This window comes from Microbacterium sp. AG238, assembly GCF_003610405.1.
Lineage (GTDB): Bacteria > Actinomycetota > Actinomycetes > Actinomycetales > Microbacteriaceae > Microbacterium.
In genome coordinates this window covers 1,814,885-1,872,410 of sequence record NZ_RAQC01000001.1, presented here as the reverse complement: position 1 = coordinate 1,872,410, position 57,526 = coordinate 1,814,885, and the positions used below count along the sequence as shown (strand labels likewise).

Sequence of the window (57,526 nt, the reverse complement as noted above, 5' to 3'; positions counted from 1 at the left end):
CCCGACGAGCTCGCGGGCCGCTGGCTCGACTGGAAGGAGAAGGCTGCGACCGACGCCGAGGGCAACCTCGTCGCGTACGGCACCGACGTCGGACCCCAGGCCATCTGCTACCGTGCCGACCTCTTCGAGGCCGCCGGACTGCCCACCGACCGTGAAGAGGTCGCTCAGCTCTTCCCGACGTGGGACGCGTTCTTCCAGGTCGGCAGCGACTACGTCGCCAAGACGGGTGAGCCCTTCATCGACTCGGCGAACTCCGTCCTCCAGGGCGTCGTGAACCAGCTCGAGGTCGCTTACGAGGAGCCGGACGGCACGGTCATCGCGACCGAGAACCCCGACATCCGCGAGGCCTACGACACCGTCGTCGACAAGGCGATCCCGATCTCGGCCTACGCCGGCCAGTGGTCCGACGACTGGTACGCCTCGATGGCGAGCGGTAAGTTCGCCGCGATGCTGTGCCCGCCGTGGATGCACGGCATCATCGAGGGCGAAGCACCCGACATCGCCGGCTGGGACATCGCCAACGCGTTCCCCGAGGGCGGCGGCAACTGGGGCGGTTCGTACCTCGTGGTCCCCGCGAACGGCAAGAACCTCACCAACGCGCAGAAGCTCGCCGACTGGCTGACGTCGCCTGAGACGCAGATCAAGGCCTTCAACAACGCCGGCACCTTCCCGAGCCAGCCCGAGGCGCAGTCGAGCCCCGACCTGACCGGGTTCGTCAACGAATACTTCAACAACGCTCCTTCGGGTCAGATCGGCATCGACCGCGCCAACGCGATCACCGTCACGACCTTCAAGGGTCCGAAGTACTTCCAGTTCCACGACGCCCTCGGCAACGCGATCACGCGCGTCTTCGACGGCATCGAGGACAAGGAGACCTCCTGGAAGACCTGGGAGACCGAGGTCGGAAGCTTCTGACCCGCCCTGTCGGGGCGCACCCCACCACAGGTGCGCCCCGGCGCTCCCCCTCTCGCACCCGAAGGACGATCGTGACCACGACTCAGCAGCGCCCGGCGACGCGCTCCCCCCGAAACGACGACGGCGGTCGTCCTCCGCGAGTCATCTCTTTCTCGCAGAAGCTCAGCAAGTGGGACATCCGCTTCTCGCCCTACCTCTACATCTCGCCCTTCTTCATCATGTTCGCGATCGTGGGGCTCTTCCCCATCGCGTACACCGCGGTGATCTCGTTCATGGACTGGGACCTCATCCGCGGCGAGGGTGAGTTCATCGGATTCGACCAGTACATCTGGATCCTGTCGCAGCCCCACTTCTGGACGGCGCTGCGCAACACCTTCAGCATCTTCCTGCTCTCGAGCGTTCCGCAGCTCGTGCTCGCGATCTTCATCGCCGCCGTGCTCGACCGGAACATCCGCGCCAAGACCTTCTGGCGCATGGCGGTTCTCGTTCCCTACGTCGTCGCGCCCATCGCCGTCGGCCTCATCTTCAACGCGATGTTCGCCGACCAGTCGGGCTTCATCAACGGCATCCTGCAGGCGATCGGCATCGGAGCCATCCCCTGGCACGTCGAGCCGTTCTGGAGCCACGTCGCGATCGCGACGATGGTGAACTACCGCTGGATGGGCTACAACACCCTCATCCTGCTCGCGGCCATGCAGGCCGTGAACCGCGACTTCTACGAGGCCGCCACCGTCGACGGCGCCGGTCCCGTACGGCAGTTCTTCTCGATCACGCTGCCGTCGCTGAAGCCGACCCTCATCTTCGTCATCATCACGGCCACGATCGGCGGCCTGCAGATCTTCGACGAGCCGCGCGTGTTCGACCAGTTCGGCCGCGGTGGATCCGCTCAGCAGTGGCTGACCATCACGCTCTACCTCTACGACGTCGGCTGGGGCCAGTGGAACTTCGGCCGCGCCGCGGCGATGGCGTGGATCCTGTTCATCATCATCGTGCTGATCGGTCTGGTGAACCTCGTGGTGACCCGCACCCTCGTCCGAGACGAGGGGCTGCGCCGGGAGCTCAGCAAACGGGAGCAGAAGAAGCAGGCCAAGCAGGCGCAGCGCGCGCTGAAGGAGAACCAGGCATGAGCACCATCGGCACTCCCGTCCCCCTCGCCACGGTGGAAGAGGGCATCCCGACCGCGGACAAGCAGCGTCGCGGTGCGCGCGCCCGCCGCATCCGTGGCAGCCGCCCCGGCTTCTGGACCTACGGCATCCTCGGCGCGGTCTTCCTCTCGGCGGTGTTCCCCCTGTACTGGTCGTTCGTGATCGGCTCGGGTGACTCCTCCACACTGCGCGGCGATTTCCCATGGATCCCCGGAGGCAACTTCATCGAGAACGCCCTCTCGGTCATCTCCAACCCGGCCGTCAACTTCTGGCCGGCGCTGTGGAACTCCATCTACAGCTCGTTCCTCATCGCCGCCGCCGTCGTGATCACCTCGACGCTCGCGGGCTGGGCCTTCGCGAAGCTGCGCTTCCACGGCGGGCCCGGGCTGCTGATCTTCGTCGTGGCGACCATGGCCGTGCCGCAGCAGCTCGGCGTCGTGCCGCTGTACATCCTGTTCTCCGAGCTCGGGTGGACGGGGCAGATCGGTGCCATCATCATCCCGGCGCTCACGAGCGCGTTCGGGGTGTTCTGGATGACGCAGTACCTGCGTCAGGCGGTGCCCGACGAGCTGATCGAGGCCGCGCGCGTCGACGGCGCCTCGATGATCCGCACGTTCTGGACGGTCGGCATGACCGCGGCGCGTCCCGCGGCGGCGATGCTGTTCCTCTTCACCTTCGTCGGAGCCTGGAACAACTTCTTCTGGCCGTTCATCGTGCTCGACCGGCAGAACCCGACGCTCCCCGTGGCGCTGTCGCTGCTGCAGTCGAACTACTTCGTCGACTACTCCATCGTGCTCGCCGGCGTCATCCTCGCGACCATCCCGCTGCTGCTGCTGTTCATCTTCGCGGGCAAGCAGCTCGTCAGTGGCATCATGGCCGGGGCGGTGAAGGGATGACCCTGAACCTCGACCGCATTCAGCAGGAGAACATGAACGCTTCGCGCAGCTTTCCCACCGGCTTCCTCTTCGGAGCGGCCACCGCGGCGTACCAGATCGAGGGCGCGGCCTTCGAAGACGGACGCACCGCGTCGATCTGGGATGCGTTCGCCCGTGTGCCCGGTGCCGTCATCAACGCCGACAACGGTGACGTCGCGTGCGACCACTACCACCGCTACCGCGACGACGTCGCGCTCATGAAGGAACTCGGTCTCGACACCTACCGGTTCTCGACGTCGTGGTCGCGCGTGCGTCCCGACGGCGGACCGCTCAACCCGCAGGGCGTCGACTTCTACGAGCGTCTCGTCGACGAGCTGCTCGGCGCCGGCATCATCCCGTGGCTGACGCTCTACCACTGGGATCTGCCGCAGGCCATCGAGGAGCGGGGTGGCTGGACCCTTCGCGAGACGGCCGATCGCTTCACCGAGTACGCCCTCGACATGCACGACGCCCTCGGCGACCGCGTCCACCACTGGACGACGCTCAACGAGCCGTGGTGCTCGTCGTTCCTCAGCTACACCGCCGGCATCCACGCGCCGGGGCGGTTCGACATCGGCGACGGCATGCTCGCCGCCCACCACCTGCTGCTCGGCCACGGCCAGACCGTCGCCGCGCTGCGGGAGCGCGACGCGTCGCTGTCGCTCGGCATCACGCTGAACCTGACGGTCGCCGAGCCCGCCGACCCGACCGACGCCGCCGACGTCGACGCGGCGCGACGGATCGACGGACAGTTCAACCGCTGGTTCCTCGACCCGATCTTCCGGGCCGCGTACCCCGGCGACATCGTCGCCGACATCGAGAGAGTGGATGCCGCGGCGGTCGAGCGCTGGCGCGACGCCGTGCGCCCGGGCGACGCGGCGATCATCGCGCAGCCCCTCGATGCTCTCGGGGTGAACTACTACCACGGCGAGTTCGTGGGCGGTCGTCCCGACCCGAACCCGCCGGCCCCGGGCGACGCGCCGACCGATCGCGAGACCGGCTCGCCGTGGCCCGCCGGTCACGACATCTACTGGCACGAGCGGGGCCTGCCCCGCACGTCGATGCACTGGGAGGTGCAGCCCGCGGGGCTGACGCAGCTGCTCGAGCGCGTGTGGACCGAGTACGCGCAGCCCGTGGGCACGATCCTCTACGTCACCGAGAACGGCGCCGCGTACGACGACGAGCTCGTCGAGGTCGACGGCGAGAAGACGGTGCCCGACACCGAGCGCGCCGAGTTCCTGCGGGTGCACCTGGGCGCGATCCTCGACGCGCAGGATGCCGGTGTCGACGTCCGCGGCTACTTCTACTGGTCGCTGCTCGACAACTTCGAATGGGCCTGGGGGTACGAGAAGCGTTTCGGCATCGTGCACGTGGATTACCACACTCAGGAGCGGACGTTGAAGGACAGCGCGAAGGAGTATCGTCGGGTCATCGCAGATCGTGCGATCGACGTTCCCGCTGCGGCGGACGCCGCCCGGACCGCCGTCCCGAGGTAGCCCACCTGTGATCTCCGATCAGACCCGGACGGCCGCGACCATCGAAGAGGTCGCGGCCGTCGCCGGTGTGTCGCGCTCCACCGTCTCGCGCGTCGTCAACGGCTCGACCGCCGTCAGCCCCGCCGCTCTCGAGTCGGTGCGACGCGCGATAGCCGAGCTCAATTACGTCCCCAACCGTGCGGCGCGTTCGCTCGCCAGCCGATCGACGCTGGCGATCGCGCTCGTCGTGCCCGAAGACACCAACCGGGTGTTCGGCGACCCCTTCTTCGCTTCGGTCGTGTCGGGCATCAACTCGCGCATCAGCCGCAGCGACTATGTGCTGAACCTGATCATGGCCAGCGCCGACCCCGGCGACAAGACCGCCCAGTACGTGCGCAGCGGCGCCGTCGACGGTGCGATCATCGTGTCTCACCACACGAGCGACACCTTCATCGAACGCATCGCCGCCGCGGTCCCCGTCGTCTACGGCGGCCGCCCGGTGCGGTCCCGTGGGGGCGACTACTACATCGACGTCGACAACGTCGCCGGCGCACGCGACGCCACCGCCTACCTCATCGGGCGGGGCTGCCGTCACATCGGCGCCATCACCGGTCCGCCGTCGATGCCCGCTGGCGTCGACCGCGCCGAGGGGTACCGTGTCGCCCTTGCCGAGTCGGGCCTCACGCCCGCTCCCGTCGTGCAGGGCGACTTCACGACCGAGTCCGGCGCCGCGGCGATGCGTGCCATCCTCGCGGCGGGCGAGCCGCTGGACGGGCTCTTCGTCGCGAGCGATCTCATGGCGCGCGGCGCCATGCAGGTGCTCGCGGCCGAGGGCATCCGCATCCCCGACGAGGTCGCTGTCATGGGCTTCGACGATTCGCCGGTAGCGCTGACCACCGAGCCGCAGCTGACGACGATGCGGCAGCCCTCGTTCACGCAGGGCGAGTGCATGGCCGATGTCCTGCTCGCCCGGCTCGCGGGGATGTCGCCGCCCGAAGTGACGATCCTCGACACGGAGCTCATCGTCCGCGGCTCGGCCTGACGCGCGCTGCGCTCAGGCTACGGCGGCGTGGAGCGTGTTGTTCCACGGGTCGTCGAACGCGACCGTTCGGCCGTCGTCGCGAACGGCGACGCCGTGGTGGCGGAGGCGTTCGGCGAGAGCGCCGAGGTCGTCGGGCGTCGGCAGGGCGAGATCGACGCGGCCGAGGCCGAGCGCCGGCATGCGGGGCCCTGCGCCCCGAGAGTTCCAGACATTCATCGCCATGTGGTGGTGGTAGCCGCCGGCGCTGACGAAGAGGGCCTGATCGCCGAGCGCCGCGGTCGTGTCGAAGCCGAGGGCGCCGATGTAGAACGCCCGGGCCGTCGCCACGTCGCCGACGGAGAGGTGCACGTGCCCGACGCGGGCAGGATCGGACGGTGCGGAGCCGGCGCTGCCCGCGCCGTCGAGCGCCGCGGGGTCGAGGTGCTCGCGCAGGAAGGCGTTGGGGTCGAGGTAGAGCGTGTCCATCTCGACCTGCCCATGGGTCCACGACCAGGTGCTGCGATCGCGGTCCCAGTAGAGCTCGATGCCGTTGCCCTCGGGGTCGGTGAAGTAGAACGCCTGGCTGACGAGGTGGTCGGCGCTGCCGGTGAAGGTCGTCGGGGCGTGTCGGGCGACGCTGTAGAGCGCCGCGGCGAGGGCCGACTGCGTCTCGAAGAGGATGGCGGTGTGGAAGAGGCCCGCCGATCCGGCGGCCGCGTGGCGGAGCGCGGGCTCGTGGCGCAGGATCACGACCGGCCGGCGGGCGCGCCCGAGCGTGACGGTGTCGCCGTCGGCGGCGAGGACCTGCAGGGTCACGACGTCACGGTAGTAGCGCGTCATGCCGTCGAGGTCGCCGACCAGCAGGGTGACGGCGCCCATCGTCGTGGCATCTGCGAGCTTCTCATTCATACGCATACACAACCCCCGCCCCCCCAATGTCATTCCCCCCGCCGCGTGGCCGCGAATGCACGACACAACGCCGAGTGCACGACATCCTCGCGTCTGAAAGTCGGACAGTCGACGGGATGCCGCGCACTCGGCGTTACGGATTACTGGGGGTCGCCGCCCAGGGGGCCCACCGCGGGGATGGGGCCACCGTCGTCGGCGCCGGTCTTGCGCCAGCGCGCGATCGCGTTGCCCGCGTGGTAGATGACGAGGGCGGCGATGGTGCCGAGCACGATCGCGCCGAACTGCAGCGAGCCGAGGTTCATCGCGAAGCCGGCGATCGCGATGACGAACGACACCGCGACGGTGTATTGGTTGACGGGGCGGGAGAAGTCGACGCGGTTGTCGACCCAGATCTTGATGCCGATCACGCCGATGAGGCCGTAGAGGGCGGTGGTGACGCCGCCGAGCACTCCCGCCGGGATCGTGTTGAACACGGCCCCGACCTTGGGCGAGAACGCGAGCAGGATCGCGACGATGCCCGCCACCCAGTACGCGGCCGTGGAGTACACGCGGGTCGCGGCCATGACGCCGATGTTCTCGCCGTAGGTCGTGGTGCCCGAGCCGCCGAAGCCGCCGGCGAGGGTCGTCGCGACGCCGTCGGCGATGAGCGCGCGGCCGGTGTGCTTGTTGATCGACGGGTCGTCGGTCATGGTGGCGACACCGCGCACGTGGCCGACGTTCTCGGCGATCAGGACGAGCACGACCGGCAGGAACATCGGCACGATCGACCAGGCCGCGGCATCCCCGATGGCCACGAGGTGGAAGTCGGGAAGGCCGAACCAGTCGGCGGCCTCGACGGCCTCGAACTTCACCTGACCGGTGACGGCGGCCACGATGTAGCCGACGATCACGCCGAGGAAGATCGAGATCCGGCCGAGGAAACCGCGGAACAGCACGCTGAACAGGATGACGGCGCACAGGGTGGCCGTGGCGATCTCTGGCTGGATCTGGAAGTTGTTCCACGCCGCGGGCGCGAGGTTGAAGCCGATCAGCGCGACGATCGCGCCGGCGACCACGGGCGGCATGAGCTTCTCGATCCAGCCCGTGCCGAAGGCCTGCACGATGAAGCCGACCGCCGCGAGCAGGAGGCCCGCGACGACGACGCCGAGGAGCGCCTGCGTGATCTGCTCGCCGGTCTCGAGGCGGTTCCCGCCGTTGAGCGCCGTGATGGGCGCGATGAAGGCGAACGACGAGCCCAGGTAGCTGGGCAGCTTGTTGCGCGTGATCAGCAGGAAGACGAGGGTGCCGAGACCGGAGAAGAGCAGGGTCGTCGACACGGGGAAGCCGGTGATGATCGGCACGAGGAACGTCGCACCGAACATCGCGACGACGTGCTGCGCGCCGATGGCGATCGTGCCGGGCCAGTTCAGGCGCTCGCCGGGCTTGACGACGGCGCCGCGCGCGACGGTGCGACCGTCGCCGTGGAGGGACCAGATGGGCATGGGACTCCTCGGAAGGATGAGGGATTCGGGATGGAGCGCGAGAGCGGCCCTACCCTACCTGTGAGATCCCTGGACGCCCGGTCGGCGCTCCGCAGAACGCGCGGGCAACCGGTCGTCCCGACGCGTCGCGGGGTCAGCCGGCGAGCGTCTCGAGCAGCTCGCGGTACTTCGCCGCGGTGCGCTCGACGATCTCGGCAGGCAGCGCCGGGGGAGTGCCGGTCTTGTCCCAATTGGCGCCCAGCCAGTCGCGCACGATCTGCTTGTCGTAGCTCGCCATGCGCTCGGCGGGCGTCGTGCCGGTGCGCCAGGCCTCGGCATCCCAGTAGCGCGACGAGTCGCTCGTGAGCACCTCGTCGGCGAGGGTCAGCACGCCGTCGGCGTCGAGGCCGAACTCGAACTTGGTGTCGGCGAGGATGAGCCCCTTGCTCTCGGCGAGAGCGGCGGCTCGTCGGTAGATCTCGAGCGACGCGTCACGCAGCGCGGCGGCGGTCTCGGCGCCGACGAGCTCTTCGGTGCGCTCGAACGAGATGTTCTCATCGTGCTCGCCGAGGGGCGCCTTGTAGGCCGGCGTGTAGATCGGCTCGGGCAGGCGGTCACCGTTCTGCAGGCCGTCGGGGAGCGGGATGCCGCACACCGTGCCGTTCTCGGAGTACTCGGCCCAGCCCGTGCCGGTCAGGTACCCGCGCACGATGCACTCGATCGGCTGCATGTCGAGTTCGCGAACGATCATGGCGCGGGCCGCAACGGCTGCCGGGGGCTGAAGCCCGAGCACATGGTTGGGGATCGGCCGGCCGCCGTCACGGCCGGCGAGCTGGGCGAACCACCACAGGCTCAGTCGAGTGAGCAGCTCGCCCTTGCCGGGGATGCCGGGATCGAGCACCTGGTCGAACGCGCTCACGCGGTCGCTGGCGACGACCAGCATCCGATCGTGCGCTCCGTCGTCCGGGCGGTACAGGTCGCGGACCTTGCCGGAGTACACGTGCTTCCAGCCGGGCAGATCGAGGGCGCTCACCCGGCCATTATCCCGGAGCGGGACCGGTTGCGATCACCCGTGAAAAAAGGCGTATAGTCCACATGGACTATGTGAGAGGGGGGTGCCATGCCGGATGCCGTCGACCGACTCACCCCGCTGGGGCTGATGCTGCTCGCGCTGCTGCACGAGGACGACATGCACGCCTACGAGATGGTCCGTCTGTTGCGCGAGCGCAAGGCCGACCGCCTCGTCGCCCTGACGCACGGCACGATCTATCACACGGTCGCGCGTCTCGAGCGGCAGGGACTCATCGCCGAGGTCGGCACCGATCGTGACGGCAACCGTCCGGAGCGGACGACGTACACGCTGACGGGGGCCGGCGCCGACATGCTGATCGCGTGGGTGCGGCGCGAGCTCCCCGCCATCGACCGCCCCGAGCGTTTCCGCGTCGCGCTGGCCGAGTCGCACAACCTCGACCGCGCCGAAGTGGTGGCGCTCCTCAGCGAGCGACGCGACGCCCTGGCGGCATCCCTCGACGCGCACCGCCAGGCGCGCGACCACGCGATCGAACGCGGCTCCTACCCCCAGTTCTGGATCGAGGTGCATCGCGAGACGGCTCTGCTGTCGGCGGATGTCGCCTGGCTCGACGAAGCGGTCGAGTACATCCGTCGCCCCGACACCGTGTGGGGGGTCACCGACCTCGCACCGACCGACCGCTATCTGGCACAGAGAGAAGCCGCACGCGCATGAGCGAGAAGACCGACACCGTCCGCGCCCCCGGAGGCGCCCCATCCGCCGTCAACCCGTGGCCCGCCCTGTGGGCGATGGTCATCGGATTCTTCATGATCCTCGTCGACACGACGATCGTCTCGGTCGCGAATCCTGCGATCAAGGCCGCGCTCGACCCGTCGACGGGCAACCTCGACAACGTCGTGTGGGTCACGTCGTCGTACCTGCTCGCGTACGCCGTGCCGCTGCTGGTCACGGGCCGTCTCGGCGACCGGTTCGGGCCGAAGAACATCTACCTGATCGGGCTCGCGATCTTCACGGTCGCCTCCCTCGCTTGCGGGCTGTCGGGCTCCCTCGCCGTTCTCATCGTCGCCCGCGCCGTGCAGGGTCTCGGCGCAGCCCTCATGACTCCGCAGACGATGGCTGTCATCACCCGCACCTTCCCCGCCGAACGCCGAGGCGCCGCCATGGGCCTGTGGGGCGCCACCGCCGGTGTCGCCACCCTCGTCGGCCCCCTCGCGGGCGGGCTGCTCGTCGACGGTTTCGGTTGGGAGTGGATCTTCTTCGTCAACATCCCCGTCGGCGTCGTGGCGTTCGTGCTGGCGTGGCGCCTCGTGCCCCAGCTCGAGACGCACCCCCACCGCTTCGATGTCGTGGGCGTCGTGCTGAGCGCGATCGGACTCTTCCTCATCGTCTTCGGCCTGCAGGAGGGCGAGCACTATGACTGGGCCGCCGGCATCTGGGCGATGATCGCCGCAGGTGTGGTCGTCATGGCGGTCTTCGTCTGGACGCAGGGACGCACCAAGAGCGAGCCGCTCGTGCCGCTCGAGCTCTTCCGCGACCGCAACTTCGCGATCTCCAACATCGCGATCGCGGCCGTCGGGTTCACCGTGACGAGCATGGCTCTGCCGATGGCCTTCTTCACGCAGCTCGCGCGCGGCCTCACGCCGACGCAGTCGGCGCTGCTGCTGGTGCCGATGGCGATCCTCTCGGGTGCGCTCGCGCCGCTGGCCGGCCGCATCCTCGATCGGGTCGACCCGCGTCTGCTGCTCGTCCCCGGTCTGATGCTGATGGTGGTGGGCCTGGTCGGCTACGCGCTGCTGATGAACACCGAGGCGCCGGTGCTGCTGCTCCTCATCCCCGCCGCCATCATCGGTGTCGCCAACGCCGGCATGTGGGGACCCCTCGCCACGACGGCGACCCGCAACCTGCCGCCGCGCCAGGCCGGCGCCGGCTCGGGCATCTACAACACGACCCGGACGGTCGGCTCGGTCATCGGCTCGGCGGCGATCGCGGCGTACATGCAGTCGCGGCTCACCGCGAACCTCCCCGGTGCCGGGGATGCCGCGGGCGGCGACTTCGGCGGTGGCGGCGGCTCGATGCCTCCCGCGATCGCCGAGGGGTTCTCGGCCGCGATGGCTCAGGCGATGGTGCTGCCGGCCGTCGTCATCGGGGTCGCCGTGATCGTCGTGATCTTCCTGAAGCGTCCCGCGCACCTCGCGCAGCGCTGAGCTGGTTGACCCGCGGCCTGCCGTAACTCCTCAAGAACACGTCCAGCTCGGACGTCGCAGCCGACGTCAGGCTGGAGACGGCCCGAAATCGAGGAGTTGCGGCGGGCCGCGCCCCGCTGCGGGCTAGTCCGCGACGCGGGCGGCGATGTCGGTGCGGTGGTGCGAGCCCTCGAGCGTGATCTCGGACAGTGCGCGGTAGGCGCGGTCTCGGGCCTCGGCGAAGTCGGTGCCGACCGCGACGACGTTCAGCACCCGCCCGCCGGTGGCGACGAGCCCGTCGATCGTCTCGGCGGTCGCAGCGTGAGCGAGGTGCACGCCCTCGACGGATGCTGCGGCGTCGAGCCCCGCGAGAGGCCGCCCGGTGACGGGCTGCTCGGGGTAGCCCTCGCTCGCGAGCACGACGGTGACGGCGGTGTCGGTCGAGAACGTCGGGTCAGGCTCGGACTCGAGTCGACCGCTCGCGGCGGCCATCAGCAGCTCCGACAGCGATGACGTCAGCCGGGCGAGCACGACCTGCGTCTCGGGGTCGCCGAAGCGCGCGTTGAACTCGATGACCTTGATTCCCGCGTCGGTGAGGATGAGGCCCGCGTAGAGGAGGCCGATGAAGGGGGTGCCCTCGGCGTCGAGGTGGCGGATGACGGGCTCGGCCACGTCGCGCGTGACCTCGGCGACGAACTCCGCCTCGCTGCCGAACCGGTCGGCGAGCCACGGCAGCGGCGAGTAGGCGCCCATGCCGCCGGTGTTCGGGCCGGCGTCGCCGTCGTAGGCGCGCTTGTAGTCCTGCGCGGGGCTGAGGGCGCGCACGGTGTCGCCGTCCGAGACGAAGAAGAGCGAGACCTCGGGGCCGGCGAGGAACTCCTCGATCAGCACCGGGCCGCCGGGCAGATACGTGTCGGCGTGGGCGAGCGCTGCCTCGCGGTCGTCGGTGACGATGACGCCCTTACCGGCTGCCAGGCCGTCGGCCTTGACCACGTGGGGTGCGCCGAGCTCGTCGAGCGCGGACTCGACCTCGGCTCGGCTGCGTGCCCGAACCGCGCGACCGGTCGGCACTCCGGCCTCGTCCATGACCCGCTTGGCGAAGGCCTTCGACCCTTCGAGCTGGGCAGCGACCTTGCCGGGGCCGAAGACCGGGATGCCGCGCTCGCGCAGCGCGTCGGCGACGCCGGCGATGAGCGGCGCCTCGGGGCCGACGACGACGAGGTCGACGTTCGCGCTGCCCGCGAACTCGGTCACCGCGACCGGGTCGTTCTGATCGAGACCCGCGATGATCTGGGCATCGCGGGCGATGCCGGCGTTGCCGGGGGCCGCGAGCAGTTCGTGGCCGGCGCCCTCCGCGGCGAGAGCGAGGATGATGGCGTGCTCGCGCGCGCCCGAGCCGAGGACCAGGATCTTCACCCGGCCAGCCTACCGACCGGGCTAGCGTGGAACCCATGGCCCGCAGCATCCTCACCGCCGATGGCCGTGCCGCGCTCGCCGCGGTCGCGGCCGCCGACTCCGCGGGCGAGAAGCCCGCTCGCCCCGACCTGGCGACGGCTGTGCGCTACCTGCTGCAGCTGCTCGTCGAGAAGGCGCCCGGCAACTCCGTCGAGATGCGCGTTCCGCCGTTCGGCGCCGTTCAGGTCGTCGAGGGTCCGCGTCATACCCGCGGCACGCCGCCCAACGTCGTCGAGACCGACGCGGCCACCTGGATCGCGCTGGCGCTGGGCGAGCTGGCGTGGGCGGATGCCGCGGCCGCGGGTCGGCTGCGCGCCTCGGGCACGCGCGCCGATCTCGACGCGCTGCTTCCGCTTCGGCCCTGACGTCGACTCCGATAAGGTTAGGCAAGCCTGACCTTACTTCTGGAGTCTGCTGTGCGCTCTTTCCTTCTGACTGGGGCGTCCCTGGGGACGCTCGCCGCCGCGTCGATCGTCCTCGGCGCCGCCGCACCCGCCTTCGCGATCGGCGATGTCACGTCCATGCGCTCCGAGCGCCCCGCCGCATCCGCCTCGCCATCCGGCTGCACCATCACCGACGCGACCGTCACGTGGGGCTTCAAGGAGTCGTTCCGGTCGTACATCTCCGGTTCCATCGCCAAGGGCGCCTGGGAGCCGTTCGGCGGCGTCGGCTACGAGACGCCCGCGTTCACGTGGAGCGGCGGCACGGGCAGTTACGACCCCGAGGCCGGCGCCGGCACGATCTCGTTCCCCGGCGGCATCCGCTTCACCGGCCATGGCGGACTCCTCGATTCGACGGTGCAGAACGCCGTGCTCGACCTCGCGCCGGCATCGGGCCGGGTCGTCGTCGACCTCGCCGGGGTGTCGATGGAGAGCGCGCTGGCCGGAGACGACACCGTCGTCACCACCCCTCAGGTGCCGCTCGTGACCGTCGACCTCGCGGGTCTCGAGAGCACGGTGGCGGGCGATGTCCTCACTCTCGCCGCGACCGATGCCGCCACCGCGATCACCGAGGAGGGGTACGCCGCCTTCGGCAACTACGAGACCGGAACCGCCTTCGACCCGCTCTCGTTCACCGCCAGCGGGGTGTGTGCGACCCCGACGCCGACCGCCGAGCCCGCGCCCGTCGTCGAGGCGTCACCCGCCGCGGATGCCGCAGAATCCGGCGATGGCGAGAACGGATCGGGCAGCGCGCTCCCCGTCGCGCTCTCCGCCGCCATCGGTGGCGCGCTCGTCGCGACGATCGGCGGGACGACGGCCGCGGTCGTCGTCTCGCGCCGCAAGCGCCGTGAGGCGCCCGCCGATGGCGCCGACGACGGGTCCGCCGCGTGAGGATGCGACGGCTCGCTGTCGCAGCGCTCGCCGCGGCCGCCCTCTCGCTGACCGCCTGCATGCCGGCGGCGACCTCAGGTGCCGAGGCTGGTGTCGAGGTCGCGATCGACCGGCCCCCGCTGAGCGAGCTCACGCCGGTGAGTGATCCGCGCTCGCTCGAGGGGCCGTCGACAGCCGTCCTCGCCGACGCCGAGGTCGACCCCGTCGGCGCGGATCCCGTGCAGAGCCTGCCGGTCACCGTGACCTCGCACGACCTCACGGGCGACGTCGAGGTGACGGTGACGGACGCCTCGCGCATCATCGCGATGGACCTCTCCGGGTCGCTGGCGGCGACCGTGTGGGGCCTGGGGCTCGGTGGCGACCTCGTCGGCCGCGACGTCTCGACGACCTTTCCCGGCGCGGCCGACCTTCCGGTGGTCACCGGCAGCGGCCACACGGTCAACGCCGAGTCGATCATCGGCCTCGCGCCGACCCTCGTCATCACCGACGGCAGCATCGGGCCGGTCGACGTCGTGCAGCAGCTGCGGGACGTCGGCATCACGGTGGTCTTCGTCGAGCGCTCCGCGTCGTTCGAGGGCGCCGCCGATCTCGCGCGATCGGTGGGTGAGGTGCTCGGTGTCGTCGAGGCGGGGGATCGGCTGGCTCAGCGCATCGCGGATGACGTCGATGCGACGCGGGCGCAGATCGCCGCGCTCGCGCCGGAGGCAGCCGACGACCGTCTGCGCATGGTCTTCCTCTACCTGCGCGGGTCGGCGGGGGTCTACTACCTGTTCGGGTCGGAGTCTGGTGCCGACCAGCTCATCACCGCGCTCGGTGGGGTCGACGTCGCCGGTGAGCTCGGCTGGAGCGGGATGCAGCCCCTCACGGACGAAGCGATGGTGGCCGCCGACCCCGACCTCATCCTCGTGATGACCGGCGGCCTGGAATCGGTCGGGGGCGTCGACGGCCTGCTCGCCGACAAGCCCGCGATCGCGCTCACCGCGGCCGGTCAGCACCGCCGCTTCGTCGACATGGCCGACGGGCAGATCCTGTCGTTCGGACCGCGCAGCGCGGGGGTGCTCGACGCGCTGGCGCGGGCCGTCTACGCCCCGGCTCCGGCCTCATGACCTCGGTTGCCGCGAGGCGCCGTGTCGTCATCGTCGCCGGCGTGACCGTGACCCTGCTGGCGGTGGGTGTCGTGCTCTCCGCCGGGCTCGGCCAGCTGCCCATCGGACCCGCCGAGGTCATCGGCTCCCTGCTGCGGTCGGTCGGCGTCCCCCTTCCGTGGGCACCGACCGAGCCGCTGATCGAGCAGACGCTGTGGCAGATCCGGTTCCCGCGCGTCGCGATGTCGTTGCTGGTCGGTGCCCTGCTCGCGGTCGCCGGCGCCGTCATGCAGGCGATCTTCGCCAACCCGCTCGCCGAGCCAGGCGTCGTCGGCGTCTCGTCGGGCGCAGCCGTGGGGGCCGCCGCCGCCATCACGCTCGGCCTGTCGTTCCTCGGTCCCTGGTCGATCGCCGTCTGCGCCTTCACGGGCGGACTCATCGCCACCCTGGTCGTCTACGCCGCCGCGCGCGCCCAGGGCCGCACCGAGTCGATCACGCTCATCCTCACGGGCATCGCTGTCAACGCGTTCGCGGGAGCCGGGCTGGCGCTGCTGATGTTCGTCGGCGACACGGCCTCTCGCGAGCAGATCGTCTTCTGGCAGCTCGGCTCGATGAACGGCTCGCGCTGGACCGAGGTCGCTGTGGTCGCGCTCGTCGGGGCACTCGGCACGGCGGCATCCCTCGCTCTCGCGCGTCGCTACGACCTCTTGGCGCTCGGCGATCGCACAGCCGTGCATCTCGGCGTGCGCGTCGAGGCACTCCGGATCGGGTCGATCGTCCTCGTCGCCCTGCTCACGGGGGTCGCCGTCGCGTTCGTCGGCATCATCGCCTTCGTCGGACTCGTGGTCCCCCACATCGTCCGCATGCTGCTCGGGCCCGCCCATCGCCCGCTCATCGTTCTCTCGGCCCTTGGCGGCGCGGTTGTGCTCGTCTTCGCCGACCTCCTGGCGCGGACGGTGGTGGTCTCGGCCGACCTGCCGATCGGCATCCTGACGTCGCTCGTGGGCGGCCCGTTCTTCTTCTGGCTCATCCGCCGCACGCGGCGCACCGCCGGGGGCTGGTCGTGACGGGCGTCGCGGTCGAGGTGCAGCACGCGAGCCTGCGGCTGGGAGATGCGACGATCCTCGACGACGTGACGATGGATGTCGGCTACGGCCGGCTGCTCGCGCTGGTCGGGCCCAACGGTGCCGGCAAGTCGAGCCTGCTGTCGCTGCTGACGGGGGATCGCGCGCCCTCCTCCGGTGCCGTGCGTCTCGACGGGCGTCCGGTGGGCGACTGGTCCGCCCGCGAGCTGGCGCGGCGACGCTCGGTGCTGCTGCAGTCGAACCAGGTCGCCTTCTCGTTCTCGGCGGGCCAGGTCGTCGCGATGGGGCGGACCCCCTGGATCGGCACGCAGCACGCGGACGACGATGACGCGCGCATCGCCGAAGCGGTGGACCGCGCGGACGTCGCGCACCTGGTCCATCGCGCCTACCCGTCGCTCTCCGGCGGTGAGAAGGCGCGCGTGTCGCTCGCTCGGGTTCTCGCACAGGACACCCCCGTCGTGCTGCTCGACGAGCCGACCGCGGCCCTGGATCTCCGGCACCAGGAGGACGTCCTCCGTGTCGCACGCGGGCTCGCCCGCGAGGGGCGAGCCGTGGTCGTCGTGCTGCACGACCTGTCGCTCGCCGCGGCCTACGCGGATGAGGTCGCGATGATCGACGGCGGCCGGCTCGTCGCCCGCGGTGATGCCCGCGCCGTGCTGACCGCCGAGCGGGTCGCGACGGTTTACGGCACGCCGGTCCGGGTGCTCGACGACCCCGACACCGGACGTCCGGTCATCCTCCCGCGCCGTCACGCCGACCTCTGACTGTCAGCATCTTCACAAAAACTGATTAGGTAAGGCTAAGCTAACTCGCGTCGCGTGCCCGACGCGCGAGCTTCACCCGCATCGAGATTCGGAGGGTTCCCATGATGAGAACCAGGAGGGCGGCGCTGCAGCGTCCGCTCGCAAGCGTGCTGACCGGCGCGCTCATAGCCATGGCCGCCGTCGTCGGCGTCGCCGCCCCGGCATCCGCCGCCGGGCCCACCCTGACGACGTCGACCACCGTCGTGGCGAACGAGAGGATCACGGTCGCCATCGCCGGCACCGGCTTCGAGGTCGCCCCGCAGTACCCCGGCCAGCCGAGCCGGCACGCCTACGTCGCGCTCGTCGAGAAGGGCGACCTGACGGTCGACCAGTCGAGCACGCCCAACGCCTCGCTCGACGTCTCCGCCGCGGGCGAGATCAGCGGAAGCCTCGAGCAGGTCGCAGCGGAACTCGACCGCACGAAGGCTTACGAGATCATCTCGTGGCCGTCGCGCTCGTTCCCCACCGAGGCGAACCTCCTCGCTCGCGCCGACGTCTTGATCGACTGGGCCGCGCTGTTCCCCGCCGTCGTCGAAGCGACCACGACGACACTGTCCGCCTCGCCCGACGGCACGGCCGTCGAAGGCGCGGACGTCACGCTGACGGCGACCGTCTCGCCCGCGGCATCCGGGTCGGTCTCGTTCACCGCCGGCGACGCATCGCTCGGTTCGGCTCCGGTCGACGGCGGCGTCGCGAGCATCGTCGCCTCGTCGCTGGCCGTCGGCACGCACAGCATCGCGGCCGCGTTCACCCCGGCCGACGCTACGGCCTACTCCGCCTCGACGGCACCGGCGCTGAGCTACGCAGTCACCGCGACGGCGACCGAGCCCGAGACCCCGGTGCGGGTCCCCACCCTCACGCTGTCGACGTCGACGGGGCTCGACCCCGCAGGCGAGGAGATCACCGTCACGGGCACGGGCTACGACCCCGCCCAGCCGATCTACCTCACGACGTGCACCGACCGGCCGCTCTCGGAGGTCGACTTCGCCTTCATCTCGGCGGGCTGCACCGCCGGCGCCAAGCTCGTCACCTCGACGCCTCGCACCGACACGATGGTGAAGTTCGCGGCCGACGGCTCGTTCGAGACGACGCTGCGGGTCGCGCCGAAGGGCGACACCACGGCGGTCTACACGATCGCCGACCACACCGGCATGACCAACCGATCGCAGGACGCGAAGGCGGTGGTGTCGTTCGCGACCGCCCCGGCCGAGCCGCTCCCCGCGCCGACGCTCACGGTCACCCCGAACACGGATGTCGACCCGAGCGGTGCCACGCTGACCGTCGAGGGACGCAACTACCGCCAGAGTGAGGTCGGTGCCGGATTCGCGCTGCGCTTCGGCTGGGTCGCCGAGACGTGGAAGCCCACCGACGGGGCAGCGGATGCGGCGCGTCCGTCGATCTCGTACGTCCGGGTCTCCGACGCGCCGACCGGCGGCACCAACCTCCAGTGGAGCGAGAACGCCGACGGCACGGTCGACTTCTCGTGGAGTGTCGAGGTCGACCAGAAGTCCGCGAACGACAAGCGCCCCGGCGATGACTACCGACTCGGCGTGTTCACCTTCGGCAACAAGGTGTCGCAGGGCCTGCAGCCCGACAACGAGATCTTCGTCCCCGTGACGTGGGCCGAGGTCGCACCCCAGCCCGAGCCGACGAAGAGCCCGAGAATCACGGTGACCCCGAACGCGGACCTCGACCCGGCCGTGTCCAACACGCTCACGGTCTCGGGCACCGGTTTCGTCGGCGACAGCGCCGCCAACGGCGCGTACGTCGTCTTCGGCGAGAAGTCGCTCTGGGCAGGCGCGGGACCGCTGCCCGCTGAGGGCTGGGTGCAGCTGGCCTGGGTGCGCCCGGGCTCGATCGTGGGTGGCGCGTTCACCGTCGAGCTGACGGTGCCCGCGGGCTCGCTCGACCCGACGAAGAGCTACCACGTCGCGACCTCCGCAGCGCACGCGCTGTCGATCACCGACCGGACGCTCGACACCTTCGCCGACGTCACCGTCGCTCAGCCGACGGCCCCGTTCGTCGCGTTCGCGGGCTCGGCGACGGTCGCCCAGGGCGGAGTGCTCGAATTCACCGGCGGCGGCTTCGCGCCCGGTGACGTCGTCACGGCCGTCGCGCACTCCGAGCCGGTCATGATCGGCACGGCGACGGCGGATGCCGGCGGACGCGTGTCGTTCTCGTGGGCGGTCCCGGCCGGATTCGCGACGGGCGACCACACGCTCGAGCTCAGCGTCGGCGGCGCCGTCGCGGCATCCGCGCCCTTCCGGGTCACGGCTGCCGCCGTCGCCGCAGCCGTCGAGTCGCCCGCCGAACCGTCGTGCGTCGCACGGTCGGTCTCGGGCGCGACGATCGAGTGGGGTGTGAAGGAGTCGTATCGCTCGTACATCACCGGCCCGATCGCCAAGGGCGAGATCTCGGGCGGCTGGGGCAGCGGTTCGGGTGCGTACAGCCCCGAGAACGACCGCGGTCGCGTCAGCTTCGGCGGATCGGTGCACTACACCGGGCACAGCGGCCTGCTCGACATGACCCTCTCGAACCCGCGGGTGCAGATCACCGGCGCGAACACGGCCTCGCTGGTCGTGAACGTGCAGTCGAAGGGCTACAACGGCTCGCCCGACGTGAACGCGAACGGCGTCGTCTTCGCGACGCTCTCGCTTCCCGCCGCCACGACGACGGCGAATCGGATCAGCTGGACGGGTGCATCGGCCACGCTGACGGCTGCCGGGGCCGAGGCCTTCGCGGGCTTCTACTCGGCCGGCGAAGCACTCGATTCCGTGAACATCACGTTCCCGCTCGGGGCCGAGGTGCCGTGCGACGCCTCGACCGACGCGACCCTCGCCGCGACCGGTGGACAGGCTCCCGTCGACACCCTGTGGCTGGGTGCCGGGATGCTGCTGATCGGCGCGCTCGCCGTGTCGTTCACGCGTCGCCGTCGTAGCGCGCTCTGACGATGCCCTGAGCCCTCTCGTCGCACCGCCCGGGCATGGCTCGGGCGGTGCGACAATGGACTCATGGCTGAGGAGATCACCGAACGGGTCGAGTCGGCGCGCGTGCGTCGCGTGCCCAAGTACAGCGTGTTCCTCCTGCTCGGCGTCGCTGCGGGCATCATCGTCGCGCTGGCTCTGACGTTCGGCATCCCCGATGAGGGAGTCAGCACCAACACCGGCCTGCAGTACTCCGGGGGTCAGGTCTTCGGGTTCATCGCGCTCGGCGCCATCCCGATCTGCATGGCGATTGCGGGCGTCATCGCCCTCGTGCTCGACCGCGCTGCGCGTCGCCGCACGCGCGAGGTGCGCATCCTGCACGAGCGCGTGCGCACCCTCGACGACGCCTGACCTCGGCTCGGCCCGCCCGGTGTTCGGGCTTCGGGCGCACTTTCGCGCTTCGGCCGCAGTTCGAACTGCGCCTCATCCACGCAAGTGCGCCTCACGCGCCGGCGCGGGCGCGGCGGGCGGCGGGGGATGCCGCGGGTCAGGCGATCTCGGCGATGATCGGAGCGATCGCCGCGTCGAAGGCCACGACGTCGCTGCGCAGCCCGTCGGTGACCGCGATCGTCAGTGCGCCGATCCACCACACGCCACGCTGGCTCAGGGGAAGCACCTGCACGTTCAGCTCGAACGAGTGCGCCCGCCGGCCGATGCGGCGCTCGTGCTGGGCGAGCGCCCCGGCGTAGGCGCGGTAGGCCACGGCGCCGGCACCCGACGAACGCGCCGTGTACCGCGCGTGCACGTCTCGCGCGAACGCGACCGCCTCGGCGGCGTGCGGGCGCATCTCGAGCTCGAGCCGCTCGAATCCCACCGTGGGCAACGCGACGAGCGTGTCGAACCCGTCGACCAGGTCGAGCGGCACGGGCGAGGTGTGCGCGAGCGGCTCGACCGTCATCTCCCAGTACGCCCGCCACTGCCGTTCGAGCTCGGCTTGCGTCTCAGGGTCGCGTTCGATCGGGGCTGCATCGACACCGCGCAGGTGCGGCAGCTCGTCGGGAGTGCGGATACCGAGCACCTGACGCAGGTACAGCGCGACGACGACCGAGGGCGCAGCATCCTCCCGCACCACCCACTCGGGAGTCTTGGCCGCACTCATGGCGCCAGTTTAGAGCGGGGGTGGCCGGGTGTGGCCGGTGCCGAGGCGACGACCCCCGGCACCGGCCGAGGCGTCACTCGAACTCGACCGACGCGTGCTCGTTGTTCAGCACGATGACCGGGGTGATGGGGGAGTAGCCCGCCCCGCGGATCACGCCGGTGTCGATGCGCAGCAGTGGGTGTCCCGCGTGTACTCCTTCGCCCTGCTGCACGAGCGCCTGGAAGCCGCGGCCCTTGAGGTCGACGGTGTCGATGCCCACGTGGATCAGCAGCTCGGTGCCGTCGTCGAGGGTCATCCCCACGGCGTGACCGGTCGGGAACACCGTGGTCACGGTGCCGTCGGCGGGCGCGACGACGGTGTCTCCGGTCGGATCGATCGCGAGGCCGGGCCCCATCGTCCCCTGCGAGAACATCGGGTCGGGAACCTCCGCGAGCGGCACGACCCTGCCGGCGATGGGCTGGCGCAGCCGCACGACCGCGGGAGCGGTGGTGGTCACCGTGCCCGCGCTCTGAGGCGCGGAGGATGCCGCGGGCGGCTCGACCTCGCGGCCGGCGAGTACGTCGTCCATCGCGTCCTTCACGAACTGCACGTTCAGCCCGTAGACCACCTGTACCGACTTGGCTCCGGAGATCATGGTTCCCGCGGCGCCGGCGCGCTTGAGTGCATCGCTGTCGACGCGCGACGTGTCGGCGACCTCGAGCCGCAGGCGGGTGGCGCAGTTGTCGAGCTGGACGATGTTGTCCTTGCCGCCGAGGCCCGCGATCATCTTCTCCGCGGTCGGGCCGTAGCCCGCGTCGCGGCCCGAGGTTGCGGCATCCGCGTCGAGCGCGTCGTCGTCTTCGCGCCCCGGCGTCTTGAGGCGGAACTTCAGGATGAGGAAGCGGAACACGGCGAAGTAGATCACGAACCAGAACACGCCCATCACGGGGATCATCCAGGGGTTCTGCGCCAGCGGGTTGAACCACCCCAAGACGAGATCGATGAAGCCCGCCGAGAACCCGAAGCCCATGCGGGTGGGGAGGAGAGCTGCGATGAAGACCGAGATGCCGGTGAAGACGGCGTGGACGAGGTAGAGCCACGGCGCCAGGAACATGAAGGAGAACTCGAGCGGCTCGGTGATCCCGACGAAGAACGCGGCGACGGCCGACGAGAGCAGGATGCCGGCGACGACCTTCTTGCGCTTGTCCTTCGCGGTCACGTACATCGCCAGGGCGGCGCCCGGCAGGCCGAACATCATGATCGGGAAGAATCCGGTCATGTACTGGCCGGTCACCCCGTAGACGCCGTCGCCGTTCGCGCCGCCGAGGAAGTTGTTGAGGTCGTTGATGCCGGCGACATCGAACCAGAACACCGAGTTGAGGGCGTGATGGAGCCCGAACGGGATGAGCAGGCGGTTGAGGAACCCGTAAAGGCCGGCGCCGACGGGGCCGAGGGTGGCGATCCACTCACCGAAGGTCACCAGGCCGCCGTACACGAAGGGCCAGACGAACAGCAGCACGACGGCGACGACGAGGGAGATGCCTGCCGTGACGATCGCGACGGAGCGCTTGCCGGAGAAGAACGAGAGGGCGTCCGGCAGCTTGACGTCCTTGAAGCGGTTGTACGCCCAGGCGCCGATGAGGCCGCAGATGATCCCGACGAAGACGTTCTTGATGTTGGTGAACGCGGGATCGACCTCGGCGACATCCTCGATGCCGAAGAACTGAGCGACGGTGGCGGGCGCGAGGAGTGTCGTGACGGTGAGCCACGAAACGAGGCCGGCGAGGGCCGAGGTGCCGTCGGACTTGTTGGCCATGCCGATCGAGATGCCGATGGCGAAGAGAAGCGCCATGTTGTCGAGGACCGCACCGCCCGCTGCGAGGAGGAACGTCGAGGCGATGTTCTCGCCGGCGGCGGCGGCGATCCAGTTGCCGATGCCCATGAGGATGGCAGCGACGGGAAGCACGGCGACCGGCAGCATGATCGACCGGCCGAGTCGTTGGAAGAATTTCACGGGTCACTCCGATGTGCGCGAGGGGACGGGGTTCTGTCAGTATTGGTTAAGAACGTTTCCGAATTATTTCTCGGGAACTGTACTCGATCGGGGAACGCATGACTACGACGTCAACGGAAGGCGCTGCCTCGCGGAGGACGCGCGGACGCCGCATCCGTCCCGAAGATGCGCGCAGCAACAACCGCCGCCTCGTCCTGCAGGCGCTCCATCGTGAGGACGGTCTGTCGCGCGCCGACATCGCACGCGCCACCGGACTGTCGCGCGTGACGATCTCCGATCTGGTCGGCGAGCTGGTGGACGAGCAGCTCGTCGTCGAGAGCGGCCCTGGCCACCGGTCGGGTCCGGGCGCGCCCTCTCGGGCTCTCGCGCTGTCACGGTCGTCGCGCAACGTCGTCGCCGTGTCGATATCGAGCGGCGACACGATCGAGGGCGCCGTCGTCGACCTCGGTGGTGCCGTGATCGCCCGCGAGGTCGTCGAGCGGGGTGGGGCGACCGGGCCGGAGGCGCTCGAGGTGCTCGGCGACCTCATCGATCGGCTCGTGCGCTCCGCGGAGGCTCCGATCCTCGGAATCGGCGTCTCGACGCCGGGCGTCGTCGACGGCGCCGGCGTGGTGCGCGAGTCGTCGCACCTCGACTGGCACGATGTCGCCCTCCGCGGCATCCTGTTCGACCGAACCGGTCTGCCGGTCTCGGTCACCAACGGCCTCAACGCCGCCGGTATGGGAGAGCTGAGCTTCGGAAAGGTCGACCACGATCTGCTGCTGGTGCGGATCGGCGCGGGCGTCGGAGCCGCGGTCATCATCAACGGCGCGGTCGTCCACGGTCGCAACTGGGCGGCGGGCGAGATCGGCCACGTCGTCGTGACCGCGGGCGAGGGCCCCGTCTGCGCGTGCGGGCGTACCGGATGCCTCGAGGCCTGGCTCTCTGTGCCGAAGCTCGAGGCGCGGCTCGCCGGAGCGCCCGACGAGATCGCCGCGTCAGACATTCGCCGCGAGACGGGACGATGCCTGGGCATCGCGCTGTCACCGCTGGTCGCGACGCTCGGACTGACGGATGTCGTGCTGAGCGGGCCGGCCGAGCTGATCGAGGGAGAGCTCATCGAGGCGGCGCGCGAAGCCATCGCGGTCCGCGTGCTGCCGATCCTCTTCGACGATCTGACCGTGCGCCTCGCCGAGACCCACGGCGACCTCCGGCTACGGGGAGCGGCGGCCCTCGTGCTGTCGGAGACCCTGGGCCTCACCTGATCCACGCCGCGTCATCCGTCGTCCAGACCACACTCGAAAGCCAGACCGCACTCGAAAGCCAGACCGCACTCGAAAGCCAGACCGCACTCGAAAGAAGGAAGAGCCATGGCCGAAGTCGTCATCGTCCCGAGCGAGCAGGAGGCGGGCCGACTCGTCGGTGACGCGATCGTGGACCTCATCCGTCACCGTCCCGACGCCGTGCTCGGGCTGGCGACCGGGTCAACCCCGCTCGCGGTCTACAAGCATCTCGCCGGACGCGTCCGCGGTGAGAACATCGACGTGTCGAGCGTGCGCGGATTCGCCCTCGACGAGTACGTCGGACTGCCCGCCGGTCACCCGGAGAGCTACCGAAGCGTCATCGAGCGCGAGGTCGTCGAGCCGGTCGGCTTCGACCCGGCGCGCATCGAGGTGCCGCACGGCGACCTCGACGGCATCGAGACGGCCGGTGAGCAGTACGAGGCCGCGATCCGCGCGGCGGGCGGGGTCGATCTGCAGATCCTCGGCATCGGCCGCACCGGGCACATCGGGTTCAACGAGCCGGGCAGCTCGCTCGCCTCGCTGACGCGCGTCAAGACGCTCACGGAGGAGACGCGGGCCGACAACGCCCGCTTCTTCGACTCGCCCGATGACGTCCCGATGCACTGCATCACCCAGGGCATCGGCACCATCCTGCGCGCCCGCCACCTCGTGCTGCTGGCCTTCGGCGAAGCCAAGGCGGATGCCGTCGCCGCGGCCGTCGAAGGCCCGGTCAGCACCTCGGCACCGGGGTCGGCCGTGCAGCTGCATCCGCATGTCACGGTCGTCGTCGACGAGGCCGCCGCGAGCGCGCTCGCCCAGACGCGGTACTACCGCCACGCGTGGGCGAACAAGCCCGCCTGGCAGGGCTTCTGACCCGGGGTCTCTGTCGACCCGCGCCCCGCGGCGCGCACCGATCGATAAGCCCGGCTTTTGTGCCGCGAACAGGCTGGGCGGTGCGACCCCGCCCTCCAGGTGGGGTTCGACGCGGCTGAGCCTGTTTGCGGCACGCGCTCGAGCTTCCCGCGGATCCCGACCGTCGCGGCTGACCGCCCCGATCAGCGCGCCCACCCGCCGACCCGCCGATCCGCCGACCCGAGCCCCACCGGTAGGAGCGCTCTTGTGCCGCGAACAGGCTGGGCGGAGGAGGGACGACCGCGACTGGCGGTTCGGCGCGGCCGAGCCTGTTTGCGGCACGCCTCGGCACGCCTCGGCACGCCTGGGCACGCCTGGACGCGGGACGGGCGGCGGGGGAGAGGCGTCGGTGGGCCGCTGGCGTGTGGTTCGGTATAAGCCCTGGTCCGCCCCGCTTGCTGTTCCGCGAACAGGCTGGGCTGTGTCGCCGCGCCTTGCTGGCGACCGTTGATCCAGCTGAGCCTGTTTACGGCACGGTCCGCGGGCTCCCCCGCCCCCGCCCCACCGCGCGTCCCGTCCGCCCCACCCCGCCCCACCCGCCCCGCGCCCCGCTCGGCCCCACCGCGCGGCCCGCCCGCCGCGACCGCGTACCGGCTGATTCGGGCCTCGCGAGACACGCCCGGCGCTCGGGCGCTCCGCGGGCCGGTACTCTGGATGCCGTGGCCTCGAGTCCCACTGATCCCTATACCCAAGCCGGCGTCGACACCGCGGCGGGAGACCTCGCCGTCGAACTGATGAAGTCGGCGGTCCGGCGAACCCACGGCGACGAAGTCCTCGGGGGTGTCGGCGGCTTCGCCGGCCTCTTCGATGCGAGCGCGCTGCTCGGCTACACGAAGCCGCTGCTGGCGACCTCGACCGACGGCGTCGGCACGAAGGTCGCGATAGCGCAGGCCATCGACAAGCACGACACGATCGGGCAGGACCTGGTCGGCATGGTCGTCGACGACATCGTCGTGGTCGGTGCGAAGCCGCTCTTCATGACCGACTACATCGCATGCGGCAAGGTCGTGCCCGAGCGCATCGCCGACATCGTGCGCGGCATCGCCGACGGCTGCTCGGCCACCGGCACGGCCCTGGTCGGCGGTGAGACGGCCGAGCACCCCGGCCTGCTGGGCGTGAACGACTACGACGTCGCGGGTGCCGCGACCGGTGTCGTCGAGTCGGCGCAGGTGCTGGGCGCCGACCGGGTCCGGGACGGCGACGTCGTGCTCGCGCTCGCCTCGAGCGGTCCGCATTCCAACGGTTACTCGCTCATCCGCCACATCATCACGGGCGCGGGGATCGGCTACGGCGACCAGGCCGCCGACTTCGGCCGCACGTGGGGCGAGCAGCTGCTCGAGCCCACGCGCCTGTACACATCGCCGCTGCTGCGCCTGATCGCCGAGCTCGGCGACGGCATCCACTCCCTCAGCCACGTCACAGGCGGTGGCATCGCGGCGAACCTCGCGCGCGTCCTGCCGAAGGACACCTGGGTCGACGTCGATCGCGCCACCTGGTCGCCTTCTCCGGTCTTCCGTGTGCTCGCCGACCTCGGCGGTCTCGAGATCGAGCGCACCGAGGGCACCTGGAACCTCGGCATCGGCTTCTTCGCCGTCGTGTCGCCGGCCGCAGCGGATGCCGCCATCGCGGCGCTTCGCGCGGACGGCATCGACAGCTGGCAGGTCGGTGTCGTCTCGACCGGTCCACGACCGGCGGGCGATTACGAACAGGGCGCCAAGGGCGTCGACGGCGGAGCCGTGCGTCTCGTCGGCGGTTACCGCGAATCAGGAGCGAACTGACCCCCTATGTGCGGAATCGTCGGAATCGTCGGGCAGTCGCCGGCGAACCAGGAGATCTACGACGCCCTCCTGCTGCTGCAGCACCGCGGCCAGGACTCGACGGGAATCGCGACCGCTGAGGACAGCGGCGTCTTCCACATCTTCAAGGCCAACGGCCAGGTCCGCGAGGCGGTCCGTACGCGCGACATGCGTTCGCTGCTCGGCAACATCGGGCTCGGTCACGTGCGCTACGCCACGAAGGGCACCGCGTCGAGCGAAGAAGAGGCTCAGCCCTTCTACGTCAACGCACCGTATGGCATCGTGCTCGTGCACAACGGCAACCTGACGAACACCCGCGAGCTGACCGACGAGCTGTTCAGCAAGGACCGCCGCCACCTCAACACCAGCTCCGACACCGAGCTGCTGGTCAACGTGCTCGCCAACGAGCTGCAGACCACGATCTCGGGTCTCGACCTCGACCCCGATCAGGTGTTCCAGGCCGTCGAGCGCGTGCACGAGCGCGTCGAGGGCTCGTACGCCGCCATCGCGCTGATCGCCGGTCACGGCCTGCTCGCTTTCCGCGACCCGTTCGGCATCCGTCCCCTCATCCTCGGTACGCGCCGGGCTGAGAACGGCCGCGACGAGTGGACGGTCGCCTCCGAGTCGCTCGTGCTCGAGAACGGCGGCTTCGAGGTCGTGCGCGACGTCGAGCCCGGCGAAGCCGTCTTCATCGACGCCGACGGCACCCTGCACACGCGCCAGTGCGCGCAGCAGACGCAGCTCGCGCCGTGCTCGTTCGAGTACGTGTACCTCGCTCGTCCCGACTCGATCATGAACGGCATCTCGGTGTACGAGGCTCGCCTGCGCATGGGTGAGCGTCTCGCCGACACGATCGCCAAGTACACGCCCCAGGGTGCGATCGACGTCGTGATGCCGATCCCCGACTCGTCGCGTCCGGCGGCCATGCAGGTCGCGCGCAAGCTCGGCATCGAGTACCGCGAGGGCTTCTACAAGAACCGCTACGTCGGCCGCACGTTCATCATGCCCGGCCAGGCTGTGCGCAAGAAGAGCGTGCGCCAGAAGCTCAACGCGATGTCGAGCGAGTTCAAGGGCAAGAACGTGCTCCTCATCGACGACTCGATCGTGCGTGGCACGACGTCGAAGGAGATCATCCAGATGGCTCGGGATGCCGGGGCCAAGAGCGTGACGTTCGCGTCGGCCGCGCCGCCGGTGCGCTACCCGCACGTGTACGGCATCAACATGCCCTCGCGTCATGAGCTGATCGCGCACGACCGGACGATCCCCGAGATCGCCGAGGAACTCGGCTGCGATTACCTCGTGTACCAGGAGATCGACGACCTCAAGGCAGCGATCGTCGAGGGCACGGAGATCGTCGACCTCGACATGAGCTGCTTCGACGGCCGCTACGTCACCGGAACCGTGAGCGACGAGTATCTGAACTGGGTCGAGGGCACCCAGCAGTCGTGACGTCACTCTGGCGCGGACGCGTCCTCGCTTTCCTCGGCGTCATCCTCGTCGCCTTCTCGCTGCGCTCTGCCGTCGCGTCACTGTCGCCGATCCTCACCGAGATCGACGCGGACCTCGGCGTGCCGTCGTGGGTGGCCGGGCTCATCGGGGCGGCGCCGCCGGTGTGCTTCGCGGTGTTCGGCGTCGTCACCCCTATTCTCGAGCGTCGGTTCGGCCTGCAGCGGCTCGCGGTCGCGGCGATGGTCGTCGCCGCAGCGGCCCTCCTCGGCCGTGCGCTGGCACCGGATGCCGGCACCCTGTTGATCGCCACGACCGTCCTGTTCGCCGCCATCAGCACCGGGAACGTCGTGCTGCCGCCGCTGATCAAGACGTACTTCCCCGACCGCGTCGGGACCATGACGGCGGTCTACTCGACGATGCTCGCCGTCGCCGCGTTCGTGCCCCCGCTCGTCGCGGTGCCGATCGCCGACACGGCGGGTTGGCGGTTCTCGCTCGGCCTGTGGTCGGTCTTCGCGGTGCTGGCGGTCGTTCCCTGGCTCGTGACGCTCCGCCGGTCGCGCATCGCCGCAGCGGCCGCGGATGCCGCGGTGCCTCCCCCTCCGTCTCCGAACGTGCTCGGCCGGCTGGTGCGGCTGCCGATGGCGTGGGCGATCGCGATCACGTTCGCGGTGTCGGCATCCAGCGTCTACGCGTCGTTCGCGTGGCTGCCGATCATCCTCGTCGACCTCGCGGGTGTGTCGCACGCCGCCGCCGGGTCGCTCCTCGCGCTCTTCGGCGCCATGGGGCTGCCGTGGTCGATCCTCGTGCCGCTGGTCATCACGCGCTGGCAGCGGCTCGGCGCGATCTACGCGATCGCGGCGTCGGCCGGGCTCGTCGCCGTCGCAGGACTGCTCATCGCTCCGGGGTCAGCCGTCGTGCTGTGGGTCGTGCTGCTGGGCACGCCTCAGATGCTGTTTCCGGCGGCGCTGGTGTTCATCCAGCGCAAGACGAGGACCCACGAGGGCACGGTCGCCCTCAGCGGATTTGCCCAGAGCGTCGGCTATGCCGTGGCCGCCGTGTTCCCCATCTCGTTCGCGCTGCTGCACGAAGCGACGGGCGACTGGACGGCCCCGCTCATCATGGTCGGTGTGCTGATGCTCGCGGCGATCCCTGCGGGGATCGTCGTCACACGTCCCCACACGATCGAGGACGAGTGGGAGCAGCGCCACGGCGCATGGTGATGAGCCCGGTCAGGCCTTCTCGTCCTCGTACTCGTCGGAGTACTGGTCAGCCCACTTGTCGACGTACTGATCGTCGTCGGAATGAGCGAGCTCCTTCTCGAGCGAGGAGAAGTTGACATTGTAGGTGTCGTACTTCAGCTCACGTGCGATCTTGGTGTGCTTCGCCTTTTGACGGCCACGCCCCATGCGAGACCCCCTCATTTCTGAGTCACGGGCTGTTCAGCGGTGCCCGGAGCATTTCACGATCCGGCGATGTGCCGGGGAAGAGTAGCATTAAGACTAACACGGGGGCCCCGCGCCATCGCCGGTGCCGCCGCTCAGACAGGGGGCGACCATGGCCGATCAGCACTCCGCGGGCGACGAGAGCCGCCTTCCGCCTACGCCGGTCATCGTGGGTGTCATCCCCGGGCAGTCGCCTCGCGTCATCATCGAGGCCGCTCGATACGCGTCGATGCTCGGGGTCGGACTCATCGTGGTCCACGTCGACGTCACGCGGTTCGTGACCTACGAAGACCCCGACGGTTACGTCCACACCGCACCCATCGACCTCGGGGTGGTCTCCAGCGCGGCGCAGCTCGAGCAGATCCGCGCCTCGGCGGCGGAAGCGCTGGCATCGTCGTCGGTCGAGTGGACGGTGCATCAGCTCGTCGGCGACCCGGCGCTCGCGATCAAGCACCTCGCCGACCGCCTCGACGCGAAGCTGCTCGTGGTCGGCACGCGTCGCCGCGGCATCGGCGAGTCGATCCGTGAGTTCTTCACCGGATCGGTGGCTGCGCGGCTCGCGCATCGTCAGCAGCGCCCGATCCTCGTGGTGCCGCAGGGGCAGACCGCCGCAGACGACGAAGACCTCTGGCCCGAGCCCTGAGGCGGGCGGGCAGAGGTCCTCGTCGCGGGGTGGCGCTGCGCGGGTCAACCTCGCAGCGCCTGCAGCAGGTCCGTGCGAGCGCGGGTCAGCGTGTCGATGAGATCGTCGACGACGGATGCTGCGACGTCGCCCTCTCGCGCGACGTGCGACCGCAGGTCGGCTTTCACGTTCGCCCGGAACTCGGCGATCGCGGCATCCGCGCGCTGCGCTTGGGCCCGGGCCTCGGCGCGCGGGTTCTCGGGCGCCGAGGGACGCGTGGCCGTCTCGTGGTCGACGTTCGCCGCGGCGGCGAGGTCGGCTTGCAGGCTCTTCATGGCGGCGCGGACGCTGCCGCGCACTTCGTCGGCGATGAGACGGATGCTGTCGGCCAGGCCTGCCTGGATGCCGTCGAGATCGTGCCGCCGGGCTGAGAGCTCGTCGCGGCCGGCGTCCGTGATCTCGTAGACGGTCTTGCGGCCGTCGACGGTCTTGGTCACGAGTCCCTCGTCTTCGAGCTTCGCGAGGCGGGGGTAGATCGTGCCGGCACTCGGAGAGTAGGTGCCGCCGGTGCGTTCGGTGAGAGCCTGCATGAGGTCGTAGCCGTGCCTCGGCGACTCGTCGAGCAGCGACAGCAGGTAGAGGCGCAGGTCGCCGTGGGAGAAGACGGGCGGCATGGTCAGTGCTCCTCGTGGCGCTGCACGTCGTCTTCGGTCACCGGGGCGGCGACGGCCGTCGGCGGCGCGGAGTCTGCCGGCGTCGCGGTATCCGTTTCGCCCGAAACCGCCGGTGCGGTCGTGGAGGTGACATCGGCGGGCGCGGCGGCGGACCGACGCAGGACCGTCAGGTCGCCGGAGACCGAGTTGGTCCGGACATCGACGAACGAACCGCTGAGCTCGCCGGTCGAACCGGTGAAGCTCGTGAGCGGACCGGCGCCCTGGCCCGAGCGCACGACACCGTCGATGAGCACGCGCCCGCTGACGCTCCGCACCTGGTAGTTCGCGGGCAGGCTCTCGTCGAGGCGCACGGTCGCGTCGCCGCCGACGGTGTGAAGCGTGATCGACTGGATCGGTCCCGATGAGTCGACGAGCATGGCGCCGGACACGGTGTCGATGTCCGCGGCCCGAAGGGCGCCGATCGCTGCGACATCGCCCGACACCGATTTCGCGGTCAGTGCTCCGGTCAGCTCGCGGATCTGCACGTCGCCCGAGACCGCGTTGGCGTTCACGTCGCCGGTGATGCCGTCGACGATGATGTCGCCGGAGACGGTGTTGAGGCGGGCGTCGGCCTCGAGCCCGGAAACGAGCGCGCTCGCACTGACGACGCCGAGCGTGAGGTCGGTGCCGCGGGGGACGGCGACGCTGATCTCGGCCTTCGGCCCGGACGATCCGAAGTTGCGGAACACCTGCGTGAAGTTGTCCCACCGCAGCTGCGGGTGGTCGATCTCGACGACGTCGCCCGTCGCCTCGATGCGCAGGTCCTTGCCGGTGACGGCGTGCACCTCGATGCGGACGCCGGGTTCGTCGCGGGCGACGATGTCGATCTGCCCGCCGACCATGCTCACCTTGAGCTTGCGGATGTCGTCGATGTCGATCACCCGCGTCTCGTCGGGGTGGACGATCCATTTCTGCAGTGTCATGGCGTTCCCTCTTGTCAGGCGACGGTTGCCGCGAATGGTTCGCGATATATCGCGTGTGGCGAAGATAACACGATATATCGCGATTCGTCCAGGGGTGCCGAGCCGCGTCGGAGGGTTCGGGGGCTTCTCGCAGGGAGGGCGGGCGCTCCCCGGGAAAAGCAGAACGCCCCCACCCGCAGGTGGAGGCGTTCGCGCAGCGCGGCGGTCAGACGCGCTTGTTGCCGCTGATCACTCGGAAGAGGAACGCGATGAGCGCGATCACACCGACGATCAGGGCAACCCAGAGCAGCCAGCTCAGGGCGCTGTTCAGGCCACTGACGATCGCGAGCACGATCGCAACGACGATGATGATGATGAGGAAGATGTTCATGGGGGCTCCTTGTCTGTCTCCCAATGTCCGTCCCACTGCGAGACGTTCCGGCCCCGTGAAGGGCTGAAGGCAACGTTAGAGAATGCCGAGCGTGAGCGCCGAGGCCTTGACGCAGCATCCGCCCCGGTGGTATCCGCGTCTGCACCCCTGCCCGCCCGCTGACCCGACGCGAATGGTCGTCTCAGCGCCGGGTGTGGTGCCATTCGCGTCGGCTCGCGCTTGGGGACCGGCTACGCCCTCGCGCGAACCCCTGTCAAGCACGTGCGAGGAGCTTCGCGGCGGTCGTAATCTCGGCCTGACGAAGAGGGGAGACCGCCATGCCACAAGGACGCGGATCGAACAGTCTCAAAGACCCCGAACTGTACGAGGAGCTGCGCGAGGACGGCGCCTCGAAAGAGAAGGCCGCGCGCATCTCGAACGCCGCAGCCCGAGACGGCCGCAAGAAGGTCGGCAGTCGGGGCGGTCAGTCCGGCGACTACGAGGACTGGACCGTCGACGATCTGAAGAAACGCGCCAAGGAACTCGGTATCTCGGGCTACTCCGGCAAGAAGAAGGCGCAGATCATCTCGATGCTGCGCAACCACTGAGGTGGCGCGGCTCGTCCGGGTCCGGCCCGACGTCGATGCCGGCATCCGCCGCATCCGCGCGGGCAAGGGGTTCCGGTACACGGATGCCGCGGGCGCGGCCATCGGCCGGCGCGACCTCGCCCGCATCCGGACGATCGTCATCCCGCCGGCCTGGCAGGACGTGTGGATCTGCGCGGATCCGCAGGGCCACATCCAGGTCGTCGGCACCGACGACGCGGGACGCCGTCAGTACATCTACCACCCGGACTGGACACGCAGCCGCGACAAGGGCAAGTACGCTCGAGCGCTCCAGCTCGCGGAGTCGCTGCCGCGCGCCCGGTCGCGGGCGACCGCGTCGTTGCGGCGCTCCGACCTCGACCGCGAGCGCGTCCTGGCGGCGGCGTTCCGACTGCTCGACCGCTCGGCGCTTCGGATCGGGTCGCAGCGCTACCTCCTTCAGCACGGCAGCCGCGGACTGACGACGCTTCGACGTCGCGACGCTTCGGTGGCCGACGCCGTCGTCAGCCTGGCCTTCTCGGGCAAGAGCGGGCAGCGGCAGGCGCTCGAGATCCCCGACCCCGATCTCGCCACGGCGATCATGCTCCTGATCGAGGGGCGGCCGTCGTCGCCGCTGCTGGCATGGCAGCGGCAGCGGCGGCGGGTGCCGCTCACCCCGAACGACGTCAACGCGTATGTGCGTGCGCTGACGGGCGGTCCTTTCACCGCGAAGGACTTCCGCACCCTTCGCGGCACCGTCGTCGCGGCGGATGCTCTCGCTCGCATGGGCATCGCCGAGACCGCTCGCGCTGTCCATCAGGCTGAAGTCGAAGCGGTGCGCGCCGCCGCGACGGCGCTGGGGAACACTCCCGCTGTTGCCCGCAGCTCGTACATCGACCCCCGCGTGTTCGAGCGCTACCGGTCGGGGATGCTGCTCGACACGACGGTCTCGCCCGAGTCCGCCATCCGTTCGCTCGTCCTCGGCTGACCGTACAGCCTCGGCGCAACGCCGAAACGGCCCGGGTCGCACGAGGCGACGCCGGGCCGTTCGAGAGAGCGCGACGCGTCAGCGGCGCGTGGTCTCTCCCGAGGTCAGGAGCGCGTCGGCCTTCGAGCTGAAGAACCGGGTCGCCCACATCATGACGGCGGCGAGGAACGCGAACAGTCCGAGCGACACCACGCCCCACGCTCCGCTCTCGGTCGGGACGGCCTCGTTGATCCCCGTGCGCATGATCGGGGCGACGAAGCCGCCGAGGTTGCCGAGGGAGTTGATGAGGCCGATGCCGGCCGCGGCCGCGGCACCGGTGAGGAACGAGGTCGGGAACGACCACGTGATGGGGCCCGTCGACAGGAACGCCGCGACCGCGACGGTGATCGCGATGATGCCGAGCAGGCCCTGGCCGTTGGCCCCGGCCCACGCCGACACGAGGATGGCCGATCCCGTCACGAGGAAGAACAGCGCACCCCAGACGCGACGGCGGCGCACGGTGTCGGCGTGCTTGCCGACGTAGTAGCAGGCGAACAGGCCGACCGCCCACGGGATGGCCGACACCAGACCGACCTGCCAGCCGACCGACTGGCCGATGAGGTTCGACACCTGCTGCGGCAGATAGAACGTCGTGCCGTACACCGCGATCTGCAGGCAGAAGTAGATGACGGTGAAGTACCAGACCTTCCAGTTGATGAGCGCCGCGCCGATGCCGCGGGGCCCATCCGACTCCTTCACGCTGTCTTCGTGCTCCATCACCGCCTTCAGCGCGGCCTTCTCATCGTCGTCGAGGAACTTCGCCTTCTGCGGCGAATCGACGAGGAAGAACAGCGCGGCGATACCGGCGACGACGGCCATCATGCCCTCGACGAAGAACATCACCTGCCACCCGGCCCACGGGGTGACCTGGTCGCCGATGCTGATCAGGCCGCCCGAGAGGGGAGCGCCGAGCATCTGCGAGAACGGCTGCGCCAGGTAGAACAGCGCGAACATCTGCACGCGGCGCTTGTTGGGGAACCACTGCGCGAGGAACATGATGACGCCGGGGAACAGACCGGCCTCCGTGACGCCCAACAGGAAGCGCAGCACGATGAACATGGTCTCGCCGTTGACGAAGGCGAACAGCGAGGCGACGATTCCCCACGTCACCGCGATACGGGCGAGCCAGAAGCGCGCCCCGAACTTGTCGAGCAGCAGGTTCGAGGGGATCTCGAAGAGCGCGTATCCGATGAAGAAGATGCCGGCTCCGAGGGCGTACGCGCCCGCAGAGATGCCCCGGTCGACTTCGAGAGCGGATTCAGCGAACCCGACGTTCGTGCGGTCGAGGAACGCGACGAAGTACAGGATGATGAGCATCGGCATGAGCCGGTAGGTGGCCTTCTTGATGCCGCTCGCCAGGTGCGGGCTGCTCAGCAGCTCATTCGCGACCGTGACGTTGGCCCGCGTCGCGGGACCGTAGTCCGATGAGGACACAGTGACTCTCCTTCGAGTTCGTGTGAGGTGTGACGAGGTGGCGGCTCAGCCGCCGAGTGAGGGGATGATCAGGACGAGGCCGACGACCACGCAGATCACCCCGATGGCCAGGAACCCGAGGCGTCCGCGCGTCCAGTTGCGGTTCACGGGAGCCTCAGTGCATGTAGAGGCCGCCGTCGACGTTCAGGGTCTGGCCCGTCACGAATCCCGCGTCCTCGCTGATCAGATACGCCACGGCCGCGGCGATGTCGGTGGGCGTGCCGATGCGAGGCAGGACGCCGTCGGCGGCCATCGCCGTCTTGCGCTCCTCCGTCAGCGTGCCGCCCATGATGTCGGTGTCGATCGGGCCCGGCGAGATGACGTTCGCCGTGATGCCGAGCGGTCCGAGCTCGCGTGCGACGGAGCGCATCAGACCGATCACCCCCGCCTTCGCCGCCGAGTAGGGCGTCTTCGAGAAGGTGCCGCCGCCGCGCTGCGCCGAGACGGACGAGATGCCCACCAGGCGGCCGACGCCGTTCGTGACGAGGGTGCGTGCAACGCGCTGGGTGACCCAGTGCACGCCGTCGAGGTTGATCGATTCGACGCGGTGCCATTCCTCGGGGGTGACCTCGAGGTACGGCACGGGTGATGAGACGCCCGCGAAGTTCACGAGGGCGACGATCTGCGGCAGCGACGCCTCGAGCGCGTCGATCGCGGCGACGGCCTGCTCGCGGTCGGCCACGTTCGCCCCGACGCCGACGGCCCGAACGCCGTGGGCCTCGGCAACCTCGGCGGCGGTCCGCTCGGCGGCCTGCGCGTCGACGTCGACGATGCCGATGTGCCAGCCGCGCTCGGCCAGGTGGAAGGCGGTCGTGCGGCCGATGCCCCGGGGGCTCGCGGCGCCGGTCAGGATGACGGTGCGTTCAGCGGGGAAGGCGGATGCCATGGCGGGTTCTCTCAGTCCTGTGCGGGGTGGATCGGGGCGGGGCCGAGCTCGTCGATGAGCTTCTTCATCGCGACGTACGCCTTGTTGCGGTAAGCGATGAGCTCCGGCGTGCGCTCGGCGGGCACGTCGAGGAAGCCGGCGCCCGACTTCGTGCCGAGCTTGCCGGCCGACACGAGCTGATCGAGGATGGGCGGCGTCGCGAACCGCTCGGGGAACTCGGTCTGCAGCGACGCGTAGCAGAACGCGTACACGTCGAGTCCGGCCATGTCGGCGATCGCGAAGGGTCCGAAGAACGGCAGGCGGAAGCCGAAGGTCGTGCGGACGATGGTGTCGATGTCCTCGGGAGTGGCCACGCCCTCCTCCACCAGCTGGGTCGCCTCGTGGAAGAGCGCGTACTGCAGGCGGTTGAGCACGAACCCGGTGGCATCCTTGACCCGCGCGGTCTCCTTGCCCGTCGCGGCGACGATGGCCTCGACGACGGGGAGCGTGGCCTCGTCCGTGCCGGCGTGGGGGATCAGCTCGACGCCCGGGATGAAGGGGGCGGGGTTGGAGAAGTGCACGCCGAGGAACCGGCCGGGGTTCGTCACGGCCTCGGCGAGACGCCCGATGAGGATCGTCGAGGTGTTGCTGCCGATGATCGCGTCGGGCGCTGCCGCCGCCGAGATGCGGCGGAGGGTCGCGTGCTTGATCTCGATCTTCTCGGGCACGGCCTCTTCGATGAAGGACGCGCCGGCGACGGCATCCTCGATCGTCATGGCGGTGACGCGGTCGGCGATGACAGCGTCGGCGTCGGCGGGGAAGAGCCCGTCGGCGGCGAACTGCGCGGCCTCGGCGATGAGGCGGTCGCGGTTGCCGCGGGCGACGTCGATGTCGACGTCGGCGATGCGCACGTCGGCGCCGGACAGGGCGAGCGACTGCGCGATGCCGCCGCCCATGTAGCCGCTTCCCACCACCGCGTATGCGGGGCGTTCGTTCTCGGTCATGACGTTCTCCTCGTCGGTGTCGGTCAGGCTCCGGCGGTCGCCGGAAGCAGGGAGGTCAGGTAGTCGCGGTTGCGGGCGCAGACGCCGAGGCTGTCGCCGCCGTACTGCTCCATGAGGAAGGGGCCGCGGAACCCGAGTTCGAGCGCGCGGGCGACCATCGCCCGGTAGTTGATGAGGCCGAGCTCCATGCTCGTCGGCGTCGAGGTCTGCCAGCTGCCGTCGGCGGACTCGTCGCGTGCGTAGTTCTTCATGTGCCAGTAGTTGGCGTACGGCAGGGTCTTCTCGTGCATCTCGCGCCAGTCCTCGATGGGGCGGTGCAGGCGCACGAGGTTGCCGATGTCGGGGTTGAGGCCGACGTTGTCGAGCCCGATCTCCTCGATGAGGCGCACGGCGCTGTCGGCGGTGCCGAGATAGGTGTCCTCGTACATCTCGAGCGACATCGGCAGGCCGACGGATGCCGCGTGCTCGCCCAGTTCGCGCAGGCGCCGGACCGCGAGCGCGCGGGTGTCGGCGTCGTCCGGGTCGACGGGGCCCGGGGCCGTCCAGAACCACAGCGCGGCGCGCTGCGCGTCGCTGAAGGGCTGGTGGAGTCCCGTCGAGAACACGCTCATGCCGAGCTCGGCGGCCGCATCGATGGCGCGGTGCGCGTATGCGAGATTCTCTTCACCCTTGCCCGGCTGGATGACGCTCTGTCGCTGCACGTGCACCGAGACGAGCTCGACGCCGTGGCTCGTCGCGATCGACTTCAGCTCCGCGCGGCGGGATGCGGTCAGTTCGGACGGGCGGATGTGGCTGTCCGCGATCTCGACCGCGGTGAAGCCGAGCCGTTCGACCTGCGAGAACACGTCGTTCCAGGTCTCGGCGTCGGCGTCGTGCAGACGCGTCCCGTCTGCGGCGACCGGTGCGAAACCGTGCATGCAGACGGCGATCGGGCCGGGCGTAGGGGCGGACGGGTGCGACGGTGCATTCATGACGACTCCATTGGCGAGCGGGTCCGGTCGAGGACTCCCGTAGATCCTATAGGAAATAGAGAACGCTGCAAGAGCGAATTCCGGGCGACGACGTCAGGCTTGTTCGAGCCCGAGCGATCGCTGGCGCACCTGCTCGAGGTGGTGCAGCATCGACCGCTCCGGGGCGTCGGGGTCGTCGGTGGCGAAGGCGTCGACGAGCGCCTCATGCTCGGCGATCGCCTCGCGCACGTCCGTCACGCCATGCCGGACCGACTGCCGCATCCGGTGCAGCTGGGCTCCGAGGGTCTCGGACATCTCCGTCAGGTATCGATTGCCGCAGTGATCGAACACGACGCGGTGAAACGCCGCGTCGGCGACGAAGTAGGCCGCGGTCAGCTCGAGGTCGGGGGTGCCCGCGCTCAGGGCCTCGATGACACGCTTGCCGATGCTGCGATGCTCCTCCTCCGCGGCACGGAGCTCGTCGAGCATCTCGTCCGAGGCGGGTGTCGCGAGACGCGTGGCGTGGGTCTCGAGCATGATCCGGGCGTCGAAGAGCTCGCGCAGCTGATCGAGTCCGAGGGGCGGGGCGACGCGGTAACCGCGCAGCGCCTCACGCGTGACCAGACCGGTGCGCTCGAGCTGGACGAGCGCTTCGCGCACCGGGGTCTGCGACACGTCGAGCTGACGCGCGATCGTGTCGATCGACAGCCGGCGGCCCGGGACCGCCTCGCCGCTCAGCAGCAGCTGGAGGATGCGCTCGTAGACGTGGTCGCGCAGTCCCCGACGCTCGATCGTCGCATCGAGTCCCCGCAGGTTGCCGTCCCGTGATGCGGTCATCGTCCCTCTTCCGGTTCGCACGGCGCGCGCCTCACCCCGAGAGGGCGTCCACCTCATCGAGGATGTCACGAACTGCGCGCGGGTCGTGCGCGAACCGGCCGAGGAAGAGGCCGTCGACGTCGTCGGAGATCTGCGAGAGCAGTCCTGGTCCTGCGCTGCCGCCGTAGATGATCGAGACCTCGCGATCGACAATGCCGGACTGGGCTCGCAGCCCCGAGCAGACCGCGCGGATGTGGTCGGGCGTCGCAGGTGCCGGAGCGCCGATCGCCCACAGCGGCTCGTAGGCGACGACGACCGCCCCGCGCACGCCCGCATCGCCGGCGTCCGCGAGGGCGCTGCGCACCTGGTCGGCGCACGTGGCGATCGCGGCGTCGATCCCCGCCTCGTCGTCCTCGCCGACGCAGACGACCGGGATGAGGCCGTTCCGGAGAGCTGCGTGGGTCTTGGCCGACACCACGGTCTCGGTCTCGCCGAACATCCGGCGACGTTCGGCATGGCCGACCTCGGCATAGCGGCATCCGAGCTCGGCGAGCACCGCTCCCGAGACCTCGCCGGTGTAGGCGCCGACATCGTGAACGGCGATGTCCTGCGCCCCGACCGCCAGACGTCCTGCGAGCTCGAGCGCGCCGGGGATCGAGGGGAATTGAGGTGCGACGAAGGCGGTGACCCGGTCACGGGCGGGATGGTCGTCGAGGATCGCCGCGACCGCCGACACCCAGGTCAGCGTGCGGGCGTGCGAGAAATAGGTCTTGAGGCTCGCACCGATGATCATCGGGCGGTCCTCACCCCTCTTCGTACGCGCAGATCTCGCGCACCTTCTCGGCCGAGGCGCTCGAGGTGTCGAAGGTGTAGGTCAGCCATTCCGCAGCCAGACGTCGCGCCAGCTCGATCCCGACGACGCGCTGGCCCATGCACAGCACCTGCGCGTCGTTCGAGAGGATCGACCGCTCGACCGAGTAGGAATCGTGCGCCGTGACCGCGCGGATGCCGGTGACCTTGTTCGCGGCGATCGCGACACCGAGCCCGGTGCCGCAGATGAGGATCGCGCGATCGGCCTCGCCGTCGCGCACCCGCTCGGCGGCCGCGGTGGCGACCGCGGGGTAGTTGGTGTGGCTGTCGGCGTCCACGCCGACATCGATCACTTCGGCGACCAGGGGGTTCGCCTCCAGGTCGGCCTTGATGCGTTCCTTGTACTCGAAGCCGGCGTCATCCGAGCCGACGATCAGTCGCAGTGCCATGTCAGGCGTCCTCCTTCAGGACATCGAGAACCGTGCGGGTGACCAGTGCGAAAGAGATCGCACCGGGGTCGGGGGTGCCGAGGCTCCGGTCGCCGTGGGTACGGGCTCGACCGAGCCGGGCGGTGAGCTGGGCGGTCGCCTGAGCGGCGGCCTGTGCGGCGTCGGCGGCTGTCTCCCAGGCGTCGAGCAGGGCATCGCCCTGGGCGAGCCGGTCGCGGAGCGTGTCGGCGAACGGCACGATCGCGTCGATCATCGTCTTGTCGCCCACCGTGGCCTTGCCGAACGACATCACGGCATCCTTCATGCGTCCGACGCCGGCCGACAGGATCTCGGCATCGACCGCGTCGTCGTCGCCGAGGGCCGCGCCGAGGTCGAGGAGCATCTCGCCCCAGATCGCGCCCGACGTGCCGCCGCCCTTGTCGGCCCACGCGTCGCCGGCGTGCTGCAATGCCGTCCGCGCGCCCGCACCGGCGGCGATGGCCCGGGATGCCGCGTGCGCGGCGGCGCGGCTGCCGCGCTGCATCCCGATGCCGTGGTCGCCGTCGCCCGCGATGCGGTCGATGCGTCCGAGCTCATCGGCCTGATCGTCGAGCATCGCCGCGATGGCCTCGAGGGCGCGGGCGACGACGGCGGCCGCGCGGCGCGACTCCTCTGACGCCGGCCCGATCGCCTCGGTTTCATCGGCCTCGTCGTCGGCGACGGCCGTCACCGCGACCCGGCCGTCCACCGAGCCGCGACGGAACGCGGGGGTGTCGCACGAGGCGTGCCACAGCCGGTCGAGCTCGTCGTCGAGCCACAGCAGAGTGAGCGAGACGCCCGCCATGTCGAAGCTCGTGCAGAACTCGCCGACCTCGGGGGAGACGACCTCGACCCCCGCTTCGGTGAGCAGGCGGTCGAGCGCCGCGTACACGACGTAGAGCTCCTCGTACTTCACCGAGCCGAGTCCGTTCAGGATCGGCACCACGCGGTTCGCCGTCGCGTCGTCGGGCCGCTCCGCGAGGAGTCGCTCGACCAACAGTCGCGCGAGCTCGGAGGCGGTGGGGATGTCGACCTCGTCGATGCCGGGCTCGCCGTGGATGCCGAGGCCGACTGCCATGCGGCCCTCCGGCACCGTGAAGAGCGGCTCGGTCGCGCCGGGCAGGGTGCAGCCGCCGAACGCGACGCCGAGCGAGCGGGTGCGGTCGTTGGCGAGCCGCGCGAGGCGCTCGACGTCGTCGAGATCGAGGCCCTCCTCCGCGGCTGCGCCGGCGATCTTGAAGACGACGAGGTCGCCGGCGATGCCGCGCCGCTTCTCGCGCTCGTGCGCGGGGGCGCTGGAGATGTCGTCGGTGACCGTCACGGTGCGGCAGTCGACCCCCGACTCGCGAAGGCGGTCCTGGGCTTGCGTGAAATGCAGGACGTCGCCGGCGTAGTTGCCGTAGCTGAGCAGCACGCCGCGGCCCTCGTGGGCGGCCTTCGCGACGGATCGCACCTGGTGCGCCGACGGCGACGCGAACACGTTGCCCATCACCGCGCCGTGCGCGAGGCCCGGACCGACGAGCCCGGCGAACGCGGGGTAGTGGCCGCTGCCGCCCCCCACGACGACAGCGACCGTCGGCTCCGCGCCGCGGGTCGAGCGGACGACGCCTCCCGTGACGGGGCGGACCCACCGGGCGGATGCCGCGACGAAACCGGCGACGGAATCCTCGACGAACTCGTCGGGGTCGTTGAACAGACGCGTCATTGCGTTCTCCTCTGCGATGGGGGAGCAAACCTTTCGTCGATCCTATAGGAAATGAGCCGAGGTGCGACCCGGAGTGGCGGCATCCGCCGATCGGCCGCCGGGTCTACGGTGGCGACGTGGTCGAGCGGGCGCGCATCTCGCCGCTCACGCTGATCCTCGTCGTGATCGGCGGTGCGGTCGGCGTCGCCGTGCGCGCCGCGTTCACCCTTCCGTTCACGGGATGGGCGCACCCGCTCGCGGTGCCCGCGGTCACGCTCGGCTGCAATCTGCTCGGATCATTCCTGCTCGGCATCGTCGCGGGCCGGTGGGCTGCCACCCGGCCACGGCTCCGCGCGTTCGCCGGCACCGGCGTGCTCGGCGGTTTCACCACCTACAGCGCCTTCGCCGTGCAATCGATCCAGGTCGCCACCGCCGCGCCGATCGTCGGACTCGCCCTCATCGCGGTCAGCCTCGTCGGGGGTCTCGTCGCCGCGGCACTCGGACTCGCCCTCGGCACCCGCCCCGAAACGGATGCCGCATGAACGGGGTGAGCGCCGGGATGCTCGTGGGCCTCATCGTCGCAGGCGGCCTGGGGGCCGGCATCCGCTACGTCCTCGACGTCGTGCTCATGCGGGGGCGGCGCGACGCCTTCCCCGTCGGCATCCTGGTGATCAACGTCACGGGGTCCGGGCTGCTCGGGCTCCTGACCGGACTCGGCACGCTCGTCGCGCCCGACTGGCTGGCCGTTCTCGGCATCGGCCTGCTGGGCGGATACACGACGTTCAGCACGGTGTCGGTCGAGACGATCCAGCTGATGCGGCGTGGGCGGCGCGACTGGGCGGTCGTGAACCTGGTCGGCACCTTCGCGATGGCCGTCATCGCTGCGGCGATCGGCATCGTCATCGGGGGATTGCTCCCAGGCTGAGCCCACGCTCCGCCCGCGACCGCGTGGGATACTGAGGTCGATACATCCATGTATCGACGAGCGCGTCGCGTTCGCCTGCATCACACCTACCTGCGCCGGTCCGGTGCGCCCGAGGGAACCCGTGTCGAAACTCGCCGTCCTCAGCCTGAAGAACCGCGCTCTGATCGCGCTCATCACGATCGTCGCCGCGGTGTTCGGCGGGCTCGCACTCACGAACCTCAAGCAGGAGCTCATCCCCTCGATCGAGCTGCCCCAGCTCTCCGTGGTCACGACCTACCCCGGCGCCTCGCCCGAAGTGGTCAACACCGATGTCTCGACCCCCATCGAGACCGCGATCCAGGGTGTTCCCGGGCTCGAGTCGACGACGGCGACCAGCTCGACGAACGCCTCGATCATCCAGGCGTCGTTCACCTACGGCACCGACCTGGCGACCGCCGAGCAGAAGATCCTGCAGGCCATCAACCGCATCGACAGCCAGCTACCCGACGGGGTCACCCCGAACGTGCTGAGCTTCTCGCTCGACGACCTGCCCGTGATCCAGCTGGCGGTCACCGGCTACGACGACGCCGAATCGGTGCAGGCCCGCCTCGAGAGCACGGTCATCCCCGACCTCGAAGACGTCGACGGCGTCAACGCCGCACAGGTCGTCGGCGGCCGTGTCGAGCGCATCACGATCACCCCCGACCAGACCGCGCTCGCCGAGGCCGGCTTCACGCAGCAGGCCATCCGTGACGCGCTCGACCAGAACGGGGTGCTCTTCCCCGGTGGCGAGATCACCGAGGGCGACCAGTCGCTGACCGTGCAGACCGGCGCGAAGATCGCCTCGGTCGACGAGCTGTCGGCGCTGCCGCTCGTGCCGACGGATGCCGCGCAGCTCGCCGGGGGCACGACCACGATCGGCGACGTCGCCACCGTCGCGCAGGAACCGTCACCGGTCACCTCCATCTCGCGTGTCGACGGCGAGCCGGCGCTGACCATCGCGGTCACCAAGCTGCCCGCCGCCAACACCGTCGACGTGTCGCGCGGCGTGCTCGACGCCCTCCCCGCGCTCGAGGACGACCTCGGCGGCGACGCCCAGTTCACCGTCGTCTTCGACCAGGCTCCGTTCATCGAGCAGTCGATCGAGGCTCTCGCGCAGGAAGGCCTGCTCGGCCTCGTGTTCGCGGTGCTCGTGATCCTCGTCTTCCTGCTGTCGGTGCGCTCGACGATCGTGACCGCGATCTCGATCCCCACGAGCGTGCTCATCACCTTCGTCGGCATCCAGGCGTTCGGCTACTCGCTCAACATCCTGACCCTCGGTGCGCTCACGATCGCCATCGGCCGCGTCGTCGACGACTCGATCGTCGTCATCGAGAACATCAAACGGCACTACGTCGAGGGCGCCGACAAGCTCGCCGCCATCACCCTGGCCGTCCGAGAGGTGGCCGCCGCCATCACGGCGTCGACGATCACCACCGTCGCCGTGTTCCTGCCGATCGCCTTCGTCGGCGACCTGACCGGCGAGCTGTTCCGCCCGTTCGCCCTGACCGTGACCATCGCGATGTCGGCGTCGCTGTTCGTCTCGTTGACGATCGTGCCGGTGCTCGCGTACTGGTTCCTCCGTCCGGGCAAGCCCGTCACCACGCCCGACGGCCGCCGCATCGACCCCGAAGACCCCGAGGCGCCGCCGTCGCGGCTGCAGAAGGCCTACCTCCCGATCCTCCGCTGGACCCTCCGCCACTCGGCCGTCACGCTCGTGCTGGCCGTCCTCGTGCTGGGCGGCACCCTGGCCGCTGTGCCGCTGATGAAGACGAACTTCCTCGGCGACTCGGGTCAGAACACCTTCACCATGACGCAGACGCTCGGGCCGGCGGCATCCCTCGAGGCCGAGGACGCCGCCGCGCAGCGCGTCGAAGACGCGATCACCGGGCTCGAGGGCATCGACGCCGTGCAGGTGTCGATCGGCTCGTCCGGATCACAGCTGCGCGACGCCTTCTCTGGCGGGGGCGGCGGAGTGACCTACTCGATCACAACCGACAGCTCGGCCGACCAGCTCGACGTGCGCGATCGCGTGCAGCGTGCCGTGGCCGACCTCGAGGGCGTCGGCGACATCCAGATCGCCGCGGGTGGCGGCGGATTCGGCTCGAGCGACATCGAGATCGACGTGACCGCGCCCGACCAGACGGCGCTGAGCGAAGCGACCGACGCCGTCGTCGCGTCGCTGCAGGATGCCGACGGCGTCAGCCAGGTCACGTCCAACCTCTCGGCCTCGTTGCCCTACATCGCCGTGACCGTCGACCGCGACGCGGCGGCATCCCGCGGCCTGTCGGAGGTCGCGGTGGGAGGCATCGTCTCGGGCACGATGCAACCGCAGTCGATCGGCACCGTCGAGATCGATGACACCTCGCTCACGGTCTACCTCGCGGCGTCGCAAGCGCCCGCGTCGATCGACGAGCTGCGGCAGCTCACGATCCCGACCGCCGGCGGGCCCATCCCGCTGCAGGACGTCGCCACCGTCGAGCAGAGCGAGGGGCCGACCTCGATCACGACCCAGCGTGGTCAGCGCACCGCCACGGTCACCGTCACCCCCGCGGGCGACGACCTCAACGCGGCATCCGCTGTGGTCTCCGACGCGCTCGACGCCGTCGAGCTGCCGCAGGGCGCGGATGCCGAGATCGGCGGTGTGCTGACGCAGCAGCAGGATGCCTTCGGGCAGCTCGGACTCGCCGCGCTCGCCGCCATCCTCATCGTCTACATCGTGATGGTCGCGACCTTCAAGTCGCTGCGACAGCCCCTGCTGCTGCTGATCTCGGTGCCGTTCGCGGCGACCGGCGCGATCCTGCTGCAGATCGCGACGGGGGTGCCGCTGGGCGTCGCGTCGCTCATCGGCGTCCTGATGCTCATCGGCATCGTCGTGACCAACGCGATCGTGCTCATCGACCTGGTCAACCAGTACCGCGAGAAGGGGCTGTCGGCCCACGACGCGACCATGGCCGGAGGATCGCGTCGTCTGCGACCGATCCTCATGACCGCGCTCGCGACGATCTTCGCCCTGACGCCCATGGGCCTCGGGATCACCGGGCACGGCGGGTTCATCTCGCAGCCGCTGGCGATCGTCGTCATCGGCGGGCTCATCTCGTCGACGCTGCTGACCCTGCTCGTGCTGCCGACCCTGTACAACCTCGTCGAGGGCGCACGCGAGCGCCGTGAGGCGCGGCGCCGCGGGGACGCGGGTGCGGATGGTGCGGATGGTGCGGGTGCTGCGGGGGCCGGGGCTGGCGCTGGTTTGGTTGCCGGTGCCGGTTCGGCTGGTACAGCGCCGATGACTCGTCGCCAGCGGCGCCTCGCCGAGGCCGCGACGGCCGAGCCCACCCACCTCGTCGTGCCGGTGGATGGCTCGACCGACGCGCCGACGCATCTCGTCATCCCCGTCGCGGCGGACGACCACGCCGGGGCCGACGCCGATACCAGTGCCGGTCGCGCTGTGGAATCGGATGTGCCGGGGGCTGGGCCGTCCCGTCGTCAGGCTCAGCGCATCCCCGGGCCCTCTCGCGGACCCCGTCGCCGTCGTCTGGCCTGATTGCGGCACGTCTCGGGCTCGCGTCGGCGCCGCCGCACCGCGGGAATCGGGCCTCGTGCGCTCGGCCCGACGGGCGATCGGCGTCCTCTGTCGGGGCTGTCGACTCGCCGCGATGCAATGGATCGCGCGCGGCGCGCCGTGGCCGGCGGTGAGGAGTCGGGGTGTCGTGCCGGAAGCCTTGCGTCGCGGCATCCATCGAGTCCGGGCATCGGCACCGGGCAACCCGGCGGGCGGATTCTCAGGCGGATGCCGTATCGTGGGCGGGTCGGCTCTGGGCAGCGCGTGATCGCGACAGGTTTTGTGAGTCCATGGGGCCGATGGTGAGCGCCGATCGGCGCGCATGACCATCATGTGAATGGCCCCCGGCCGACGGATGTCCGGGTTTGCCCGCGTGCGCGCGGGCGCTGTTCTCGTGCAGAGAACCCAGAAAGACACACCCATGCCCAAGAGCAAGAAGCCGGCCGGCGGCCGCGCCCAGAACTTCGAGCCCCGCTACGGCAAGAAGACCTCCTACCAGGACGCCAAGCGTCGACCCGGCCAGTCGTCGGCGGGAACGCCCGGCAGCAAGAGCCCCGGACACCGCGGCTACCGCGCCGAGAGCGAGGACACCGGCCGCAAGAACCGTTGGTCGTCGCAGGAGCGCGCGGGCCGTGACGAAGCCCGCGGCATCCGTTCGCAGGCGCGCGACGACCGCGGCGGACGCGGCGAGCGTTCTTTCCGCGATGACCGCGGCGGTCGCGATGACCGCGCACCGCGGGAGCAGCGCGGCTACGGAAACGATCGTCGATCGGATGCCGGTGGCCGCCGCCCCTATGAGGCGCAGCCGCGCGACGATCGCCGCGCCTTCGGCGACGCGCGGCCCTCCTTCCGTGATGACCGTCCCCGTCGTGACGACCGTTCGGCTCGTTCGTTCGATGACCGGCCGCGTCGTGATTTCAGTGACCGCCCGAACCGTGATGACCGTCCGCGTCGTGACTCCGGCGACCGCCCGGCTCGTTCGTTCGATGACCGGCCGCGTCGTGATTTCAGTGATCGCCCGAATCGTGATGACCGTCCGCGTCGTGACTCCGGCGACCGCCCGGCTCGTTCGTTCGATGACCGGCCGCGTCGTGATTTCAGTGATCGCCCGAATCGTGATGACCGTCCGCGTCGTGACTCCGGCGACCGCCCGGCTCGTTCGTTCGGCGACCGTCCGCGTCGTGACTTCTCGGACCGCCCGAATCGTGATGACCGTCCCCGTCGTGACTTCGGCGACCGTCCGAACCGTGATGACCGCCCCCGTCGTGACTTCTCGGACCGCCCGAATCGTGATGACCGTCCCCGTCGTGACTTCGGCGACCGTCCGGCTCGGTCGTTCGACGACCGCCCCCGTCGTGACTTCGGCGACCGTCCGAACCGTGATGACCGTCCCCGTCGTGACTTCGGCGACCGTCCGGCTCGGTCGTTCGACGACCGCCCGCGCCGCGACGTCAGCGACCGTCCCCGCCGCGACGCCGGCGACCGGCCGAACCGGTCGGACTGGAACGCCGAGACGAAGTCGAAGGCACACCAGGATCACGTCGACACCGTTCACGAGCGCCTGCAGGCGGAGGCCGTGGATGCGGCATCCGTCGCCCAGTCGTCGTTCGCCGATCTCGGCCTCGGCGAGAACATCGTCCGTCAGCTCGACGCGCTCGGCGCGGCATCCCCGTTCCCGATTCAGGCGGCGACCATTCCGCCGATCCTCGAGGGCAAGGATGTTCTCGCTCGTGGTCGCACCGGCTCGGGCAAGACGATCGCGTTCGGCGCTCCGCTCGTCGAGTCGATCCTGCGCAGCCAGGCCGGCAAGCGTCGCGAGTTCGGACGCTCGCCGAAGGCTCTGATCCTCGCGCCGACGCGCGAGCTCGCGCTGCAGATCGACCGCACCGTCCAGGCGATCGCGCGCAGCGTCGGTCTGTTCACGACGCAGATCTACGGCGGAGTTCCGCAGGCCCGTCAGGTCGGTGCGCTCAAGAAGGGCGTCGACATCATCATCGGCACCCCCGGACGCATCGAAGATCTGCAGAACCAGGGCAAGCTCGACCTCTCGGAGGTCGGGATCGTCGTCCTCGACGAGGCGGACCACATGAGCGAGCTCGGCTTCCTCGAGCCGATGCAGCGCATCCTCCGTCTCGTGCAGGACGGCGCGCAGAAGCTGCTGTTCTCGGCCACTCTCGACCGCGAGGTCGCCGCTCTGGTCGACGAGTTCCTCGTCGAGCCCGCCGTCTACGAGGTCGCGGGCGAGAGCCAGGACACGTCGACGATCGACCACCGTGTGCTCGTCCTCGACCACCGCGACAAGGCCGAGATCCTCAATTCGCTCGTCGACCGGGATGGCAAGACCCTCGTCTTCGCGCGCACCCGTGCCTATACGGAGATGCTCGCCGAGCAGTTCGAGGATGCCGGAATCGCGGCAGTCGCGCTCCACGGTGACCTCAACCAGGGCAAGCGGACGCGCAACCTGCAGCGTCTGACCGACGGCAAGGTGCGGGTGCTCGTCGCGACGGATGTCGCAGCCCGCGGCATCCACGTCGACGACATCGATCTGGTCATCCAGGCCGACGCGCCCGACGAGTACAAGACGTACCTGCACCGTGCCGGCCGTACGGGCCGCGCCGGTCGTACGGGCTCGGTCGTCACGCTCATCACGCGCCAGCGTCGCCGTCGTATGACGGAGATGCTCGAGCGTGCCGAGATCGATGCGCCGTTCGACGACGTGCGCCCCGGCGACGACATCCTCGAGGAAGTCTCGGGTCGCCAGCTCGCGAACGTCGACGCCTGATCCGACGCCCCGCCGACGCCCCGCCGCGCGCTGCGACCCGACGGTCGTGGCGCGCCGCGGGGCGTTTCCGTGCCGCGCGCCTCTCCCGCTTCGCGCGCCGTGCGCAGGATGAGGCGTCGTCGAGGCCGCGGTCTCGACCCCGATCCGGGTCTGAGCCTGTTGGCGGCACGATAGCGACGCGTGAGCGATGTCGCGACGGGGTTCCGTTCGCCACCGGATGCCGCTGGACTAAGAGCATGCGTCGAACACGGAAACGCTCCCCTCTCACCGTCGCCGCTTCGGTCGCGTCGATGCTCGCGCTCACGGGCTGCGGTGCGCAACCGGAGGGCACGCCCACCGGCGCGGCTCAGACGAGCACTTCCACGGTGCCGAGCCCAACCGAGCCCGAGACCGCGGCGACTCCGGAGCAGTCGGGCACGGCCGCGGCCACCGGCATCCCGGACGGTTTCGACCTTCCGCCCTGCGAAGAACAGGTGGACGTCGCAGTCGTGCAGGCCGACTTCGGCCCGGAGATCGCGTTCATCGCGGACACGACCGATACCTGGAAGCCGATCGGACCCGCCGCCCAGCAGGCGCTCGTCGAAGCCGAAGACGCGACGGCGTGCCTGTGGGGCGTGCCGAACTCAGGCCAAGCGGTGTCGATCGCGGTCGCGCGGACACCGGATGACGGGTCCAGCCTGATCGCGGCACTTCGCGATGCCTCGGCGACCTTCTCTGAGGAAACAGTCGGATCCGCGCGTGTCTTTTCTGCGGGCGAGCTGGAGGACGGTGATGTCACGACGGCGGTGACGTACGTCTTCGACGGACCGGCATGGGTCACCGTCGGCGGCGGGTCGATCGCCACGGCGGATTCGACTCGCGAGGTGGCTCTGGCCGTGCACGCAGGCCTCGCCTCCTGACCTGCGTCAGAACGGCGTCAGAAGAGCGTCGGAACGGATGCCGCGGCGGCGGCGCGACCTCGCGCGGTCGTGACGACCGGGCCCGGGCGGAACCGCCGGGTGCTGGGCTGCGCCTCTTCTTCTTCGAGCCCGCCGCGAAGCCGGTGCCGCGCGAGCAGGGGTCGAACTCGTGCCGCCAGCATCCGCCGGTAGCCCTGCGGTGCCTGCACCGAGGCTCCGGGATACAGTCCGCGGTATACGGGCACCAGGTCGGGTCGTTCGCGCGCGAGCCACTGCTGGAACCACGGTTTGACGCCCGGCCGCAGGTGCATCGCGCCGTAGACGACGCGAGCGGCTCCGGCATCCGCGATCCGGCTGAGCGCATCGTCGAGTACCTCGACCGAATCGGTGAGGTGCGGCACGATCGGCATGAGGAACACCGTCACCCGGAAACCCGCGGCACTCGCAGCGCGCACGGTGTCGAGCCGCGCAGCGAATGTCGGCGCGCCGGGTTCGAGCAGCTGGCGCAGCGGTTCGTCGAGCACGGCGATCGACATCGCGAGATCGACGGGCACCGAACGCGCAGCCTCGGCGAGCAGCGGCAGGTCACGCCGCAGCAGTGTGCCTTTCGTCAGCACCGAGAACGGCGTGCCGCTGTCGGCCAGAGCCGTGATGATGCCCGGCATGAGGCGGTAGCGCCCTTCAGCCCGCTGGTAGGGGTCGGTGTTGGTTCCGAGAGCCACCTGCTCTCGTGCCCATCCCGACTTCGAGAGCTCGCGACGCAGCACCTCGGCGACGTTGAGCTTCACGACGATCTGCGAGTCGAAGTCGGCCCCGGCATCCATGTCGAGGTACTCGTGCGTGCCACGGGCGAAGCAGTAGACGCAGGCGTGCGTGCATCCCCGGTACGGATTGACCGTCCAGTCGAACGGCATCGCCGACGGGCCCGGCACTCGGTTGAGCGCCGATCGCGACATGACCTCGTGGAAGGTCACGCCCGCGAACTCCGGCGTCGTGACCGAACGCACGAGGCCGTTCAGCGTCTCGAGGCCGGGGAGGGCAGCGGCATCCGCCACGCCCATCTGCTGTCCCTGCCATCGCATGAGAAGATTCGAACAGAGATTCGAAGCATTGTCAATTGCCGCGAGGCGTCAACCGGCAGGCGGCGGGCGTGCAGGGCAGAATGGTGGCGTGGCGCACCCGACCGAGCCCGAGACGCGTCGCTCGCGACGCGAGCGGTCGCCGGCGACGCGACCCCTGCCATCGAGACGCGAGCTGCGTGAGCGCGCCGCAAGCGGGTCTGCCGCCGGAACCCGCTCGCACGAGGACCCCGCAGCCGCTCCGGCGGTCGAGGGCCGCTTCACCGGCCCCGAGGTCATGACGTCGTCCGTGCGCCTGCCGGCATCCGTCTATGTCCGCCGCCGAGCCGTCGCGGCCACTGCCGCACTCGCGCTCGTCGGACTCGTCGTCGCCGGCACCGCCGGCATCACCTCCGCACTCAGCCGGTCGGATGCGGTGCCCGCCGATCCGGTCGCCGCGCTCCTCGGCGACCCCGCGGGGGTCGTGCCCAACGCATCGACCATTCCCGCACCCGCCCAGTCCGGCGACGCTGCCCCCGCCCCTTCCGTCGACGAGGCCACGACGGATGCCGCCACCCCCGGCGACATCTGCACCTCCCCGGGGTTCACGCAGGCTCTCGCATCTGGCTCGGACGCCGAGGTCTTCGCCGCGGCGGGCGGGGCCGAGCAGTTCCGTTCCGCGATTGCGGCGGGAACTGCTCCCTGTGTCGACCTGCACGAGGCCGGGCGCACCTGGGTCGTGGTCAACAAGCTCAACGCCCTCGACCCGATCGACTACTGGCCCGAGCCGCAAGCCCGCGCCGAGGGCGTGGAGCGGACGAGCGGCGGGCACATGCGCGCGGACGTAGCGGCGGCCCTTTCGCAGCTCGCGGCCGCCGCGCAGGCTGAGGGTGCGGGAACGATCGGGGTCAACAGCGGCTTCCGCTCGTACGACTTCCAGGTGTCGACGTACCGCAACTACGTGGGACAGCTCGGCCAGAGCAACGCCGACCTCACGAGCGCCCGTCCCGGGCACAGCGAGCACCAGACCGGCCTCGCCGTCGATGTGGTCGCGTGCGACGGCGGGTGCGGGGCGATCGAGCAGTTCGGCGGCACCGCGCAATCCGATTGGGTCGCCGCGAACGCGCACCGCTTCGGATTCATCATCCGGTACCCCGACGGACTCACCGACACGACCGGGTACGAGTACGAGCCCTGGCACCTGCGCTACATCGGCTCCGAGCTCGCCGCCCTGTACGCCGACGGCGGCTACCGCACCCTCGAAGACTTCTTCGGGATGCCGCCCGCCCCGACCTACGCCGACTGAGCCCCCCTTCCCCGCGTCAAGTCGCCAGATAGTGCGGATGCCCGCCCCCCGCGCATCCGCACTTCGTGGCGAGTCGATGGAGGGGGACGGGGGAGAAACGGGGCGGCAGGCGGGCAGGGTCAGGCGGGCGCGCGGCGGCGGGCCAGGGTCGCGACGCCCGCGGCACGCAGGCGGTCGCCGATCAGGATGCCGAGCCACGTCGCTCCGACGCAGCTCGCGATGCACAGGGCGACGAACCCGATGAGGACGGGCGTGGCCATGCTCCACAGGTCGAACGACTGCGCCGCCAAGACGGGATACGTCGCGCCGATGATCGCGGCGCCCGCGTAGTGCAGCCAGGTGTTCCAGCGCCGGTAGAGCGTCGCGAGGAACGGCAGCTCGGGAAAGAACGACCAGTACAGCATCGTCGCGACCGATCCGACGGTGAAGAACGGCGCGAGCACGAGTCCCGAGATCAGCCCGACGAGCAGCCCTGCGCCCGGCCGCTGCAGCAGCCTGAGGGCGATGACGGCGGGGAGCACCCACAGCCCCGCGATCGCGACGGTCGCGAACGGCACCGTGAGGAACAGGGTCGTCGACGCGATCCAGGCGGGCGCGAGCAACGCGCTCGCGGCGACACCGATCGCGGCGCAGGTCAGCAGGTACGCCGTCGAGACGCGTGAGGCACGCGAGGCGCGCGACCGGGGCGAGGCGCTCATGCCGACGCCCCCGATTCCGCCGAGCCCCGGCTCGCGTCGAAGGGGTCGTGCTCGTCCGTCGCCTGCGACCTCGGAGTCGGCGAACTTGCGCCCGCGCGCCAGTAGCCGACGAAGCTGATCTGCTCTTTCGGGATGCCGTGGTCGGCGATGAGCATCCGTCGGGCTGTGGTCGGCAGCGACTGCTCGCCCACGACGAATGCGTGCAGGGGATGCGCCGGCAACGTGCCTGCGCCGAGCTCGCCCAGAGCCGTCAGGGCGGCCGACCCCGGCTTCGCATGCGGCTCGCGGACGAGCCACCGCACCTCGATCCCGGGAGGGGCCTCGAAGTCGAGGACGTCGTCGCCCGAAGGAGCCTCGATGAGGGCGATGCCGGATGCCGTCTTCGGCAGCGACGCGCAGATGGAGGCGACGGCCGGCGCCCCCGTCTCGTCGGCGACGAGGAGCACCCGATCGACACCTCGTTCGGGGTTGAACCGCAGCCCCTCGTCGATGATGACGACGCTCTCGCCCGCGTGAGCCTGCGACGCCCAGCGCGAGGCGGGGCCCGCGGTCGGTCCCGAGCCGTGCAGCACGAAGTCGACGTCGATCTCGGCGCCGCCCGACGGCCCCGCCGGCCGGAACGCCCGCACCGAGTAATTGCGCATGACCGGCCGCTCGCCCTCGGGAATGCGGAGGTACTTCAGGTAACCGAACAGCTTGTTGGCCTTCGCCGGGATGCGCTCAAGGGCCTCATCACCGCCGAGCGGCAGGAAGAGGCGGAACCACTGGTCGTACCCGAGCGGCACGAACCGGTCGATGCCGCCGCCGCCGAACGTCACCCGCATCCAGTGCGGGGCGAGGCGTTCGGCGCGCAGCACGTCCAGACGCACCAGTCCGGGCGTCGCCGGCTTGACGAGGTTGCGGGTCATGCCCATCCTTTCCGGGAGTGAGATCCCCGTGCGGCCTCGTCGACTCGCCGAGAAACGTGGATGCCGGCGCTCCCGCATCCGCGATATGTGGCGAGTCGACGGGGTGCGGTCCGCATCACGCGGCCCAGGGGAAGAGAGCGAACAGGATCGCGGCCGAGACGAGCCAGAAACCCGCGACGAAGATGACGTCGCGACGCCGGAACGGCACGAGGTGCCGCTCGGTGCGGTCGCGGTGGGCGCCGAAGGCACGCGCGTCCATCGCGAGCGCGACTCGCTCAGCGTGACGGATGGCGCCGGCCAGCAGCGGGACGACGTACCCGCCCCATCGGGCGACCGCGGCGAACGGGCCGCGCCCGCCGTGTGCCCCGCGCACGCGGTGGGCCTGCCGGATGAGCTCGAGCTCGTAGCCGAAGCGCGGCACGAACCGGAACGCCGCGAGTGCCGTGTACCCGACGCGGTAGGGCACACGCAGCTGCTGGACGGTAGCGCGGACGAGATCGGGTCCGGTCGTGGTGAGCCCCGCGATGAACGCCAGTGCGGCGATCGCGCCCAGCCGCAGCCCGGTGGCCATGCCGATCTGCAACGCTCCCGCGTGCAGGCTCCAGCCGCCGAGCTGCAGGAGCACGGGTGTGTCGGCCACGCGCGACGCGTCGACCCACAGCGACATCCCCGCTCCCACCATCAGGATGCCGATGGGCACGGCGACCGCGAGCAGCAGAACGGTGCGAACCGTCCACCGCGCCCCGAGGAGAAGCACCCCGTACGCGAGTGCGAGGAGAGCGAGCGGCGTGACGAGATCGCGCGTGAAGATGAGGGCGACCATCGCGGGGAGGGGCGCCGCGAGCTTCGCCAGCGGATTGAGCCGGAACAGCAGCCGACGCGAGGCCGGTGCTGCAGCGTAGGGGTCGAGCGCGGTGCTCGTCGTCGCGCTCACCGCGCTCCCCCCGGCAGGTCGCGCAGGCGTGCGACGCCCGACAGCTCCGGGAACGCATCGAGCCCGTGCAGGGCGCGGCGAAGCGGCGGCATCCGCAGTGCAGCCGAGCGCAGCAGGTCGTCGTCACCGAGGATGTCGGCGGTCGGTCCGTCGGCGACGATGCGGCCGTCGCCGACGACGACGCAGCGCTCGGCGTACTCGCTCACCAGCTGCATGTCGTGGGTGACGACGAGTATGGTCGTGCCGTCGCGGTTGAGGTCGCGCAGCACGTGCAGCAGCTCGTCGGCGCGGGCTCGGTCCTGGCCGAACGTCGGCTCGTCGAGAGCCAGTACCGGGGCGCCGGCGATCAGGGCCGTGCCGACCGAGAGGCGGCGCTTCTGACCGCCGGAAAGCAGGAACGGATGCCGGTGGGCGTGCGCTTCGAGGCCGAAGCGGCGCAGCATCCCGTCGACGCGCTCGCGCACCTCGTCGTCGGCGATCCGCTGGCGGCGCAGACCGTGGGCGAGCTCGTCGAAGACCGTATGCGCGACGAACTGATGCTCGGGGTTCTGGAAGACGAAACCGACGCGCTCGGCGACCGTGCGGGGGTCGGCCCGGTTCGGATCGAGGCCGCCGAGGTCGATGCGCCCGCGCGGGCCGCGGACGACTCCCGCGATCGCCTGGATGAGGCTCGTCTTGCCGGCCCCGTTGGCGCCGACGATCGCGACGAACTCGCCGGCTGCGACCTCGAGATCGACGTCGTGGAGCACGGTCGCCCGGCCTCGGCGGAGCGTCAGGTCGCGCACCGAGACCACCGGCGTCGGTGCGAGCGTCGGAGAATCACGCGGAACTCGGACCGAATCGGAGGTCGCCGCCGACGGTGGCGTGATCGTCCGATTCTCGTCACCGGATGCCGCTGCCTCGAGCCCCGCGCGCAGCTCTTCCGGCGTCAGGGGGAGAGGCTCGAGCACATAGCCCGCCTCGCGCAGGCGCAGGGCCGCGAGGGTCGACACCGGCAGCCACACCCCGATCTCGTGCAGCTCGGCAGCCCGTTCGCGCAGCACCGCGTCGATCGGACCGTCGGCGATCGTGCGACCGTCGTGGTCGAGGACGACGACGCGGTCGGTGAACCCGATGGCGGCGTCGAGGTTGTGCTCGACGAGCAGGATCGCCCGGTCGCCCGCGGCGGCGATCTCACCGAGTGCAGCGTAAACGTCTTCGATTCCCTCGGGGTCGAGGTTCGCGGTGGGTTCGTCGAGCACGAGAAGCGGCGAGTCCATGGCGAGCGCGCACGCGATCGCGAGGCGCTGGCGGCCGCCGCCGGAGAGCTGGTCGGGGTTCTCGTGGCGTCGCTCCCAGAGCCCCATGCGGCGCAGCGCGCGCTCGCTGCGGGCGAGTACCTCGTCGACGGGCAGCCTCAGGTTCTCGGGGCCGAAGGCGACCTCGTCGAGCAGGGTGCCGGTGACCAGCTGCGCATCGGGATCTTGGAAGACCATGCCGACGCGTGTGCTGAGCCGGGGAAGCGGTGTGGTCGCGGCGTCCTCGCCCGACACGAGTACGGTGCCCTCGGTCGTCGCCGGGATCGACTGCGGGATCAGCCCGTTCAGCGTCAGGGCGACCGTGGACTTACCCGAGCCGCTCGGGCCGAGGAGCAGCACGACCTCGCCGGGCTCGATGGAGAAAGACGCGCCTCGGGTCGCCGCGGCATCCGATCCTTCGTAGGTCACGGTGAGATCGCGCACGGCGAGCAGCGGCGCGGATGCGGTCGCGGCGACCGGCGTCCCCGCCGTGGCGGCACCGGATGCGGCGGATGTCACGGGCGTCCTCGGATCGGATCGGATGCGCTTAGCTTAGCCGACCCTAACTTCGCCTCGAAAGGCGCGCGGGGTGCTCAGCGACGGGCGACGCCGGCGCGACGCAGGCCGACGCCGATCCACAGCCCGATGGCCGTCCAGGCGACGGGGCCGAGCACGGCGAGGGCGAGGTAGGCGACCTGGGCCCACAGCGGGAGGGCGCTGAGGTGCGCGGCGAAGAACACGGCGAGGGCCACGACGACGCCGATGACCAGGCCCGAGACGAAGAACCGCCAGGGCGCCCACGAGCGGTAGCGGACGAGAGCGGCGACGCCCTCCTGCAGGCCGCCGAACAGCAGGGCGGTTCCCAGGAACTGGAACGTGTAGGGCGGCGCGACGGCAGCGGATGCGAGCGCCGCGATCAGGTGCGTGATGAGCGCGACCCAGGGCAGGCGCAGCGTCTCCTGCGCCACGATCCCGGGCAGTACGTGGATGCCGAGGAGGAAGCCGTAGACGATCGGCAGGCCCGTGATGACGGGAACCGCGAGCCATCCCTCGATGCCGCCGAGCAGGCCGGTGGCGACCCCGATGGCAGCGCAGACGAGCAGGACGCGCGTCGAAAGGCGGGATGC

At 70.3% G+C, this 57,526-nt stretch carries 52 protein-coding genes (2 of these 52 cut by a window edge); 28 read left to right on the top strand and 24 right to left on the bottom strand.

The annotated features are described in order from the left end of the window. From DEU36_RS08715 to DEU36_RS08695, 5 genes are all read left to right on the top strand, one after another. Positions 1-915: the 3' portion of an ABC transporter substrate-binding protein gene (locus DEU36_RS08715; protein ID WP_120263804.1), read on the top strand. 348 nt of this gene lie to the left of the window's left edge; 915 of the gene's 1,263 nt are visible here — the last part of the coding sequence; the start codon falls outside the window, past its left edge; its stop codon occupies positions 913-915. 71 nt (positions 916-986) lie between these two features. Further along, positions 987-2,042 carry a carbohydrate ABC transporter permease gene (locus tag DEU36_RS08710; RefSeq protein WP_396652157.1) on the top strand — a complete coding sequence of 352 codons (1,056 nt, stop codon included), beginning with the start codon at positions 987-989 and terminating at the stop codon, positions 2,040-2,042. Then, positions 2,039-2,956, top strand: coding sequence for a carbohydrate ABC transporter permease (locus tag DEU36_RS08705; protein WP_120263803.1), 918 nt, complete (start codon positions 2,039-2,041; stop codon positions 2,954-2,956). Before DEU36_RS08710 ends, DEU36_RS08705 begins: the two co-directional genes overlap by 4 nt. After that, positions 2,953-4,470, top strand: coding sequence for a GH1 family beta-glucosidase (locus tag DEU36_RS08700; RefSeq protein WP_259455285.1), 1,518 nt, complete (start codon positions 2,953-2,955; stop codon positions 4,468-4,470). The genes DEU36_RS08705 and DEU36_RS08700 overlap by 4 nt, the downstream gene beginning before the upstream one ends. A gap of 7 nt (positions 4,471-4,477) precedes the next feature. Further along, a complete protein-coding gene (locus DEU36_RS08695; RefSeq protein ID WP_120263802.1) occupies positions 4,478-5,491 on the top strand; it encodes a LacI family DNA-binding transcriptional regulator in 1,014 nt (337 codons plus the stop codon). Positions 5,492-5,503: 12 nt separating this feature from the next. Here DEU36_RS08695 and DEU36_RS08690 read toward each other — a convergent pair whose 3' ends face one another. The 3 genes from DEU36_RS08690 to DEU36_RS08680 all read right to left on the bottom strand — a co-directional run bounded on the left by DEU36_RS08690 (position 5,504) and on the right by DEU36_RS08680 (position 8,872). Further along, entirely contained in the window at positions 5,504-6,379 is an 876-nt protein-coding gene (locus DEU36_RS08690; protein ID WP_120263801.1) for a VOC family protein, read from the bottom strand. 140 nt (positions 6,380-6,519) lie between these two features. Next, complete coding sequence (locus tag DEU36_RS08685; RefSeq protein WP_120263800.1) at positions 6,520-7,860, bottom strand: uracil-xanthine permease family protein; 1,341 nt, start codon at positions 7,858-7,860, stop codon at positions 6,520-6,522. A gap of 133 nt (positions 7,861-7,993) precedes the next feature. Continuing rightward, on the bottom strand, positions 7,994-8,872 hold the full coding sequence (locus tag DEU36_RS08680; protein WP_120263799.1) for a phosphoribosylaminoimidazolesuccinocarboxamide synthase: 879 nt from the start codon (positions 8,870-8,872) through the stop codon (positions 7,994-7,996). Between the two features lie 87 nt (positions 8,873-8,959). Here DEU36_RS08680 and DEU36_RS08675 point away from each other — a divergent pair, with 87 nt between their 5' ends. After that, complete coding sequence (locus DEU36_RS08675; protein WP_120263798.1) at positions 8,960-9,583, top strand: PadR family transcriptional regulator; 624 nt, start codon at positions 8,960-8,962, stop codon at positions 9,581-9,583. Further along, positions 9,580-11,073 carry a DHA2 family efflux MFS transporter permease subunit gene (locus tag DEU36_RS08670; RefSeq protein ID WP_120263797.1) on the top strand — a complete coding sequence of 498 codons (1,494 nt, stop codon included), beginning with the start codon at positions 9,580-9,582 and terminating at the stop codon, positions 11,071-11,073. Before DEU36_RS08675 ends, DEU36_RS08670 begins: the two co-directional genes overlap by 4 nt. Positions 11,074-11,196: 123 nt before the next feature. On the opposite strand, the gene purD is transcribed toward DEU36_RS08670, so the two are convergent. Further along, entirely contained in the window at positions 11,197-12,468 is a 1,272-nt protein-coding gene (purD, locus tag DEU36_RS08665; RefSeq protein ID WP_120263796.1) for a phosphoribosylamine--glycine ligase, read from the bottom strand. Positions 12,469-12,503: 35 nt separating this feature from the next. On the opposite strand from purD, the gene DEU36_RS08660 reads away from it, so the two are divergent. The 7 genes from DEU36_RS08660 to DEU36_RS08630 all read left to right on the top strand — a co-directional run bounded on the left by DEU36_RS08660 (position 12,504) and on the right by DEU36_RS08630 (position 20,146). After that, on the top strand, positions 12,504-12,872 hold the full coding sequence (locus tag DEU36_RS08660; protein WP_120263795.1) for a sterol carrier family protein: 369 nt from the start codon (positions 12,504-12,506) through the stop codon (positions 12,870-12,872). A 51-nt stretch (positions 12,873-12,923) separates the two neighbouring features. Then, positions 12,924-13,838, top strand: a complete 915-nt coding sequence (locus DEU36_RS08655) for an HtaA domain-containing protein (RefSeq protein WP_120263794.1) — start codon at positions 12,924-12,926, stop codon at positions 13,836-13,838. 2 nt (positions 13,839-13,840) lie between these two features. Next, positions 13,841-14,944, top strand: a complete 1,104-nt coding sequence (locus DEU36_RS08650) for a hemin ABC transporter substrate-binding protein (protein ID WP_259455350.1) — start codon at positions 13,841-13,843, stop codon at positions 14,942-14,944. Next, the gene (locus DEU36_RS08645; RefSeq protein WP_120263793.1) at positions 14,941-15,990 is read left to right on the top strand and encodes an iron ABC transporter permease; all 1,050 of its coding nucleotides are present in this window, start codon (positions 14,941-14,943) and stop codon (positions 15,988-15,990) included. The genes DEU36_RS08650 and DEU36_RS08645 overlap by 4 nt, the downstream gene beginning before the upstream one ends. Then, complete coding sequence (locus DEU36_RS08640; protein ID WP_120263792.1) at positions 15,987-16,772, top strand: heme ABC transporter ATP-binding protein; 786 nt, start codon at positions 15,987-15,989, stop codon at positions 16,770-16,772. The genes DEU36_RS08645 and DEU36_RS08640 overlap by 4 nt, the downstream gene beginning before the upstream one ends. Positions 16,773-16,876: 104 nt before the next feature. Then, complete coding sequence (locus DEU36_RS08635) at positions 16,877-19,759, top strand: HtaA domain-containing protein (RefSeq protein WP_183045324.1); 2,883 nt, start codon at positions 16,877-16,879, stop codon at positions 19,757-19,759. A 63-nt stretch (positions 19,760-19,822) separates the two neighbouring features. After that, positions 19,823-20,146: a potassium transporter Trk gene (locus tag DEU36_RS08630; RefSeq protein WP_120263790.1), complete on the top strand. Its 324-nt coding sequence runs from the start codon at positions 19,823-19,825 to the stop codon at positions 20,144-20,146. Between the two features lie 136 nt (positions 20,147-20,282). Here DEU36_RS08630 and DEU36_RS08625 read toward each other — a convergent pair whose 3' ends face one another. Continuing rightward, positions 20,283-20,894 (bottom strand): zinc-binding alcohol dehydrogenase, encoded by a 612-nt coding sequence (locus tag DEU36_RS08625; RefSeq protein WP_120263789.1) that lies wholly within the window; start codon positions 20,892-20,894, stop codon positions 20,283-20,285. A 73-nt stretch (positions 20,895-20,967) separates the two neighbouring features. Beyond that, a complete protein-coding gene (gene nagE / locus DEU36_RS08620) occupies positions 20,968-22,887 on the bottom strand; it encodes an N-acetylglucosamine-specific PTS transporter subunit IIBC (RefSeq protein WP_120263788.1) in 1,920 nt (639 codons plus the stop codon). Positions 22,888-22,985: 98 nt separating this feature from the next. Here nagE and DEU36_RS08615 point away from each other — a divergent pair, with 98 nt between their 5' ends. From DEU36_RS08615 to DEU36_RS08595, 5 genes are all read left to right on the top strand, one after another. Further along, positions 22,986-24,131, top strand: a complete 1,146-nt coding sequence (locus DEU36_RS08615) for an ROK family transcriptional regulator (protein WP_120263787.1) — start codon at positions 22,986-22,988, stop codon at positions 24,129-24,131. 105 nt (positions 24,132-24,236) lie between these two features. Then, positions 24,237-25,022, top strand: coding sequence for a glucosamine-6-phosphate deaminase (gene nagB, locus DEU36_RS08610; RefSeq protein WP_120263786.1), 786 nt, complete (start codon positions 24,237-24,239; stop codon positions 25,020-25,022). Between the two features lie 698 nt (positions 25,023-25,720). Then, positions 25,721-26,839, top strand: coding sequence for a phosphoribosylformylglycinamidine cyclo-ligase (gene purM, locus DEU36_RS08605; RefSeq protein WP_120263785.1), 1,119 nt, complete (start codon positions 25,721-25,723; stop codon positions 26,837-26,839). Positions 26,840-26,845: 6 nt separating this feature from the next. Beyond that, positions 26,846-28,306 (top strand): amidophosphoribosyltransferase, encoded by a 1,461-nt coding sequence (gene purF / locus DEU36_RS08600; protein WP_120263784.1) that lies wholly within the window; start codon positions 26,846-26,848, stop codon positions 28,304-28,306. Further along, positions 28,303-29,526 carry a CynX/NimT family MFS transporter gene (locus tag DEU36_RS08595; protein ID WP_120263783.1) on the top strand — a complete coding sequence of 408 codons (1,224 nt, stop codon included), beginning with the start codon at positions 28,303-28,305 and terminating at the stop codon, positions 29,524-29,526. The genes purF and DEU36_RS08595 overlap by 4 nt, the downstream gene beginning before the upstream one ends. Positions 29,527-29,535: 9 nt before the next feature. On the opposite strand, the gene DEU36_RS08590 is transcribed toward DEU36_RS08595, so the two are convergent. Beyond that, a complete protein-coding gene (locus DEU36_RS08590) occupies positions 29,536-29,712 on the bottom strand; it encodes a DUF3073 family protein (protein ID WP_023953093.1) in 177 nt (58 codons plus the stop codon). 148 nt (positions 29,713-29,860) lie between these two features. Between DEU36_RS08590 and DEU36_RS08585 the strand changes: the two genes are divergently transcribed. Continuing rightward, entirely contained in the window at positions 29,861-30,391 is a 531-nt protein-coding gene (locus DEU36_RS08585) for a universal stress protein (RefSeq protein WP_120263782.1), read from the top strand. A gap of 44 nt (positions 30,392-30,435) precedes the next feature. Here DEU36_RS08585 and DEU36_RS08580 read toward each other — a convergent pair whose 3' ends face one another. The 3 genes from DEU36_RS08580 to DEU36_RS16100 form a co-directional block, all read right to left on the bottom strand. Next, a complete protein-coding gene (locus tag DEU36_RS08580) occupies positions 30,436-31,044 on the bottom strand; it encodes a PadR family transcriptional regulator (protein WP_120263781.1) in 609 nt (202 codons plus the stop codon). A gap of 2 nt (positions 31,045-31,046) precedes the next feature. Beyond that, the gene (locus tag DEU36_RS08575) at positions 31,047-32,006 is read right to left on the bottom strand and encodes a DUF4097 family beta strand repeat-containing protein (protein WP_120263780.1); all 960 of its coding nucleotides are present in this window, start codon (positions 32,004-32,006) and stop codon (positions 31,047-31,049) included. 205 nt (positions 32,007-32,211) lie between these two features. Continuing rightward, complete coding sequence (locus tag DEU36_RS16100) at positions 32,212-32,376, bottom strand: hypothetical protein (RefSeq protein WP_023953086.1); 165 nt, start codon at positions 32,374-32,376, stop codon at positions 32,212-32,214. A gap of 317 nt (positions 32,377-32,693) precedes the next feature. On the opposite strand from DEU36_RS16100, the gene DEU36_RS08570 reads away from it, so the two are divergent. Together DEU36_RS08570 and DEU36_RS08565 are read left to right on the top strand one after the other, a co-directional pair. Further along, a complete protein-coding gene (locus DEU36_RS08570) occupies positions 32,694-32,963 on the top strand; it encodes a Rho termination factor N-terminal domain-containing protein (RefSeq protein ID WP_120263779.1) in 270 nt (89 codons plus the stop codon). A gap of 1 nt (position 32,964) precedes the next feature. Continuing rightward, positions 32,965-33,927 (top strand): DNA topoisomerase IB, encoded by a 963-nt coding sequence (locus DEU36_RS08565; RefSeq protein WP_120263778.1) that lies wholly within the window; start codon positions 32,965-32,967, stop codon positions 33,925-33,927. A gap of 78 nt (positions 33,928-34,005) precedes the next feature. On the opposite strand, the gene DEU36_RS08560 is transcribed toward DEU36_RS08565, so the two are convergent. From DEU36_RS08560 to DEU36_RS08525, 8 genes are all read right to left on the bottom strand, one after another. Next, positions 34,006-35,400 (bottom strand): MFS transporter, encoded by a 1,395-nt coding sequence (locus DEU36_RS08560; protein ID WP_259455284.1) that lies wholly within the window; start codon positions 35,398-35,400, stop codon positions 34,006-34,008. Positions 35,401-35,554: 154 nt separating this feature from the next. Next, positions 35,555-36,325 carry an SDR family NAD(P)-dependent oxidoreductase gene (locus DEU36_RS08555; RefSeq protein ID WP_120263777.1) on the bottom strand — a complete coding sequence of 257 codons (771 nt, stop codon included), beginning with the start codon at positions 36,323-36,325 and terminating at the stop codon, positions 35,555-35,557. A gap of 11 nt (positions 36,326-36,336) precedes the next feature. Continuing rightward, complete coding sequence (locus DEU36_RS08550; RefSeq protein ID WP_120263776.1) at positions 36,337-37,308, bottom strand: 3-hydroxyacyl-CoA dehydrogenase family protein; 972 nt, start codon at positions 37,306-37,308, stop codon at positions 36,337-36,339. Between the two features lie 23 nt (positions 37,309-37,331). Continuing rightward, positions 37,332-38,279 (bottom strand): sugar phosphate isomerase/epimerase, encoded by a 948-nt coding sequence (locus tag DEU36_RS08545; RefSeq protein WP_120263775.1) that lies wholly within the window; start codon positions 38,277-38,279, stop codon positions 37,332-37,334. 93 nt (positions 38,280-38,372) lie between these two features. Continuing rightward, positions 38,373-39,095, bottom strand: a complete 723-nt coding sequence (locus tag DEU36_RS08540; RefSeq protein ID WP_120263774.1) for a GntR family transcriptional regulator — start codon at positions 39,093-39,095, stop codon at positions 38,373-38,375. A gap of 31 nt (positions 39,096-39,126) precedes the next feature. After that, positions 39,127-39,867, bottom strand: a complete 741-nt coding sequence (locus DEU36_RS08535) for a triose-phosphate isomerase family protein (protein WP_120263773.1) — start codon at positions 39,865-39,867, stop codon at positions 39,127-39,129. Positions 39,868-39,877: 10 nt separating this feature from the next. Then, positions 39,878-40,333 carry a ribose-5-phosphate isomerase gene (locus tag DEU36_RS08530; RefSeq protein WP_120263772.1) on the bottom strand — a complete coding sequence of 152 codons (456 nt, stop codon included), beginning with the start codon at positions 40,331-40,333 and terminating at the stop codon, positions 39,878-39,880. A gap of 1 nt (position 40,334) precedes the next feature. Continuing rightward, complete coding sequence (locus DEU36_RS08525) at positions 40,335-42,056, bottom strand: dihydroxyacetone kinase family protein (protein ID WP_120263771.1); 1,722 nt, start codon at positions 42,054-42,056, stop codon at positions 40,335-40,337. Between the two features lie 116 nt (positions 42,057-42,172). Between DEU36_RS08525 and DEU36_RS08520 the strand changes: the two genes are divergently transcribed. From DEU36_RS08520 to DEU36_RS08500, 5 genes are all read left to right on the top strand, one after another. Beyond that, complete coding sequence (locus DEU36_RS08520; protein ID WP_259455283.1) at positions 42,173-42,577, top strand: CrcB family protein; 405 nt, start codon at positions 42,173-42,175, stop codon at positions 42,575-42,577. Then, the gene (locus tag DEU36_RS08515) at positions 42,574-42,960 is read left to right on the top strand and encodes a CrcB family protein (RefSeq protein ID WP_259455282.1); all 387 of its coding nucleotides are present in this window, start codon (positions 42,574-42,576) and stop codon (positions 42,958-42,960) included. Before DEU36_RS08520 ends, DEU36_RS08515 begins: the two co-directional genes overlap by 4 nt. 121 nt (positions 42,961-43,081) lie before the next feature. After that, a complete protein-coding gene (locus DEU36_RS08510; protein WP_120263770.1) occupies positions 43,082-46,519 on the top strand; it encodes an efflux RND transporter permease subunit in 3,438 nt (1,145 codons plus the stop codon). Positions 46,520-46,958: 439 nt separating this feature from the next. Further along, positions 46,959-49,319: a DEAD/DEAH box helicase gene (locus DEU36_RS08505; RefSeq protein WP_120263769.1), complete on the top strand. Its 2,361-nt coding sequence runs from the start codon at positions 46,959-46,961 to the stop codon at positions 49,317-49,319. Positions 49,320-49,555: 236 nt separating this feature from the next. After that, positions 49,556-50,218 (top strand): hypothetical protein, encoded by a 663-nt coding sequence (locus tag DEU36_RS08500; protein WP_120263768.1) that lies wholly within the window; start codon positions 49,556-49,558, stop codon positions 50,216-50,218. A gap of 17 nt (positions 50,219-50,235) precedes the next feature. Here DEU36_RS08500 and DEU36_RS08495 read toward each other — a convergent pair whose 3' ends face one another. Further along, entirely contained in the window at positions 50,236-51,300 is a 1,065-nt protein-coding gene (locus DEU36_RS08495) for an Rv2578c family radical SAM protein (protein ID WP_120263767.1), read from the bottom strand. A gap of 88 nt (positions 51,301-51,388) precedes the next feature. On the opposite strand from DEU36_RS08495, the gene DEU36_RS08490 reads away from it, so the two are divergent. Then, on the top strand, positions 51,389-52,582 hold the full coding sequence (locus DEU36_RS08490) for a M15 family metallopeptidase (protein ID WP_259455281.1): 1,194 nt from the start codon (positions 51,389-51,391) through the stop codon (positions 52,580-52,582). Between the two features lie 119 nt (positions 52,583-52,701). Here DEU36_RS08490 and DEU36_RS08485 read toward each other — a convergent pair whose 3' ends face one another. From DEU36_RS08485 to DEU36_RS08465, 5 genes are all read right to left on the bottom strand, one after another. Further along, the gene (locus DEU36_RS08485) at positions 52,702-53,280 is read right to left on the bottom strand and encodes an ECF transporter S component (protein ID WP_120263766.1); all 579 of its coding nucleotides are present in this window, start codon (positions 53,278-53,280) and stop codon (positions 52,702-52,704) included. After that, entirely contained in the window at positions 53,277-54,188 is a 912-nt protein-coding gene (locus DEU36_RS08480) for a siderophore-interacting protein (RefSeq protein ID WP_310790732.1), read from the bottom strand. Before DEU36_RS08480 ends, DEU36_RS08485 begins: the two co-directional genes overlap by 4 nt. A 115-nt stretch (positions 54,189-54,303) precedes the next feature. After that, positions 54,304-55,122, bottom strand: coding sequence for an energy-coupling factor transporter transmembrane component T (locus tag DEU36_RS08475; protein WP_120263764.1), 819 nt, complete (start codon positions 55,120-55,122; stop codon positions 54,304-54,306). Beyond that, positions 55,119-56,918 carry an ABC transporter ATP-binding protein gene (locus DEU36_RS08470; RefSeq protein ID WP_120263763.1) on the bottom strand — a complete coding sequence of 600 codons (1,800 nt, stop codon included), beginning with the start codon at positions 56,916-56,918 and terminating at the stop codon, positions 55,119-55,121. Before DEU36_RS08470 ends, DEU36_RS08475 begins: the two co-directional genes overlap by 4 nt. A 74-nt stretch (positions 56,919-56,992) precedes the next feature. Next, positions 56,993-57,526: the 3' portion of an ECF transporter S component gene (locus tag DEU36_RS08465; protein WP_120263762.1), read on the bottom strand. It continues 9 nt past the right edge of the window; 534 of the gene's 543 nt are visible here — the last part of the coding sequence; its start codon lies beyond the right edge, outside the window — the gene reads right to left on this strand; its stop codon occupies positions 56,993-56,995.

Bases quoted from the DNA above. Each gene is read 5' to 3' on its own strand.
- DEU36_RS08675 (WP_120263798.1), top strand. From the start codon at position 8,960: ATGCCGGATGCCGTCGACCGACTCACCCCGCTGGGGCTGATGCTGCTC.
- DEU36_RS08550 (WP_120263776.1), bottom strand. From the start codon at position 37,308: ATGACCGAGAACGAACGCCCCGCATACGCGGTGGTGGGAAGCGGCTAC.
- DEU36_RS08625 (WP_120263789.1), bottom strand. From the start codon at position 20,894: ATGAGTGCGGCCAAGACTCCCGAGTGGGTGGTGCGGGAGGATGCTGCG.
- DEU36_RS08540 (WP_120263774.1), bottom strand. From the start codon at position 39,095: ATGACCGCATCACGGGACGGCAACCTGCGGGGACTCGATGCGACGATC.
- DEU36_RS08645 (WP_120263793.1), top strand. From the start codon at position 14,941: ATGACCTCGGTTGCCGCGAGGCGCCGTGTCGTCATCGTCGCCGGCGTG.
- DEU36_RS08650 (WP_259455350.1), top strand. From the start codon at position 13,841: ATGCGACGGCTCGCTGTCGCAGCGCTCGCCGCGGCCGCCCTCTCGCTG.
- DEU36_RS08530 (WP_120263772.1), bottom strand. From the start codon at position 40,333: ATGGCACTGCGACTGATCGTCGGCTCGGATGACGCCGGCTTCGAGTAC.
- DEU36_RS08685 (WP_120263800.1), bottom strand. From the start codon at position 7,860: ATGCCCATCTGGTCCCTCCACGGCGACGGTCGCACCGTCGCGCGCGGC.
- DEU36_RS08615 (WP_120263787.1), top strand. From the start codon at position 22,986: ATGACTACGACGTCAACGGAAGGCGCTGCCTCGCGGAGGACGCGCGGA.
- DEU36_RS08705 (WP_120263803.1), top strand. From the start codon at position 2,039: ATGAGCACCATCGGCACTCCCGTCCCCCTCGCCACGGTGGAAGAGGGC.
- DEU36_RS08590 (WP_023953093.1), bottom strand. From the start codon at position 29,712: ATGGGGCGTGGCCGTCAAAAGGCGAAGCACACCAAGATCGCACGTGAG.
- DEU36_RS08485 (WP_120263766.1), bottom strand. From the start codon at position 53,280: ATGAGCGCCTCGCCCCGGTCGCGCGCCTCGCGTGCCTCACGCGTCTCG.
- DEU36_RS08545 (WP_120263775.1), bottom strand. From the start codon at position 38,279: ATGAATGCACCGTCGCACCCGTCCGCCCCTACGCCCGGCCCGATCGCC.
- DEU36_RS08660 (WP_120263795.1), top strand. From the start codon at position 12,504: ATGGCCCGCAGCATCCTCACCGCCGATGGCCGTGCCGCGCTCGCCGCG.
- nagB (WP_120263786.1), top strand. From the start codon at position 24,237: ATGGCCGAAGTCGTCATCGTCCCGAGCGAGCAGGAGGCGGGCCGACTC.
- DEU36_RS08525 (WP_120263771.1), bottom strand. From the start codon at position 42,056: ATGACGCGTCTGTTCAACGACCCCGACGAGTTCGTCGAGGATTCCGTC.
- DEU36_RS08670 (WP_120263797.1), top strand. From the start codon at position 9,580: ATGAGCGAGAAGACCGACACCGTCCGCGCCCCCGGAGGCGCCCCATCC.
- DEU36_RS08700 (WP_259455285.1), top strand. From the start codon at position 2,953: ATGACCCTGAACCTCGACCGCATTCAGCAGGAGAACATGAACGCTTCG.
- DEU36_RS08495 (WP_120263767.1), bottom strand. From the start codon at position 51,300: ATGCGATGGCAGGGACAGCAGATGGGCGTGGCGGATGCCGCTGCCCTC.
- DEU36_RS08515 (WP_259455282.1), top strand. From the start codon at position 42,574: ATGAACGGGGTGAGCGCCGGGATGCTCGTGGGCCTCATCGTCGCAGGC.
- DEU36_RS08690 (WP_120263801.1), bottom strand. From the start codon at position 6,379: ATGAATGAGAAGCTCGCAGATGCCACGACGATGGGCGCCGTCACCCTG.
- DEU36_RS08500 (WP_120263768.1), top strand. From the start codon at position 49,556: ATGCGTCGAACACGGAAACGCTCCCCTCTCACCGTCGCCGCTTCGGTC.
- DEU36_RS08635 (WP_183045324.1), top strand. From the start codon at position 16,877: ATGAGAACCAGGAGGGCGGCGCTGCAGCGTCCGCTCGCAAGCGTGCTG.
- DEU36_RS08570 (WP_120263779.1), top strand. From the start codon at position 32,694: ATGCCACAAGGACGCGGATCGAACAGTCTCAAAGACCCCGAACTGTAC.
- DEU36_RS08555 (WP_120263777.1), bottom strand. From the start codon at position 36,325: ATGGCATCCGCCTTCCCCGCTGAACGCACCGTCATCCTGACCGGCGCC.
- DEU36_RS08535 (WP_120263773.1), bottom strand. From the start codon at position 39,867: ATGATCATCGGTGCGAGCCTCAAGACCTATTTCTCGCACGCCCGCACG.
- DEU36_RS08580 (WP_120263781.1), bottom strand. From the start codon at position 31,044: ATGCCGCCCGTCTTCTCCCACGGCGACCTGCGCCTCTACCTGCTGTCG.
- DEU36_RS08630 (WP_120263790.1), top strand. From the start codon at position 19,823: ATGGCTGAGGAGATCACCGAACGGGTCGAGTCGGCGCGCGTGCGTCGC.
- DEU36_RS08480 (WP_310790732.1), bottom strand. From the start codon at position 54,188: ATGACCCGCAACCTCGTCAAGCCGGCGACGCCCGGACTGGTGCGTCTG.
- DEU36_RS08575 (WP_120263780.1), bottom strand. From the start codon at position 32,006: ATGACACTGCAGAAATGGATCGTCCACCCCGACGAGACGCGGGTGATC.
- DEU36_RS08505 (WP_120263769.1), top strand. From the start codon at position 46,959: ATGCCCAAGAGCAAGAAGCCGGCCGGCGGCCGCGCCCAGAACTTCGAG.
- purF (WP_120263784.1), top strand. From the start codon at position 26,846: ATGTGCGGAATCGTCGGAATCGTCGGGCAGTCGCCGGCGAACCAGGAG.
- DEU36_RS08585 (WP_120263782.1), top strand. From the start codon at position 29,861: ATGGCCGATCAGCACTCCGCGGGCGACGAGAGCCGCCTTCCGCCTACG.
- DEU36_RS16100 (WP_023953086.1), bottom strand. From the start codon at position 32,376: ATGAACATCTTCCTCATCATCATCATCGTCGTTGCGATCGTGCTCGCG.